30 protein-coding genes (1 of these 30 running past the window's edge) are annotated in these 57,671 nt (G+C 75.0%); 18 read left to right on the top strand and 12 right to left on the bottom strand.

Features of this window, described 5'->3' with window-relative positions; genetic code table 11:
• Both ACIQTO_RS35270 and ACIQTO_RS35265 read left to right on the top strand, forming a co-directional pair.
• Window positions 1-1,483: the end of a type I polyketide synthase gene (locus ACIQTO_RS35270; RefSeq protein ID WP_402397047.1), read on the top strand. The gene continues 9,530 nt to the left of window position 1, outside the view; 1,483 of the gene's 11,013 nt are visible here — the last part of the coding sequence; its start codon lies beyond the left edge, outside the window; it ends in the stop codon at window positions 1,481-1,483.
• Window positions 1,484-1,497: 14 nt separating this feature from the next.
• Window positions 1,498-25,800 (top strand): type I polyketide synthase, encoded by a 24,303-nt coding sequence (locus ACIQTO_RS35265; protein WP_402397038.1) that lies wholly within the window; start codon window positions 1,498-1,500, stop codon window positions 25,798-25,800.
• 82 nt (window positions 25,801-25,882) lie between these two features.
• On the opposite strand, the gene ACIQTO_RS35260 is transcribed toward ACIQTO_RS35265, so the two are convergent.
• The 7 genes from ACIQTO_RS35260 to ACIQTO_RS35230 form a co-directional block, all read right to left on the bottom strand.
• Window positions 25,883-26,827 carry a hypothetical protein gene (locus ACIQTO_RS35260; RefSeq protein WP_402397035.1) on the bottom strand — a complete coding sequence of 315 codons (945 nt, stop codon included), beginning with the start codon at window positions 26,825-26,827 and terminating at the stop codon, window positions 25,883-25,885.
• 142 nt (window positions 26,828-26,969) lie between these two features.
• On the bottom strand, window positions 26,970-28,181 hold the full coding sequence (locus tag ACIQTO_RS35255) for an MFS transporter (protein WP_402397032.1): 1,212 nt from the start codon (window positions 28,179-28,181) through the stop codon (window positions 26,970-26,972).
• 134 nt (window positions 28,182-28,315) lie between these two features.
• Window positions 28,316-28,627: an ArsR/SmtB family transcription factor gene (locus tag ACIQTO_RS35250; protein ID WP_402397029.1), complete on the bottom strand. Its 312-nt coding sequence runs from the start codon at window positions 28,625-28,627 to the stop codon at window positions 28,316-28,318.
• Between the two features lie 121 nt (window positions 28,628-28,748).
• Window positions 28,749-29,870, bottom strand: coding sequence for a methyltransferase (locus tag ACIQTO_RS35245; protein ID WP_402397026.1), 1,122 nt, complete (start codon window positions 29,868-29,870; stop codon window positions 28,749-28,751).
• Between the two features lie 312 nt (window positions 29,871-30,182).
• Window positions 30,183-31,760: a phytoene desaturase family protein gene (locus ACIQTO_RS35240; RefSeq protein WP_402397023.1), complete on the bottom strand. Its 1,578-nt coding sequence runs from the start codon at window positions 31,758-31,760 to the stop codon at window positions 30,183-30,185.
• Window positions 31,761-31,906: 146 nt separating this feature from the next.
• Window positions 31,907-32,962 (bottom strand): magnesium and cobalt transport protein CorA, encoded by a 1,056-nt coding sequence (locus tag ACIQTO_RS35235; RefSeq protein WP_402397020.1) that lies wholly within the window; start codon window positions 32,960-32,962, stop codon window positions 31,907-31,909.
• Between the two features lie 216 nt (window positions 32,963-33,178).
• A complete protein-coding gene (locus tag ACIQTO_RS35230; protein ID WP_402397017.1) occupies window positions 33,179-33,682 on the bottom strand; it encodes an Lrp/AsnC family transcriptional regulator in 504 nt (167 codons plus the stop codon).
• Window positions 33,683-33,861: 179 nt separating this feature from the next.
• Between ACIQTO_RS35230 and ACIQTO_RS35225 the strand changes: the two genes are divergently transcribed.
• A complete protein-coding gene (locus ACIQTO_RS35225) occupies window positions 33,862-35,517 on the top strand; it encodes a histidine decarboxylase (RefSeq protein WP_402397014.1) in 1,656 nt (551 codons plus the stop codon).
• A 100-nt stretch (window positions 35,518-35,617) separates the two neighbouring features.
• Here the strand turns inward: ACIQTO_RS35225 and ACIQTO_RS35220 are convergent, their stop codons facing one another.
• Complete coding sequence (locus tag ACIQTO_RS35220; RefSeq protein WP_402397012.1) at window positions 35,618-37,306, bottom strand: serine/threonine-protein kinase; 1,689 nt, start codon at window positions 37,304-37,306, stop codon at window positions 35,618-35,620.
• Between the two features lie 192 nt (window positions 37,307-37,498).
• Here ACIQTO_RS35220 and ACIQTO_RS35215 point away from each other — a divergent pair, with 192 nt between their 5' ends.
• The 3 genes from ACIQTO_RS35215 to ACIQTO_RS35205 all read left to right on the top strand — a co-directional run bounded on the left by ACIQTO_RS35215 (window position 37,499) and on the right by ACIQTO_RS35205 (window position 40,797).
• Window positions 37,499-38,053, top strand: a complete 555-nt coding sequence (locus ACIQTO_RS35215; RefSeq protein ID WP_402397044.1) for a TetR/AcrR family transcriptional regulator — start codon at window positions 37,499-37,501, stop codon at window positions 38,051-38,053.
• Between the two features lie 290 nt (window positions 38,054-38,343).
• Complete coding sequence (locus ACIQTO_RS35210; protein WP_402397009.1) at window positions 38,344-39,462, top strand: agmatine/peptidylarginine deiminase; 1,119 nt, start codon at window positions 38,344-38,346, stop codon at window positions 39,460-39,462.
• 93 nt (window positions 39,463-39,555) lie between these two features.
• On the top strand, window positions 39,556-40,797 hold the full coding sequence (locus ACIQTO_RS35205; protein ID WP_402397006.1) for an agmatine/peptidylarginine deiminase: 1,242 nt from the start codon (window positions 39,556-39,558) through the stop codon (window positions 40,795-40,797).
• Window positions 40,798-41,006: 209 nt separating this feature from the next.
• On the opposite strand, the gene ACIQTO_RS35200 is transcribed toward ACIQTO_RS35205, so the two are convergent.
• Window positions 41,007-41,594, bottom strand: coding sequence for a TetR/AcrR family transcriptional regulator (locus ACIQTO_RS35200; protein ID WP_402397003.1), 588 nt, complete (start codon window positions 41,592-41,594; stop codon window positions 41,007-41,009).
• Window positions 41,595-41,852: 258 nt separating this feature from the next.
• Between ACIQTO_RS35200 and ACIQTO_RS35195 the strand changes: the two genes are divergently transcribed.
• The 8 genes from ACIQTO_RS35195 (at window position 41,853) to ACIQTO_RS35160 (ending at window position 50,986) form a co-directional block, all read left to right on the top strand.
• Window positions 41,853-43,016: an agmatine deiminase family protein gene (locus ACIQTO_RS35195; RefSeq protein ID WP_402397000.1), complete on the top strand. Its 1,164-nt coding sequence runs from the start codon at window positions 41,853-41,855 to the stop codon at window positions 43,014-43,016.
• Between the two features lie 116 nt (window positions 43,017-43,132).
• A complete protein-coding gene (locus ACIQTO_RS35190) occupies window positions 43,133-44,143 on the top strand; it encodes an agmatine/peptidylarginine deiminase (protein WP_402396997.1) in 1,011 nt (336 codons plus the stop codon).
• Window positions 44,144-44,259: 116 nt separating this feature from the next.
• A complete protein-coding gene (locus ACIQTO_RS35185) occupies window positions 44,260-45,936 on the top strand; it encodes an ABC transporter substrate-binding protein (RefSeq protein ID WP_402396994.1) in 1,677 nt (558 codons plus the stop codon).
• A complete protein-coding gene (locus ACIQTO_RS35180; protein WP_402396991.1) occupies window positions 45,933-46,892 on the top strand; it encodes an ABC transporter permease in 960 nt (319 codons plus the stop codon). The genes ACIQTO_RS35185 and ACIQTO_RS35180 overlap by 4 nt, the downstream gene beginning before the upstream one ends.
• The gene (locus tag ACIQTO_RS35175; RefSeq protein WP_402396988.1) at window positions 46,889-47,743 is read left to right on the top strand and encodes an ABC transporter permease; all 855 of its coding nucleotides are present in this window, start codon (window positions 46,889-46,891) and stop codon (window positions 47,741-47,743) included. Before ACIQTO_RS35180 ends, ACIQTO_RS35175 begins: the two co-directional genes overlap by 4 nt.
• A complete protein-coding gene (locus ACIQTO_RS35170) occupies window positions 47,740-48,717 on the top strand; it encodes an ABC transporter ATP-binding protein (protein ID WP_402396986.1) in 978 nt (325 codons plus the stop codon). The genes ACIQTO_RS35175 and ACIQTO_RS35170 overlap by 4 nt, the downstream gene beginning before the upstream one ends.
• 43 nt (window positions 48,718-48,760) lie before the next feature.
• Window positions 48,761-49,558, top strand: coding sequence for an ABC transporter ATP-binding protein (locus ACIQTO_RS35165; protein ID WP_402396983.1), 798 nt, complete (start codon window positions 48,761-48,763; stop codon window positions 49,556-49,558).
• Between the two features lie 213 nt (window positions 49,559-49,771).
• Complete coding sequence (locus ACIQTO_RS35160) at window positions 49,772-50,986, top strand: agmatine deiminase family protein (RefSeq protein ID WP_402396980.1); 1,215 nt, start codon at window positions 49,772-49,774, stop codon at window positions 50,984-50,986.
• Between the two features lie 14 nt (window positions 50,987-51,000).
• Here the strand turns inward: ACIQTO_RS35160 and ACIQTO_RS35155 are convergent, their stop codons facing one another.
• A complete protein-coding gene (locus ACIQTO_RS35155; protein ID WP_402396977.1) occupies window positions 51,001-51,666 on the bottom strand; it encodes a TetR/AcrR family transcriptional regulator in 666 nt (221 codons plus the stop codon).
• Between the two features lie 150 nt (window positions 51,667-51,816).
• On the opposite strand from ACIQTO_RS35155, the gene ACIQTO_RS35150 reads away from it, so the two are divergent.
• Window positions 51,817-53,037 (top strand): agmatine/peptidylarginine deiminase, encoded by a 1,221-nt coding sequence (locus tag ACIQTO_RS35150; RefSeq protein WP_402396974.1) that lies wholly within the window; start codon window positions 51,817-51,819, stop codon window positions 53,035-53,037.
• Between the two features lie 48 nt (window positions 53,038-53,085).
• Here ACIQTO_RS35150 and ACIQTO_RS35145 read toward each other — a convergent pair whose 3' ends face one another.
• On the bottom strand, window positions 53,086-54,387 hold the full coding sequence (locus ACIQTO_RS35145) for an MFS transporter (RefSeq protein ID WP_402396972.1): 1,302 nt from the start codon (window positions 54,385-54,387) through the stop codon (window positions 53,086-53,088).
• 159 nt (window positions 54,388-54,546) lie between these two features.
• Between ACIQTO_RS35145 and ACIQTO_RS35140 the strand changes: the two genes are divergently transcribed.
• Genes ACIQTO_RS35140 through ACIQTO_RS35130 form a run of 3 tightly spaced genes read left to right on the top strand, consistent with a single transcriptional unit; the run spans window position 54,547 to window position 56,781 of the window.
• On the top strand, window positions 54,547-55,074 hold the full coding sequence (locus tag ACIQTO_RS35140) for a MarR family winged helix-turn-helix transcriptional regulator (RefSeq protein WP_402396969.1): 528 nt from the start codon (window positions 54,547-54,549) through the stop codon (window positions 55,072-55,074).
• Entirely contained in the window at window positions 55,071-55,943 is an 873-nt protein-coding gene (locus ACIQTO_RS35135) for an ATP-binding cassette domain-containing protein (protein WP_402396966.1), read from the top strand. The genes ACIQTO_RS35140 and ACIQTO_RS35135 overlap by 4 nt, the downstream gene beginning before the upstream one ends.
• Window positions 55,903-56,781 carry an ABC transporter permease gene (locus tag ACIQTO_RS35130; protein WP_402396963.1) on the top strand — a complete coding sequence of 293 codons (879 nt, stop codon included), beginning with the start codon at window positions 55,903-55,905 and terminating at the stop codon, window positions 56,779-56,781. Before ACIQTO_RS35135 ends, ACIQTO_RS35130 begins: the two co-directional genes overlap by 41 nt.
• A gap of 3 nt (window positions 56,782-56,784) precedes the next feature.
• Here the strand turns inward: ACIQTO_RS35130 and ACIQTO_RS35125 are convergent, their stop codons facing one another.
• Window positions 56,785-57,396 (bottom strand): TIGR03086 family metal-binding protein, encoded by a 612-nt coding sequence (locus ACIQTO_RS35125; protein ID WP_402396960.1) that lies wholly within the window; start codon window positions 57,394-57,396, stop codon window positions 56,785-56,787.
• Between the last annotated feature and the right edge of the window lie 275 nt (window positions 57,397-57,671).

The following is a 57,671-nucleotide window of genomic DNA, read 5'->3' as shown; positions in this document are numbered from 1 at the left end:
CGAGGACCAGCTCGCGATCCGGGAGTCCGGACTGCTGGCCCGGCGGCTGGTCCGGGCGCCGCTGGGCACCACCGGCCCGGCGCCCGCGAGTTGGCGGCCCTCCGGCACGGTCCTGGTGACCGGCGGGCTGGGCGCGCTCGGCGCCGAGTCGGCCCGCTGGCTGGCCCGGCGCGGCGCCCCCCACCTGCTGCTCCTCGGCCGGCGCGGCGCGCAGACCCCCGGGGCCCAGGCGCTCGCGGCGGAGCTGACGGCGCTCGGCAGCCGGGTCACCGTCGCCGCCTGCGACGCGGCCGACCGGGACGCCGTGGCCGAGGTGCTGGCCGCGGTACCGGAGGAGCTGCCGCTGACCGCGGTGCTGCACGCCGCCGGGGTCGGCGACCTGGGGGCGCTGGACGAGATCGACGCCGAGCACCTCGACACCGTGCTGGGCGCGAAGATCGGGGGAGCGCTGCACCTGCACGAGCTGACCCGGGACCTCGATCTGGAGCGGTTCATCGTCTTCTCGTCCGGTGCCGCGGTCTGGGGCGGCGGGGGGCAGGGCGCGTACGCGGCGGGCAACGCCTTCCTGGACGCCCTGGTGGAGCACCGCCGTTCGCGCGGTCTGCCCGGCACCTCGGTGGCCTGGGGAGCCTGGGCGGGCGCCGGACTGGCCGTCGCCGGGGACACCGGCGGACTGCTGCGTCGCGGCGTGACCCCGATGGATCCCGCCCTCGGCGTCCAGGCCCTCGGGCAGGCCGTCGACCGGGCGGAGGACTGCCTGACCGTGGCCGACGTGGACTGGGACGTCTTCGGCGCGGCGTTCACCTCCGGCCGGACCAGCCCGCTGCTCACCGAGCTGCTGGCCGGACTCGGTCCGGACGAGGGCCCGGAGCCGGCCGGGCCGGAGGACGCCGACGAGGCGTCCGCCCTCACCGCGCGCCTGGCGGCGGCACCGGTCCGGCAGCGCCCGCAGATCCTGCTGGACGTGGTGCGTGCCGAGGCGGCCGCGGTGCTGCGGTACCAGGATGGGCGCACGGTCGCGGCCGGGCAGGCCTTCAAGGACCTCGGGTTCGACTCGCTGACGGCGGTCGAACTGCGGAACCGGCTGAGCCGGGTGACCGGTCTGCGGCTCGCGCCGAGCCTGGTGTTCAACCACCGCACCCCGAACGGCGTGGCCGCCTTCCTCGGCGAGGAGCTGGGCCTCACGGCCGCCGACCGGTCCGCCGACCTGGAGGCGGCGGCGGTCCGCGAGGCGTTGGCGGCCGTTCCGATCGCACGGCTGCGCGAGGCCGGACTGCTGAACACCCTGCTGAGCCTGGCCGCCACCGCCACCGCCGCCGAGGCGGCGCCGGACGGGTCCGGCCCACCCGAAGCGTCGGCCGGCCGCGACGCACTCGACGCCTTCGATTCGCTCGATCCACTCGATTCGCTCGACGACCTGGACGACCTGGACGCCGACGCTTTGATCGAGATCGCCCTGAACACCGAACGGGATGACGCCTGAGCATGGAGAAGCCGATGAACACCCGCGGTGACAAGGCGGTCGAAGCGCTCCGGGCCTCGCTGAGGGAGGTCGAGCGGCTTCGCCGGCAGAACCGGGAGCTGCGGGCGGCGGCCCGCGAGCCGATCGCGATCGTCGCGCTGGGCTGCCGGTTGCCCGGCGGAGTCGCCGGCCCGGACGACCTGTGGCGGCTGGTCGTGGACGGCACCGACGCGATCGCCGGGTTCCCGGCCGACCGCGGCTGGGAGGAGATCCTCCCCGGCGCCCGGGACTACACCCGCCGGGGCGGGTTCCTCGGCGACGCGACCGGGTTCGACGCCGAGCTGTTCGGCATCAACCCGCGCGAGGCGCTGGCGATGGACCCCCAGCAGCGGCTGCTGCTGGAGGTCGCGTGGGAGACGTTCGAGCGGGCGGGCATCGACCCGCAGGCCGTGGCGGGAACGGCCACCGGCGTCTTCGTCGGGGCCTCCCCGTCGGGGTACGACGGGGCCGGCCGGCTGCCGGAGAACACCGCGGGCTACCACCTGACCGGCACCGCGAGCGGCGTGCTCTCGGGCCGACTGTCCTATGTGTTCGGCCTGGAGGGCCCGGCCGTCACGGTGGACACGGCCTGCTCCTCCTCGCTGGTGGCCCTGCACCTGGCCGTCCAGTCGCTGCGGCAGGGCGAGTGCGGCCTGGCCCTGGTCGGCGGCGTGGCCGTGATCAGCACGCCCGTGGCCTTCGCCGAGTTCGGCAAGCAGGGCGGCCTGGCGTCCGACGGGCGCTGCAAGTCCTTCGCGGCCGCGGCGGACGGCACCGGCTGGAGCGAGGGGGTCGGCGTCCTGCTGCTGGAGCGGCTCTCCGACGCGCGACGGCTCGGGCACGACGTCCTGGCGGTGGTGCGGGGCAGCGCGGTGAACCAGGACGGGGCGTCGAACGGCCTCACCGCGCCGAACGGTCCTTCGCAGGAGCGGGTGATCCGCCAGGCCCTGGCCAACGCGCGCCTGGAGCCGTCCGACGTGGACGCGGTGGAGGCGCACGGCACCGGTACCCGGCTCGGCGACCCGATCGAGGCCGAGGCGCTGCAGGCCGTCTACGGTCGCGGTCGTGCGGCCGACCGGCCGCTGCTGCTCGGCTCGCTGAAGTCCAACCTCGGGCACACCCAGGCCGCTTCGGGTGTGGTCGGCGTGATCAAGAGCGTGCTGGCCCTGCGGAACGGGCTGCTGCCGCGCACCCTGCACGTGGACGCGCCGACGCCGCACGTCGAGTGGTCGGGCGGCGGCGTCGAGCTGCTGACCGAGGCCCGGCCGTGGCCGCAGACGGAGCGGCCGCGGCGGATCGGTGTCTCCGCGTTCGGTGTCAGCGGCACCAACGCGCACGTGCTCATCGAGGCGACCCCGGTCGAGGTCGCCGCCGAGGCCGACGCCGGGTCGCCGGCGCGGACGCCCGAGCCGGGTACGCGTCCGGTGGCATGGCCGGTGTCGGCGCAGAGCGCCGAAGCGCTGCGCGCCCAGGCGGCCCGCCTCGCCGGGTGGTTGGGGCCCGAGGCCGGGACGGCTGACGTGGCGTGGTCGCTGGCGACGACGCGGGCCGGGCTGGCTCACCGCGCCGTGGTGCTCGGCTCCGCCCGTGAGGAACTGGCCGACGGGCTGGCCGTGTTGGCGGCGGGCGAGCCTGCGGCCCGGGTGGTGTCGGGTGTCGCGGTGGAGGGGCGTTCGGCGTTCCTGTTCACGGGTCAGGGTGCGCAGCGGGCCGGGATGGGCCGGGAACTGTACGAGGGGTTCCCGGTGTTCGCGGCGGCGTTCGACGCGGTGTGCGCGGAGCTGGATCCGCTGGTGGGTCGGTCGGTCAAGCAGACTGTCTTCGAGGGTACGGATCTGGACCGGACGGTGTGGGCGCAGGCCGGGCTGTTCGCGGTCGAGGTGGCGTCGTTCCGGCTGCTCGAATCCTGGGGTGTGGTGCCCGACTTCCTGTTGGGGCATTCGATCGGTGAGGTGGCGGCCGCGCATGTCGCGGGCGTGTTCTCGCTGGCCGATGCCTGCGCGTTGGTGGCGGCGCGTGGCCGCTTGATGCAGGCGCTGCCTGACGGTGGCGCGATGCTGGCGGTGCAGGCGTCCGAGGCCGAGGTGCGGGCGGAGCTTGGCGATCGGCTGGACATCGCGGCGGTCAACGGGCCGACTTCGGTGGTGGTGTCGGGTCCGGCGGAGGCGGTGGAGGAGTTCGCGGCAGACTGGGCCGCGCAGGGCCGCAAGACGCACCGGCTGACGGTGTCGCACGCCTTCCACTCGGCGCTGATGGAGCCGATGCTGGCCGAATTCGGCGCGATCCTGGAGGGGTTGACCTTCGCCGAGCCGCAACTCCCGATCGTCTCCAACCTGACCGGGGCCGTCGCCGAGCCGGGTCTGCTGTCGACCCCGGAGTACTGGGTGCGCCAGGTCCGTGAGGCGGTCCGCTTCGCCGACGGCGTCGCCGCCCTGAACGACCACGGCGTGACCCGGTTCGCCGAGTTGGGCCCGGACGCGGTGCTGTGCGGGCTGGCCGGGCAGTCGGTGGCGGACGGCGTGTTCGCACCGCTGATGCGGCGTGACCGGGACGAGGCCGGGACGGTGCTGCGGGCGCTGGCCGAGCTGTGGGCCGCCGGCGTCGACCTCGACTGGCGGGCGGTCCTGCCGGCCGGCCGCCGGATCGAGCTGCCGACCTACGCCTTCCAGCGCGAACGCTACTGGCCCGACGCGCCGCTCGCCGCGCCCGGCTCGGCGGAGGACGCCCGGTTCTGGGCGGCCGTCGAGCGTGCGGACCTCCCGGAGCTGGCCGCCACCCTCAGACTGGAGGACACCCCGGAGGTCCTGGACGGCGTCCTTCCGGCACTGTCCTCCTGGCGGCGCTCGCGTCACCAGGAGGCGATCGTCGACTCCTGGCGCTACCGCGTGGCGTGGAAGCCGTTGGAGGTGTCGAAGGACGCCGTCGAGCTGCACGGCTCCTGGCTGCTCGTCACGTCGGGCGAGCGCGCTCCCGGCGAGGGCGCTCCCGCCACCGGGGCCGCCGCCGAGACCGCCACGACCGGGACCGCCGCAGACGCTCCCGCCGACGACGTGGCGGCCGCGCTGCGGACCGCCGGGGCGCGGGTCACGCGCCTGCGGCTGACCGGGGACCGGGCCGCGCTCGCGGCCCGCCTCGCCGGTGAGGACTTCGCCGGCGTGGTGTTCGTGGCGGCCCCGGACGCCGGCCGGCTGCCGGTCTCCGACGACCTCGCGGCCTGGTTGCCGCTGTTCCAGGCGCTCGGTGACACGGGCTCGGACGCCCCGCTGTGGTGCCTGACCCGCGGCGCGGTGTCGACCGGTGACGACGACCGGCCGGCGGGCCCCGAGCAGTCCCTGCTCTGGGGGCTCGGCCGGGTCGCGGCCCTCGAACAGCCCGGTCGCTGGGGCGGGTTGATCGATCTGCCGCCCGTCCTGGCCGACGAGGACGGGACGCACCTGGCAGCCCTCCTCGCCGGTACCGGCGACGAGGACCAGATCGCCCTGCGGGGGGCGCGGGTGCTCGGACGCCGGGTCGTCCGGGCGCCGCTGCCCGCGACGGCGGCGCCGGAGTGGACCACCGACGGCACCGTCCTGATCACGGGCGGGACGGGCGCCCTGGGCGGGGACGTGGCACGCTGGCTGGCGGGCCGGGGCGTGCCGCATCTGCTGCTGACCAGCCGCCGTGGCGCACAGGCGCCGGGAGCGGACGCACTCGTGTCCGAGCTGACCGCGCTGGGCGCCCGGGTGACCGTCGCCGCCTGCGATGTGACCGACCGGGAGGCGCTGGCCGAGGTGCTGGCCGGGATTCCGGCCGCGTACCCGCTGACCGGAGTCGTGCACACGGCCGGAGTCGGCGCGCCGGGCCCGCTGATGGAGACCGACGCGGACGCCGTCGCCGAGGTGATCGGCGGGAAGGCGGTCGGGGCCGCGCTCCTGGACGAACTCACCGGCGATCTGGACCTGTTCGTGGTGTTCTCGTCGATCGCGGCGATCTGGGGCAGCGGCGGCCAGGGCGCCTACGCGGCCGGGAACGCCTTCCTGGACGCGCTGGTGGCGGACCGCCGGGCGCGCGGGCTGGCCGGCACGTCGGTGGCCTGGGGCCCGTGGGCCGAGGCCGGTATGGCGGCGGACGCCGGGTTCGAGGACTTCCTGCGCCGCCGCGGCCTGACCGCGCTGGACCGCGCGGTGGCGGTCCGGGCGCTGGCCGGGATCGTCGACCGTGACGAGAGCTGCGTGGCGGTCGCGGACGTCGACTGGGAGCGGTTCGCGCCCGCGTTCGTCTCCGGCCGGCCCAGCCCGCTGCTGAGCGAGCTGGCCGAAGTGGCCGGGCCGGTCGGGGCGCCGGCCGGGGGCGCCGCGTCCTCCGAGCTGCGGGAGTCGCTCGCCGCCGCGCCCGAGGGGGAGCGGTCGCGCCTGCTGCTGGAGGTGGTCCGGTCCCGCACCGCGCTGGTGCTGGGGCGTCCGACCGCGGCGGCGGTGGAGCCGCGCCGGGCCTTCCGCGAGCTGGGGTTCGACTCGCTGACCGCGGTGGAGCTGCGCAACCGGCTCGGCGCGGAGACCGGTCTGAAGCTCGCGGCGACGCTGGTGTTCGACCACCCGACGCCCGCCGCGCTGAGCGAGTACCTGCTCGGCGAGCTGTTCGGCACGGCCGACCGGGCCCCGTCGCCGGTACCGGCGGCGCCCGTCGACGACGAGCCGATCGCGATCGTCGGCATGAGCTGCCGCTACCCGGGCGGTGTCCGGTCGGCGGAGCAGCTGTGGGCGATGGTGACCGAAGGCCGGGACGGCGTCACGGACTTCCCCACCGACCGGGGGTGGCCCGAGGGCGGCTCCTACGTCCGGCGCGGCGGGTTCGTCGAGGGGGCGGCCGAGTTCGACGCGGGCATGTTCGGGATCTCGCCGCGTGAGGCGCTGGCGATGGACCCGCAGCAGCGGCTGCTGCTGGAGACGGTCTGGGAGGCGTTCGAGAACGCCGGGATCGATCCGTTCTCGCTGGGCCACTCGCCGACCGGCGTGGTGATCGGAGCCTCGGCGTCCGGCTACGGCCTCGGTATGGACCTGCCCGCGAACACCGAGGGCCACCTGCTCACCGGCACCGTCAGCAGCGTGCTGTCCGGCCGGATCGCCTACACCTTCGGCCTGGAGGGCCCGGCGGTCACCGTGGACACGGCGTGCTCGTCGTCCCTGGTGGCGCTGCACCTGGCGGCGCAGGCGCTGCGGCGCGGCGAATGCGAGATGGCGCTGGCCGGCGGTGTCGCCGTGATGGTGTCCCCGGGGGTGTTCGCCGAGTTCGACAAGCAGAACGGGCTGGCGGCGGACGGCCGGTGCAAGCCGTTCGCCGCCGCCGCCGACGGCACCTCCTGGGCGGAGGGGGTCGGCGTCGTGGTGCTGGAGCGGCTGTCGACCGCGCGGCGCAACGGGCACGAGGTGCTGGCGGTCATCCGGGGCAGCGCGATCAACCAGGACGGCGCGTCCAACGGCCTGGCGGCGCCGAACGGTCCGTCCCAGCAGCGGGTGATCCGGCAGGCGCTGGCCAATGCCGGTCTGTCGGCGGGTGACGTCGACGCGGTCGAGGCGCACGGCACGGGCACCCGTCTCGGTGACCCGATCGAGGCGCAGGCGCTGTTGGCGACCTACGGCCAGGAGCGGCTTGGTGAGCCGTTGTGGCTGGGGTCGGTGAAGTCCAACATCGGCCACGCCCAGGCCGCCGCCGGTGTGGCTGGTGTGATCAAGATGGTGCAGGCGATGCGGCACGGCGTGCTGCCGGCCACCCTGCACGTGGACCAGCCGTCCCCGCAGGTGGACTGGTCGGCCGGTGCGGTCGAGCTGCTGACCGAGGCGCGGCCCTGGCCGGCGGCGGACCGGCCGCGCCGGGCCGGTGTCTCGTCCTTCGGGATCAGCGGGACCAACGCGCACGTGATCCTGGAGGAGGTGCCGGCGGTGGCGGCCGAGGAGCCCGCGACGGTCGACGGCGTGCTGCCGTGGCTGCTGTCGGGCCGGACGCCGGACGCGCTGGGCGCGCAGGCCGAGCGACTACGGGACTTCGTGGCCGGGCGGACCGGGCTGACGCCGGCGCAGGTCGGCCGGTCGCTGGTGTCGCGGGCCGCTCTGGAGCATCGTGCGGTGGTGCTGGGTGGTGAGCGGGCCGGGTTGGTGGCCGCGCTGGGCACCTTGGACGGTGAGGGTGTGGTCCGGGGCCGGGTGGTGCCGGGTGACGTGGTGTTCGTGTTCCCGGGGCAGGGTTCGCAGTGGGTGGGCATGGCACGTGAACTCGCCGACTGGTCGCCGGTGTTCGCGGCGCGGTTGGCGGAGTGCGAGGCGGCGTTGGCGCCGTTCGTGTCGTGGTCGTTGGCGGAGGCGCTGGGCGACGAGCTGTTGCTGGGCCGGGTGGATGTGGTCCAGCCGGTGTTGTGGGCGGTGATGGTGTCGCTGGCGGAGGTGTGGCGGGCGCACGGGGTGGAGCCGTCGGCGGTGGTGGGGCATTCGCAGGGGGAGATCGCGGCCGCGGTGGTGGCGGGTGCGTTGTCGGTGGCGGACGGCGCGCGGGTGGTGGCGTTGCGCAGCCGGGCACTGGTGGAACTGGCCGGTGGCGGTGGCATGGTGTCGCTGGCGGCGGGTCGTGCCGTGGTCGAGGAGCTGATCGGTTCCTTCGAGGGCGGTTCCTTCGCGGGTCGGGTGTCGGTGGCGGCGTTCAACGGTCCGTCGTCGACGGTGGTGTCGGGTGAGCCGGCGGCGCTGGACGCGCTGTTGGCGCTGTGTGCGGCGGGGGAGGTGCGGGCCCGGCGGATTCCGGTGGACTACGCCTCGCACTCCGCGCAGGTGGAGCAGGTCCGGGAGCGGATCCTGGCCGAGCTGGCGGGAATCGTTCCGGCGACCTCCCGGGTCCCGCTGTATTCCACACTGACCGGTGCGCCGATCGACACCGCGCGGATGGACGCCGGGTACTGGTACGACAACCTGCGCTCCACGGTGCGGTTCGAGGAGGCCACCCGCGCGCTGCTGGCCGACGGCCGCTCGGTGTTCATCGAGTGCAGTCCGCACCCGGTGCTGACGGTCGGCGTGCTGGAGACGGCCGACGCGGTCGCCGCCGAGGCGGCCGTGCTGGGGACGCTGCGGCGTGGGCAGGGCGGTCCGGAGCGGCTGCTGGCGGCGCTCGCCGAGGCCTGGACGGCCGGGGCGCCGGTCGACTTCGGGTCGCTGCTGCCCGGCGGTGGCCGGGTGGAGTTGCCGACGTACGCCTTCCAGCGCGACCGCTACTGGCCGAAGTCCGTCGTCGCGGCGGGCGACCTGACGACGGTCGGCCAGCTCGTGACCGAGCACGCGCTGCTGGGCGCCGCCCTGCCCCTGCCGGGCGGGGGCCTCGTTCTGACGGGACGGCTGAGCCTCGCCGGTCACGGCTGGCTGGCCGACCACGCGGTGCGCGGCGAGGTGCTGGTGCCGGGGACGGCGTTCGTCGAGATGGCGCTGCGGGCCGGCGAGCAGACCGGCTGCGGGCTGCTCGCCGAACTGGTGCTGCAGGCGCCGCTGGTGCTGCCCGCCCAGGGCGGCGTCGCCGTCCAGCTGAGTGTCGGCGCCGCCGAGCAGAACGGCTCCCGCACCCTGGAGGTGTTCTCCCGCCCGGACGCCACGGACACCGCGGACACCGCGTGGGTCTGCCACGCCACCGGCCTGCTGGCCCCGGCGGCCACCGCCGTGCAGGCCGGCGCCGACCTAGCCGTCTGGCCGCCGACCGGCGCCGACCGGCTGGAGGTCGAGGACTACTACGAGACGCTGACGGCGGCCGGGTACGGCTACGGCCCGGCGTTCCGCGGGCTGCGCGCCGCCTGGCGCGACGGCGACACCGTCTACGCCGAGGTCGCGCTGCCGCCGGACCTGAGGCCGGACGGGTTCGGGCTGCACCCGGCGCTGCTGGACGCCGCGCTGCACGCGGTGGGCCTCGCCGCCGACCCCGGGGCCGGCACCCGGCTGCCGTTCTCCTTCGACGGCGTGTCCCTCCAGGCGACCGGGGCCGGCTCGCTCCGGGTGGCGCTGACGGTCCGTCCGGACGGCATCACGGTGCGGGCCGCCGACTCCGCCGGTGTGCCGGTGATCGGCATCGAGTCGCTGACCCTGCGGGAGGTCGCCGCTGCGTCCCTGCGCCGGGCCGGTGAACGCGCCGTCCAGGACGCCCTGTTCACGGTCGACTGGACGCCGGTGGCGGCCGGGGCACCCACCCGGCCCGACACCTCGGCCTGGCGGGACGCGGGCACGGGCACGGACGCGGGCACGGTCGAGGACGGCACGACGCCCCCGGTGGTCGTCCTGACCGTGCCGCCCGGCGGAACCGACGCCGAGGTGGCGCGGACCGTCCGGCGGACCACGGGCGACGTCCTGCGCACCGTCCAGGGCTTCCTGGCGTCCGACCGGCTCGCCGCCGCCCGCCTGGTCGTCGTCACCCGCGGCGCGGTCCCGGCCGCTCCCGGGCAGCCGGTGACCGACCTGGCCGGCGCGGCGGTCTGGGGCCTGCTGCGGTCCGCGCAGTCGGAGCACCCCGGCCGGATCGTGCTGCTCGACCGTGACCCCGCCGGCGAGGACCCGGACTGGCAGGCGTGGGCCACCCTCGACGGGGAGCCCCAGATCGCGCTCCGCGAAGGCGGGGCCCGGGTGCCGAGGCTCGTCCGGCAGGGCGCCGGCGAGGACCTCGTCGCCCCCGACGGGCCCGCGGCGTGGCGGCTGGACGTCACGGAGCAGGGCACCCTGGAGAACCTGGCCCTGGTGCCCGCGACCGGGGCCGACGCCCCGCTGGGCGCCGGGGAGGTCCGGGTCGCCGTCCGCGCGGCCGGGGTCAACTTCCGCGACGTCCTGATCACGCTCGGCATGTACCCCGACCGTGCGGTGATGGGCGCCGAGGCCGCGGGCGTGGTGACCGAGGTCGGCGCCGAGGTGACCGACCTGGCCGTCGGCGACCGCGTGTTCGGCCACTTCTCCGGCGGCTTCGCCGACCGGGCGGTCACCGACCGCCGGCTGCTGGCCCGGATGCCGGCGGGCTGGACCTTCGCGCAGGCCGCCGCCGTGCCGGTGGTGTTCACGACGGCGTACTACGGTCTGGTCGACGTGGCGGCGGCGCGGCCGGGGGAGGCGGTGCTGGTGCACGCGGCCGCCGGCGGGGTCGGGATGGCCGCCGTGCAGCTCGCCCGGCACCTGGGCCTGGAGGTGTTCGGCACCGCGAAGCCCGCCAAGTGGGACGTGCTGCGGTCGCTCGGCCTGGACGACGCGCACCTCGCCTCCTCGCGCGACCTCGCCTTCGAGGACCGGTTCCGCGCGGCCACCGGCGGACGCGGCGTCGACGTGGTGCTGAACTCGCTGGCCGGCGAGTTCGTGGACGCCTCGCTGCGGCTGCTGGCCGACGGCGGCCGGTTCGCCGACATGAGCCGGACGGACCTGCGGGACGCCGACCGGGTCGCGGCCGACCACCCGGGCGTGCGCTACCGGGCGTTCAACCCCGCCGAGGCCGGCCCGGAGCGCGTCCGCGCGATCACGGCGGAGATCGTCGCCCTGTTCGACGCCGGCGCCCTGACCATGTTGCCGATCACCGCCTGGGACGTGCGCGACGCGGTCCGGGCGTTCCGGCACATCAGCCAGGCCAAGCACGTCGGCAAGAACGTCCTGACCGTGCCGGCCCCGCTGGACCCGGCCGGCACCGTCCTGATCACCGGCGGCACCGGCACGCTCGGCGGCCTGCTCGCCCGGCACCTGGTGACCCAGCGCGGCGTCCGGCACCTGCTGCTGCTCAGCCGGCGGGGAGCGGACGGCCCGGGCACGGCGGACCTGCTCGCGGACCTCGGCGCGCTGGGCGCCGAGGTGACGGTCGCGGCCTGCGACGCCGCCGACCGGGACGCCCTGGCCGGCGTGCTGGCCGCGATCCCGGCCGGGCACCCGCTGACCGGCGTGGTGCACGCGGCCGGCGTCCTGGACGACGGCGTGTTCGACGCGATGACCCCCGAACGGGTCGAGGCCGTGCTGCGCCCCAAGGTCGACGCGGCCGTCAACCTCCACGAACTCACCCTCGGCGCGGACCTCGCGCTCTTCGTGCTGTACTCCTCGGCCTCGGCGACCTTCGGCACCGGTGGCCAGGCCAACTACGCGGCCGCCAACGCCTTCCTCGACGGCCTCGCCTCCCACCGGCGCGCACGCGGGCTGCCCGCCCACGCGCTGGCCTGGGGGCTCTGGCAGGAGGCCAGCGCGATGACCCGGCACCTGGACCCGGCGGCCGGGACCCGCGCCGACAAGCTCGGCGTCGCCCTGAGCACCGCCCAGGGTCTCGCGCTCTTCGACGTCGCCACCGCCGCGCCCACCCCGCACCTGGTGCCCGTCGTGCTGGACCGCACCGGTGGCGGGACGGTCCCGGCGCTGTTGCGCGGCCTGATCCGCCCCGCCGCCCGCCGCGCGGCCGAACGGGACACGGGTGACGGCGACACGCTGGCCGGGCAGCTGCGCGGCACCTCCGCGAGCCGGCGCCGGCAGATCCTGCTGGACCTCGTCCGGGCCAACGCGGTGACCGTGCTCGGCTACGCCGACGCCGACGCGATCGGCGCCCGGCAGGCCTTCCGCGACCTCGGCTTCGACTCGCTCACCGCGGTCGAGCTGCGCAACCGGCTCAACACCGCCACCGGCCTGCGGCTGCCCGCCACCACGGTGTTCGACCACCCGAACCCGACCGCGCTCGCCGACCACCTGGCGACCAGGCTGCTGGGCGAGAGCGCCCCGGCCGTCGTCGCCCGACCGGCGGTGCCGGCCGCCCCCGACGAGCCGATCGCGATCGTCGGCATGGCGTGCCGCCTGCCCGGCGGCGTGGCCTCCCCGGCCGACCTGTGGCGGCTGGTGTCCGCCGGCGAGGACGGGATCGCCGCCTTCCCGACCGACCGCGGCTGGCCGGCCGGCGTGATCGACGGCGAGGCCGCGCGCGGCGGCTTCGTGGCCGGCGCCACCGAGTTCGACGCCGGGCTGTTCGGGATCTCGCCGCGCGAGGCGCTGGCGATGGACCCGCAGCAGCGGCTGCTGCTGGAAACGGCCTGGCAGGCGTTCGAGGACGCGGGAATCGTCGCCTCGGCCCCGGGCAGCCGGTCCACCGGTGTCTTCGTCGGCGCCGCCTCCTCGCACTACGGCCTGGGCATGCGGATCCCGGACAGCGCGCTCGGGCACCTGATGACCGGCAGCGCGACCAGTGTCGCGTCCGGCCGCCTGGCCTACGTGTTCGGGCTGGAGGGCCCGGCGATGACGGTGGACACGGCCTGCTCGTCCTCGCTGGTGGCGCTGCACCTCGCGGTGCAGGCGCTGCGGGGCGGCGAGTGCGACCTCGCCCTGGCCGGCGGGGTGACCACGCTCGCCACCCCGGGCGTGATCACCGAGTTCGACCGGCAGGGCGGCCTGGCCTCGGACGGGCGGTGCAAGGCCTTCTCGGCCGACGCCGACGGCACCGGCATGTCCGAAGGTGTCGGGCTGCTGCTGGTGGAGCGGCTGTCGGACGCGCGCCGCAACGGCCATCAGGTGCTGGCGGTGGTGCGGGGCAGCGCGGTGAACCAGGACGGCGCGTCGAACGGTCTGACGGCGCCGAACGGTCCGGCCCAGGAGCGGGTGATCCGCCAGGCTTTGGCGAACGCCCGGCTGGAGGCGTCCGAGGTGGACGCGGTGGAGGCGCACGGGACGGGGACCAGGCTGGGTGACCCGATCGAGGCGCAGGCGTTGCTGGCCACCTACGGCCAGGGGCGCGGCGAGGACCGGCCGTTGTGGCTGGGGTCGGTGAAGTCGAACATCGGGCACACCCAGGCGGCGGCGGGCGTCGCCGGGGTGATCAAGATGGTGCAGGCGCTGCGGAACGGCGTGCTGCCCGCGACGCTGCACGTGGGCGAGCCGACGCCGCAGGTCGACTGGTCGACGGGCGCGATCGAGCTGCTGACCGAGGCCCGGCCCTGGGCACGGGCCGAGCGGCCGCGTCGGGCGGGTGTGTCGTCCTTCGGGATCAGTGGCACCAACGCGCATGTGGTGATCGAGGAGGCGCCGGCCGCGCCCGAGGCGCCGGTCGCGGCGTCCGAGCCGGCCAATGGCCCGGTGCCGTGGCTGGTGTCGGCGCAGAGCGACGGGGCCCTGAGGGCCCAGGCGGCGCGGCTGGCCGGGGCGTTGGGCGCCGACGAGCGTCCGGCGGACGTGGCGTGGTCGCTGGCGACCGGGCGGGCCGAGCTGGTCCATCGCGCGGTGGTGCTGGGCGCCGGACGTGCTGAACTGCTGGACGGGCTGGCCGCGTTGGCGGCGGGGCGGCCTTCGGGCGCTGTGCTGTCGGGTGTCGCGGTGGAGGGTCGGACGGCGTTCCTGTTCACGGGTCAGGGTGCGCAGCGGGTCGGGATGGGCGCGGGGTTGTACGCGGCGTTCCCGGTGTTCGCGGCGGCGTTCGACGCGGTGTGTGCGGAGTTCGACCTGCTGCTGGACCGGCCGGTCAAGGACGTGGTGTTCGAGGGCGCCGACGATCTGGACCGGACGGTGTGGGCGCAGGCCGGGTTGTTCGCGCTGGAGGTGGCGTCGTTCCGGTTGCTCGAATCCTGGGGTGTGGTGCCGGACTTCCTGTTGGGGCATTCGATCGGTGAGGTGGCGGCCGCGCATGTCGCGGGCGTGTTCTCGCTGGCGGATGCCTGCGCGTTGGTGGCGGCGCGTGGCCGCTTGATGCAGGCGCTGCCTGACGGTGGCGCGATGCTGGCGGTGCAGGCGTCCGAGGCCGATGTGCGGGCGGAGCTCGGCGATCGGCTGGATGTCGCGGCGGTCAACGGCCCGACTGCGGTGGTGGTGTCGGGTTCGGCCGGGGTGGTGGAGGAGTTCGCGGCCGGCTGGGCCGCGCAGGGCCGCAAGACCCACCGGCTGACGGTGTCGCACGCCTTCCACTCGGTGCTGATGGAGCCGATGCTGGCCGAATTCTCCGCCGTCCTGGAGGGGTTGGCCTTCGCCGAGCCGACGCTCCCGATCGTCTCCAACCTGACCGGGGCTGTTGCCGAGCCGGGTCTGCTGTCGTCGCCGGAGTACTGGGTGCGCCAGGTCCGTGAGGCGGTCCGGTTCGCCGGCGGCGTCGCCACCCTGGACGGCCACGGCGTGACCCGGTTCGTCGAACTCGGTCCGGACGGTGTCCTGACCGCGCTCGCGGGCCGGATCGTTCCCGATGCGGTCGGCGCCCCGCTGCTGCGCAAGGACCGGGACGGCCGGGAGACCGTGCTCGCGGCGCTCGCCACGCTGTGGGCGGCCGGCGCGGAGATCGACTGGTCCGCGCTGCTGCCCACCGGCCGCCGGGTGGAACTGCCCACCTACGCCTTCCAGCGCGAGCGCTACTGGCCCGAGCCGCTCGACCCGGGGGCCGGCACGGCCGACCCGGACGAGGCCCGGTTCTGGGCGGCGGTCGAGCGCGAGGACCTCGACGGCCTCGCCGACACCCTCGACATCGCCGAGGCACCGGACGCGCTCGGGTCCGTCCTGCCGGTGCTGTCCTCCTGGCGGCGGTCGCGCCGTCAGGAGGCGGTGATCGAGTCGTGGCGCTACCGGGTGACCTGGAAGCCGCTGACCGGGCTGACGGACGGCAGGCTCTCCGGGACGTGGCTGCTGGCCGCACCGGAGGGCGCCGCGGACGCGGACGGCATCGCCGCCGCGCTGCGGGAGGCCGGCGCCGACGTGCTCCCGTTCGACCTGGACGCCGTCCCGGCGGCGGTCGCCGGGGTCGTCGCGGTGCTCCCGTCGGGTGCGGTGGGGTCCGCCGTGGTATCGGCCGCGGTGGACCTGCTCCGGACCCTGGGCGAGGCGGGGATCGACGCCCCGCTCTGGGCGGTCACCAGCGGAGCCGTCTCGATCGGCCGCTCCGATCCGCTGCGGGATCCCGTCCAGGCCCAGGTCTGGGGCCTCGGCCGGGTCGCCGCGCTGGAGCACCCGCAGCGCTGGGGCGGTCTGGTCGACCTCCCGGCCGTCCTCGACCCGCGGTCGGCCCGGCGCCTGGTCGCCCTGCTCGGCGGCGGCGCCGGTGAGGACCAGGTGGCCGTGCGCGGCGCCGGCGTGTACGGCTGCCGCCTGACCCGCGTCGCGGCCGACGGCTCGCCCGTGACGCCGTGGGCGCCGTCCGGCCCGGTGCTGATCACCGGTGGGACCGGTGCGCTGGGTGCGGAGACGGCCCGCTGGCTGGCCGGTCGCGGGGTGCCGCGACTGGTGCTGACCAGCCGTCGCGGCGCGGATGCCCCCGGCGTCGCCGAGCTGGTGGCCGAGCTGACGGCGGCGGGCACCGAGGTCGTGGTGGCCGCCTGCGAGGCGACCGACCGGGAGGCGCTGGCCGCGCTGCTCGCGGAGCACCGGCCGACCGGCCTGGTGCACGCGGCCGGTGTCGGGCAGGGTGCCGTGCCGCTGGCGGTCACCGATGAGGCGGAGATCGCCCGCGTGCTCGACGCGAAGGCGACCGGCGCCGCACTCCTCGACGAGCTGACCGCCGGGCTGGACCTCGATCTGTTCGTGGTCTTCTCCTCGATCGCGGCCACCTGGGGGAGCGGTGGCCAGGGCGTCTACGCGGCCGCCAACGCCTATCTCGACGCGCTGGTGCAGCGCCGCCGGGGGCGGGGCCTGCGGGGCACCTCCGTGGCCTGGGGGCCGTGGGCCGGCGAGGGCATGGCCGCCCAGGGCGAGGCCGCCGAACAACTGCGCCGCCGCGGCCTGAGCACGATGGACCCCGGGCTCGCCGTCCTCGCCCTGGCCCGTGCCGTGGACGGGGACGAGACCTGCGTGACCGTCGCCGACGTGGACTGGGAGCGGTTCGCGCCGGTCTTCGGGTCCGCGCGGGCCGGCTCGCTCTTCGCGGATCTGCCGGAGGTGGGTGCGGCGTTGGTGCCGGTGGTGGGGGTGGTGGAGCGGGGTTCGGTGTTCCGGGCGGAGTTGGCGGCGGCGCCGGTGGGGCGTCGTGAGCGGTTGGTGTTGGAGTTGGTGCGGTCGTGTGCGGCGGTGGTGTTGGGTCATGCGTCGGTGGAGTCGGTGGGGGCGGGGCAGGCGTTCCGTGCGTTGGGTTTTGATTCGTTGACGGCGGTGGCGTTGCGGAATCTGTTGGTGCGGGAGACGGGGTTGTCGTTGTCGGCGACGTTGGCTTTCGATTATCCGACGCCGGTGGTGTTGGCGGGGTATCTGGCGGGGGAGTTGCTGGGGTCGGTGGCCGCGGTGGAGTCGCGGGTGGAGTCGGGGGTGTCTGCCGGGGTGGTGTCGGTCTCGGACGATCCGGTGGTGATCGTGGGGATGAGTGCGCGGTATCCGGGTGGGGTGGGGTCGGCGGCGGGGTTGTGGGATCTGGTGGCCGGTGGGGTGGACGGTGTGTCGGGGTTCCCGTCCGATCGTGGTTGGCCGGTGGGTGTGTTGGGTGGTGGGGCCGCGCGTGGTGGTTTCGTGGCGGGGGTGACGGAGTTCGACGCGGGGTTGTTCGGTATTTCGCCGCGTGAGGCGTTGGCGATGGATCCGCAGCAGCGGGTGTTGTTGGAGGCGTCGTGGGAGGCGTTCGAGGGGGCGGGGATCGATCCTCGGTCGGTGCGTGGTGGTGCGGTGGGGGTGTTCGTCGGCGCGTCGTCGTCGGGTTATGGGATGGGTGGGGGGTTGGAGGAGGCCGGGGGGCATGTGTTGGCGGGGACGGCGAACAGTGTGATCTCGGGTCGGGTGGCGTATGCGTTCGGTCTGGAGGGGCCGGCGGTGACGGTGGACACGGCGTGTTCGTCGTCGTTGGTGGCGTTGCACTGGGCGGCGCAGGCGTTGCGTGAGGGCGACTGCGAGATGGCCCTGGCGGGCGGTGTGACGGTGATGGTGTCCTCCGCCGCCTTCGACGAGTTCGACCGGCAGGGCGGGCTGGCCTCCGACGGTCGTTGCAAGTCCTTCGCGGCCGGCGCGGACGGCACCGGCTGGGCCGAGGGCGTCGGCGTCCTGCTGGTGGAGCGGCTCTCCACCGCCCGGCGCGACGGGCACCGGGTCCTCGCGGTGCTCCGGGGGAGCGCGGTGAACCAGGACGGTGCGTCCAACGGCCTCACCGCTCCCAACGGTCCCGCTCAGCAGCGGGTGATCCGGCAGGCGCTGGCGAACGCCGGGCTGTCGTCGGGTGACGTGGACGCCGTGGAGGCGCACGGCACGGGCACCGTGCTGGGTGACCCGATCGAGGCCCAGGCACTGCTGGCCACCTACGGGCAGGACCGGCCGGCCGACCGGCCGCTGTGGTTGGGCTCGGTCAAGTCCAACATCGGCCACACCCAGGCCGCTTCGGGCGTCGCCGGGGTGATCAAGATGGTGCAGGCGATGCGGCACGGCGTGCTGCCGGCCACCCTGCACGTGGACGAGCCGTCCCCGAAGGTGGACTGGTCGGCCGGTGCGGTGGAGTTGCTGACCGAGGCCCGGCCGTGGCCGGAGACGGACCGGCCGCGTCGCGCGGGCGTCTCCTCCTTCGGGATCAGCGGCACCAACGCCCACGTCATCATCGAGAGCGTGCCGCCGGCCCCGGTGGAGGAGCCGGAGCCCGCTCCGCGGCTCCCCGCCTGGACCCTCTCGGCGAAGACGGCCGACGGCCTGCGCGCGCAGGCGGACCGCCTGCGGGCGTTCGTCGCGCGGGGCGCCGACGTCCGCGATGTCGCCCGGTCGCTGGCCGTCTCCCGGGCGGCACTGGACCACCGGGCGGTGATCGTCGGCGGGGACCACGCGGAACTCCTGCGCGGCCTGACCGCGTTGGCCGCGGGCGAGCCCGACGCGGCGGTGGTCTCCGGCGCGGTCGGCGACCACCGCACCGCCTTCCTGTTCACCGGTCAGGGCGCGCAGTACGCCGGCATGGGGCGCGGGCTGTACGAGGCGTTCCCGGTGTTCGCGCAGGCCTTCGACGCCGTCCGCGCGGAGCTGGACCTCCGGCTCGACCGCCCGCTCACCGAGGCGGTGTTCGAGGGCACCGACCTGGACCTGACGGTGTGGGCCCAGGCCGGACTGTTCGCCGTCGAGGTGGCCTCGTACCGGTTGCTCGAATCCTGGGGCGTGACGCCCGACTTCCTGCTGGGGCACTCGGTCGGCGAGATCGCCGCCGCGCATGTGGCGGGGGTGTTCTCGCTGGCCGATGCCTGCGCCCTGGTGGCGGCGCGCGGCCGGCTGATGCAGGCGCTGCCGGCCGGTGGCGCGATGCTGGCGGTGCAGGCCTCCCAGGCCGAGGTGCGGGCGGAGATCGGCGACCGGCTGGACATCGCCGCCGTCAATGGGCCGACTGCGGTGGTGGTCTCCGGCCCGGCCGAGAGCATCGACGAGCTGGCGGCCGACTGGACGGCCCGGGGCCGCCGGACCCGCCGGCTGACCGTCTCGCACGCCTTCCACTCCGCGCTGATGGAGCCGATGCTCGCCGAGTTCGGCGCGGTGCTGGAAACCCTGTCGTTCGCCGAACCGGCCGTCCCGCTGGTCTCGAACCTGACCGGTGAACTCGCCGGGCCCGGGGTGGTGTCCACCCCGGCGTACTGGGTGCGCCAGGTGCGCGAGGCGGTCCGCTTCGCCGACGGCGTCGACACCCTGCGCGAGCTCGGTGTCACCCGGTTCGCGGAACTCGGGCCGGACGGTGTGCTGTCCGGGATGGCGCAGCACACCGTCGCGGACGGTGTGTTCGCCCCGCTGCTGCGCGACGGCCGTGAGGACACCGGGACGGCGCTGCGGGCGCTCGCCCGGCTGTGGGCCGACGGCGCCGAGGTCGACTGGTCCGCGGTGCTGCCCGAGGGGCGGCGGGTCGAGCTGCCGACGTACGCCTTCCAGCGGCAGCGGTTCTGGCCGCAGGCCGCTACCGCCGGGCTCGCGCCGACGGCGGGGGACTCGGTGGAGGCCAGGTTCTGGGACGCCGTCGAGCGCGAGGACTTCGGCGATCTGGCGGACATCCTGGACACCCCCGACCCCTCGCGGCTGCTCGGCGCGGCCCTGCCGGTGCTCTCCACCTGGCGCGGCCGGCGGCGCCGGGAGTCCGCGATCGAGTCCTGGCGCTACCAGGTGACCTGGCGGCCGCTCACCGGTCCGGCGGCGGCCCCGGCGCTGACCGGCAGGTGGCTGCTGGCCGTCCCGGCGGCGTGCGTGACGCACGCCCTGGCCGAGGATGTGGCGGCGGCGATCCGGTCGGCGGGCGCCGAGGTGGTCCGGTTCGTGCCCGTCGGTACGGACCGGGCGGCCCTGGCCGCGCAGCTCCACGGTGTGGGCGAGGTCGCGGGCGTGGTGTCGCTGGCCGCGCTCGCCGAGGAGACGGCGCCGGGCTCCTCGGTGCCGGAGGGCCTGGAGCTGACCCTGGGCCTGTTCCAGGCCCTCGGTGACGCGGGTGTCAGCGCCCCGGTCTGGGCGCTGACCGAGCACGCGGTCTCGGTCGGCCGGTCGGACCGGGCGGCCGGTCCCGCGCAGGCACAGGTCTGGGGGTTCGGCCGGGTCGCCGCCCTGGAGGCCCCGGAGCGCTGGGGCGGCCTGGTGGACCTGCCGTCCGCCCTGGACGCCAGGGCGGGCTCGCGGCTGGTCGCGGTGCTGGCCGGGGGCACCGGTGAGGACCAGGTGGCCGTGCGCGGCTCGGGTTCGTACGGTCGCCGGCTGGTCCGGGTCGCCTCCGGTGACGGGGCGCCGTGGTCGCCGGCCGGCGCCGGGGCCGTCCTGGTCACCGGCGGGACGGGCGCCCTGGGCGCCACGGTCGCCCGGTGGCTGGCCGAGTGCGGGGTGGCCCGGGTGGTGCTGACGAGCCGTCGCGGCATGGACGCGCCGGGCGCGGCGGACCTGGTCGCGGAGGTGGCGGAGCTGGGCACCGAGGTCGTGGTCGCGGCCTGCGAGGTGACCGACCGGGCCGCACTGGCCGCGGCGATCCCGGCGGACCTCCCGCTGATCGGTGTGGTGCACGCGGCCGGTGCGCTGGACGACGGTGCGCTGGACTCGCTCACCCCGGAACGGTTCGAGGCGGTCCTGGCCGCGAAGGCGGCCGGTCTCGTCGCCCTGGACGAGGCGACGCAGGGGCACCCGCTGGAGTTCTTCGTGGCGTTCTCCTCGCTGGCGGGCACCGTCGGCAGCGCCGGTCAGGCCAACTACGCCGCCGCCAACGCCTTCGTGGACGCGTGGGCGGGCGGGCGGCGCGAGCGCGGTCTGCCCGGTGTGTCGGTCGCGTGGGGCCCGTGGGCGGACGGCGGCATGGCGGCCGACCCCGCGCTGGTGCAGCGGCTGCGGCGTGGCGGTCTGCCGCCGATGGACCCGGCGCTGGCGGTCACGGCCCTGGCCGGGGCGATCGGCCACGACGACGCCACCCTGGTGATCGCCGACATCGACTGGTCGCTGTTCGCGGGCGGCCTGAGCGGGCTCCGGGCCGGCGCGCTGCTGGCGGACCTGCCGGAGGCCGCCGGGGCCACGGCCGGCGCGGCGGGCGCGGCGGGTGTCGGGCCGGCGGCGGAGTTCCGGGCGGAGCTCGCGGCGGCGCCGGAGACCAGGCGTCCCGCCCTGCTGCTGGACGCCGTGCGGTCCTGGGCCGCGGTGGTCCTGGGACACGGCTCGCCGGACGCGGTCGGCGCCGAGCAGGCGTTCCGCGACCTGGGGTTCGACTCGGTGACGGCGGTGGAGTTCCGGAACCTGGCGGCGGCCCGGACGGGCCTGTCCCTGTCGGCCACCCTGGTGTTCGACCGGCCGACTCCGGCCGTGCTGGCGCGGAACCTGGCCGAGCAGCTGTTCGGCCGGGCCGAGCCGGGCGAGGCCGTCCCGGCCGCCGGCGGCGCCGCCGCGGCGGAGGAGCCGATCGTGATCGTCGGCATGTCCTGCCGCTTCCCGGGTGGCGCCGGATCGCCGGACGCCCTGTGGGAGCTGCTGTCCGACGGTGTGGACGCGATGACCGGGATCCCCTCCGACCGCGGCTGGCAGGCCGGCTGGACGGGCGCGGACTCGGCCGCGCGGGGCGGATTCCTCGACGGCGTGGCGGAGTTCGACGCCGGGCTGTTCGGGATCTCGCCGCGTGAGGCCTTGGCGATGGACCCGCAGCAGCGGCTGCTGCTGGAGGCGTCCTGGGAGGCGTTCGAGTCCGCCGGTGTCGATCCGCACGCGCTGCGGGGGCGGCCGGTCGGGGTCTTCGCCGGAACCAACGGGCAGGACTACCCGGTGCTGCTCGCGGCCTCCGAGGAGGACGTGGCCGGGCACGTGGCCACGGGCAACGCGGCCTCGGTGCTGTCCGGCCGGGTGGCGTACGCGTTCGGGCTGGAGGGCCCGGCGATGACGGTGGACACGGCCTGCTCGTCCTCGCTGGTGGCGCTGCACCTGGCGGCGCAGGCGCTGCGGGGCGGCGAGTGCGAACTGGCGCTCGCCGGCGGTGTGTCGGTGATGTCGACCCCGGGGGTGTTCGCGGAGTTCGACCGGCAGGGCGGACTGGCGGCGGACGGCCGCTGCAAGGCCTTCTCCGCCGGGGCGGACGGCACCGGGTGGGGCGAGGGCGTCGGCCTGCTGGTGCTGGAGCGGCTCTCCGACGCGCGACGGCTCGGGCACGAGGTGCTGGCGGTGGTGCGGGGCAGCGCGGTGAACCAGGACGGCGCGTCGAACGGGCTGACCGCGCCGAACGGTCCCTCGCAGGAGCGGGTGATCCGGCAGGCACTGGCGAACGCGGGGCTGTCGGCGGACGGGGTGGACGTGGTGGAGGCGCACGGGACGGGCACCCGGCTGGGCGACCCGATCGAGGCGCAGGCGCTGCTGGCCACCTACGGTCAGGACCGGTCCGGTGAGCCCCTGCTGCTGGGTTCGGTGAAGTCCAACCTCGGCCACACCCAGGCCGCCGCCGGTGTCGCCGGAGTGATCAAGATGGTGCTCGCCCTGCGGCACGGCATCGTGCCGCCGACCCTGCACGTCGGCGAGCCGACGCCGCAGGTGGACTGGTCGGCGGGCGCGGTCGACCTGGTGACGGAGCGCCGGCCGTGGCCCGTCGTGGACCGGCCGGGCCGGGCGGGCGTGTCCTCGTTCGGGATCAGCGGGACCAACGCGCACGTCATCCTGGAGGCCGCTCCGGCCGCCGGGACCCGGCCGCCGGCGACGACCGGCGCGGTGGACGGAGCGGTGGACGCCGATCCGCAGCCGTGGCTGCTGTCCGGCCGTTCGGCCGGGGCGCTGGCCGCCCAGGCGGAGCGGCTGCGCGGGTTCGCGGCGCGGCGGTCGGACCTGCGACCGCAGGACGTGGCCCGGTCGTTGCTCTCCCGGGCGGGGCTGGACCACCGTGCCGTGGTGCTCGGCGCCGACCGGGACGGCCCGCTCGGCGCCCTGGCCGAGGGCCGGCCGTCCGGCGCGGTGGTGTCGGGCGTCGCGGTGGAGGGTCGGACGGCGTTCCTGTTCACCGGTCAGGGCGCGCAGCGCGTCGGCATGGGGCGCGGGCTGTACGAGGCGTTCCCGGTGTTCGCGGACGCGTTCGACGCCGTCTGCGGGGAGCTTGACCTGCTGCTGGACCGGCCGGTCCGGGAGGTGGTGTTCGAGGGCGCCGACGATCTGGACCGGACGGTGTGGGCGCAGGCCGGCCTGTTCGCGGTCGAGGTGGCGTCGTTCCGGTTGCTCGAATCCTGGGGGGTGACCCCGGACCTGTTGCTGGGCCACTCGATCGGCGAGGTCGCCGCCGCGCATGTGGCGGGGGTGTTCTCGCTGGCCGATGCCTGCGCGTTGGTGGCGGCGCGGGGCCGGCTGATGCAGGCGCTGCCTGACGGTGGCGCGATGCTGGCGGTCGAGGCGTCCGAAGCCGAGGTGCGGGCGGAGATCGGCGACCGGCTGGACATCGCCGCCGTCAACGGGCCGACTGCGGTGGTGGTCTCCGGCCCGGCGGGGGTGGTCGACGAGCTGGCGGCCGCCTGGACGGCCCGCGGCCGCCGAACCCGCCGGCTGACCGTCTCGCACGCCTTCCACTCGGCGCTGATGGAGCCGATGCTGGCCGAATTCGCTTCCCTGATCCAGGGGTTGACCTTCACCGAGCCGCGTACGGCGGTGGTGTCGAACCTGACCGGCAGGGTGGCCGGGCCCGGTCTGCTGACCACCCCGGACTACTGGGTGCGGCAGGTGCGCGAGGCGGTGCGGTTCGCCGACGGCCTCGCCCACCTGGAGGAGCAGGGCGTGCGCCGGTTCGTGGAACTCGGACCGGACGGCGTGCTGTGCGGGCTGGCGCAGCAGTCCGTTTCCGGCGGCACCTTCGCGCCGCTGCTGCGCACCGGCCGCGAGGACCGGGACACCGCGCTGGAGGCGCTCGCCCGGCTCTGGACGGCGGGCGCCGAGGTCGGCTGGCCGGCCGTGCTGCCGGCGGGTGCCCGGGTGGAGCTGCCGACCTACGCCTTCCAACGGGACCGGTACTGGCCGAAGGTGCCGGTCACGGCGGGCAGCCGGCCGGGGCAGCACCCGGTGCTCGACGACTGCCTCTACCGGGTGGTGTGGAAGCCGGTCACGCCCGCTCCGAAGCGGCTCGACGGCACCTGGCTGCTCGTCACCGACACCGAGGCCGACGCGGCTCCCGGGGCGGCGCTGCTCGGCGCCGCGACGGCGGGAGCCGAGATCGTCCGGGTGACCGTCGACGGGCTCGACCCGGCGGGTCTGGCGGGCCGGCTGCGGGCCGCGGCCGACGGTGTCACCGGGATCCTGCACCTGCCCACCGGACTGGCGCGGAGCCTGGTGCTGATGAAGGCGCTCGACGACGCGGACCTGGACGCGCCGCTGTGGACGGTCACCCGCGGTGCGGTGGCCGTCGACGGGGCGGACCGGGTCGGCCGCCCGGAGCAGGCGCAGCTGTGGGGCTTCGGCCAGGCCGCCGCGCTGGAGTACCCGGGGCGGTGGGGCGGGCTGATCGACCTGCCCGCCGAACCGGACGCCCGGACCGCCGCGGCCCTGGCGGCCGTGCTCGGCGGGGGGACCGGCGAGGACCAGCTCGCCCTGCGCGGCGGCCGGGTGCTCGCCCGGCGGCTGACCCGCACCGGCGCCGGGGACGCCCCCGTGGGGCCGTGGCGGCCGTCGGGGCCCGGCACGGTGCTGGTCACGGGCGGCACCGGTGCGCTGGGCGCGGTCGTCGCGCGGTGGCTGGTCGGCCGGGGGGTCACGGACCTGGTCCTCACCAGCCGCCGGGGCGCCCGCACGCCCGGTGCCGCCGAGCTGGCCGCCGAGTTGACGGCGGCCGGTGCCCGGGTGACGGTCGCCGAGTGCGACGCGGCCGACCGGGAGGAGCTGGCCGCGGTGCTGGCCGCGATCCCGGCCGACCGTCCGCTGCTCGGTGTGGTCCACGCCGCGGGCGTCGCCCAGTCGGCGCTGCTCGCGGAGACGGACGTCGACGACATCGCGAAGATCATCGGCGGCAAGGTCGACGGCGCGGCGCACCTGGACGAGCTCACCGAGGCCGCGGACCTGGAGCTGTTCCTGGTCTTCTCGTCCATCGCGGCCACCTGGGGCAGCGGCGGGCAGGCCCTCTACGCGGCGGGCAACGCCTATCTGGACGCCCTGGCCAGGAACCGGCGGGACCGCGGTCTCGCCGGGACGTCGGTCGCCTGGGGGCCGTGGGCGGGCGCCGGGATGGCCGCCGACGGCGCGGAGGACTTCCTGCGCCGCCGCGGCCTGGTGCCGCTCGACCCGGAATTCGCGCTCTCCGCCCTGGCGGCGGCCGTCGACGGCGGCGAGAGCGGGCTGACCGTCGCCGACGTGGACTGGGCACGGTTCGCGCCCGCCTTCACCTCCGGCCGGCCGAGCCCGCTGCTGGGCGACCTGCCCGAGGCGGTCGACGCGCTGACCACGGCGCAGGCGCCCGCGGCCGGGGCCGGTGGGCTGCCCGCCCGGCTGGCGGGACTGGGCCCGAGGGAGCGGACGGCCGAACTGCTGGAGCTGACCCGGGGCGTCCTCGTGGACGTGCTCCGCTACTCCTCGACCCGGGAGATCGACGGGACCAGGCCGTTCCGCGACCTCGGCTTCGACTCGCTCACGGCCGTCGAGTTCCGCAACCGGCTGGCGCGGGAGTGCGGTGTGCCGCTCCCGGCCACGATCGTCTTCGACCACCCGACACCCGTCGCGCTGGCAGCCCATCTGCACAGCACACTGCCGGGCGCCGAGTCGGCCGCGGACGTCGAGCCGTTGCTCGGGATGCTCGACGGGCTGGAGGCGGCGATGGCCGACAGCCCGCCGGACGAGCTGTCGAGGACCAGGGTCACCGTGCGGCTGCAGGCGTTCCTGGCCAGGTGGGCCGCCGGAGCCCCGGCGGAGGACGAGGACACCATCACCGATCTCCTCGACGCCGCCGACGACGAGGAACTGCTGAACCTGGTCCGGGAGGAGCTGGGCACCAGCGGTCTGGAGTGACGGTCCGGGCCCCGGGGCGGCGGCGCGAGTCCGCCGCCGCCCCGGAGCCGGGGCCCGGAGGTCCGCTGCCGCGGCCCGGCGGTCAGCCCAGTGCCTTGGCCTGCCAGTAGGAGAACTGCCGGAGCGGCTCGCCGTCGAGCGACCACGGCCAGGGCGTGACGGTGTCGCCGACCAGGTCGAAGACGCCGGCGCCCTCGCGCGGCCGGCCGGCCTGGACCAGGGCGAAGGCCAGCAGGTTGAGGTCGGCCAGGGCGGCCGCGTACCGCAGGTGCCCGGCGCGGGGCCAGTTCGCCAGCGCCGTCTCCAGCGCCCTGGTGGCCCGGTGGTTGGTCCACTGACGGCGGACCAGCAGGGCCTCCACGCCGCCGCGGGCGACGGTGCGGGCGTGCTCGTCCACCAGGGCGGTCAGTTCCACGCCCACGGCCGGCGCGTTCGACGGCACCCCGCCCCGGACGGCGTCCAGGAACTCCAGCTGGCCGCTGCGTGAGCCGCACTCCTCGGGCGACAGGTAGCGCAGCATCTGGAGATGGGCCTCACGGTTCCACGGGTCGCGCGAGGTCACTTCGTGCCAGACGGCGAACAGTTCGCGCGACTCCGCGCGGATCAGGCGCAGGATCCCGAGCAGCACCACCCAGGGGGCGGGGTCCTCGGGGAGCGCCTCGGCCGCGCGACGGCAGTCGTCGGCGACGGTCCGGGCCTGCTCCATCCGTCCGTCGTGCCGTCCGCGCACCAGCTCGACCCAGGCCTCGAAGACCATCGCGTCACCGCTCTGCGGCCGGCGCATCCGCCAGGTGCGGGCGAGCCCCGAGGGCGCGGCGGCCTCGGCCAGCACCGCGAGGCGGTGCGTACGGCGGTCCCAGTCCGTACCGCTCTCCTGGAGCAGCCGCTCGATCTGGTCGATCTGGATGCCGCTCTGGCCGGGCAGCCCGGTGGAGTTCAGCTGCCGCCGCACCCGGCCCAGCTTGACGTCGTCGAGCTCCGGCAGCAGACGGGGGCCGGAGGCACGAAGCTTGCGAAGTATCGACACGCGCCGCAGCCTAGGTCCCGGGTCGAATTTCGGACAGGCCTTGGCCGGAAAATGTTGCTCCGGGGACGTTTCGGTGACGGTACGGGGCCGTACCGCTACCGGCCCGGACGCGGCGTCCGGGCCGGTAGCGGTACGGGCGCCGTCAGCGGACGGCGGTTCCGGCGCGGCCGGCGGCGGGGGTCACCGGCTCCGGGCGCCGCGCCGGCGCCTCGGGTCCGAGCCGCCGGCGGAGCAGGACGGCGGCCAGCGCGACGAGGGCGAACGCCGCCCCGGCCCAGGGCAGCCGGTGCGCGCCGAGCGAGGACACCACCAGCCCGCCCACCGCGCTGCCGAGGGTGATCCCCAGGTTGGAGAAGGAGATGAAGAGGCTGTTGCCGAACTCGGGGGCGTCCCGGGCGTCGCGCGCCAGCCAGGTCTGGCTGACCACCAGCCCGCCGGAGTGGACCGCGCCCCAGAGCAGGACGCCCAGGGCCATCGGGACGGTCCACGGCCCGACGGCCCAGACCACGGCGTAGACGACCGCGTAGAGGACGGGGAAGGCGGTCACCGTGCGGACCGGGTCGCGCTCCAGCAGCCGGCCGAACAGCAGGTTCCCGGCGACCATCACCACCCCGAAGGCCATCAGCGCCACGCCGACCCGCGAACCGCTCAGGTGGGTGACCTGTTCCAGGTACTCGGCGAAGTACCCGTAGACCGAGAACATCGCCGCGAACACGGACACCACGGCCAGGACCGCCAGCCAGAGCCGGGGGCGCCGCAGGATCCGCAGCTGGCTGCCGTAGGACAGGCGCTCCTCGGACGGCATCGACGGGAAGAGGGCCAGGATGCCGAGGAAGGCGAGCAGGTTGACGCCCGCGCCGAACCAGAACGCGGCTGCCAGCGACAGGTGTTCGGCGAGGTAGGAGGTGAGCGGCACGCCGAAGGCGAACCCGACCGTGACACCGGCGAAGACGGTCGTCGCGGCCCGGGTGGCCCGCTGCGCCGGGACGAGCCGGGCGGCGGCGGTGAGCGCGACCGAGAAGAACACCGGGTGGAACACCGCCGGGACGATCCGGAAGACGAACATCACGTCGAACCGGTCGGTCAGCGCGTAGACGGCGTTGGAGACGGCGAACACGGCGAGCGCGGTCAGCAGGACCGTCCGGCGGGGGACGCGGGAGGCCAGCAGCGTCATGAACGGGCCGGTGGCGGCGACCACGAGCGCGAAGACGCCGACCAGCCAGCCGGCCGTGGACGGCGCGACGCCCAACTCCTCGGATATCCGGGGGAGGACGCCGACGACGCCCATCTCCGTGGTGATGATCCCGAACACCCCCAGGGCGAGTGTCAGGACGACGAGACCGTTCTTGCGCATGGCAGCCTTCCGCGCTCGGCCGACACGTCCGTGAACCGAGCGACAAATCTAGATAATTAGATGAATCATGCCGAAGTGAGGCAACGCTGGGGCCCGGCACGGCGCGTGGCGGCGCCGGGCCGGCGGGGGAGGGGTCAGAGCTCGTCGCGGACGTAGGCGGCGAACGCGGCGATCGTCTCCTCGTCGCGGCGGTAGAAGGTCCACTTGCCGATGCGCTCCGATTCGAGCAGCCCGGCGTCCCGCAGGATCTGCAGGTAGCCCGAGACCACCGACTGGGCCAGCCCGGACCGCTCCCGGATGTCCGTCACGCACACGCCGATGTGGAATCCCACGCCGCGCTCACGGTAGTAGTCCTCGTCGAAGTAGCGCTCGGGCGTCTTCAGCCAGCGCAGGAACTCCGCGCGCGCCGGGTTCGCGAGCGCTTTGTGAACGGCCAGCGGATCCACCGCCCACACTCCTTCCGCACGACGACCCGTAAGACAGATCTAATATTCTCGATACGAAGAAGTGTGTCAAGCGGCCTCGTTCCCACCGCTCCGCCCCGGGCGCCCGCCCGCCACCCGCACGTCAGGCCGGCAGCGCCTCCACCACCGACAGGGCCGTCGACGTGGGGATGACCCGCGACAGCCGCAGACCGGACCGCTCGAAGAGCTCCGCGAAGTCCGCCTCGGTGCGTTCGCGGCCCGTGAGGGAGGCCATCATCATCAGGTCCAGGGTCTTGGACTGGTGAGGGGCGTTGCCCCGGGGGACCACCGCGTCCAGGACCAGGACCCGGCCGCCCGGGCGCAGCGCGCGGCGGCAGTGGGACAGCAGGGTCACGCAGGTCTCGTCGTCCCAGTCGTGGGTGATCCGCTTGAGGAGGTGCACGTCGCCGGGCGGTACGGACGCGAAGAAGTCGCCCTCCGCCAGCGTCCAGCGGTCCGCGATCTCCTTGTCGGCGTCCAGGCGGTGGCCGGCCAGGACGTGGGGGCGGTCGTAGAGGACGCCCGCCAGGCCCGGGTTGCGGCGCAGCACCTCCAGCAGCAGGCCGCCGTGCCCGCCGCCGACGTCCACGACCGTGCCGGCCGCCGGGAAGGCGTAGGCCGCCGCGATGACCGCGTTCTCCGGGTCGGACATCGCCGCCATGCCCACGTGGAACACGGCGGCGGTCCGCGCGTCCTGGGCGAAGTGGTCGAAGAACGGCATGCCGAAGATGCTCTCGAAGGACGCGGTGCCGTCGGTGAGGCAGCTCGTCAGCTCCCCGGCCGGCAGCCACATGGTGCGGTCGGTGAGCATCTGGACGGCCGTCCGCGCGGAGTAGGGGACGTCGCCGCGCAGCGCCTGTCCGGCGTCGGTCAGGGCGAACCGGCCCAGGTCGTCCTCCGCGACCACGCCCCGGGTGGCGAGCAGGCGCAGGACCCGGTGGAGGCTGCGGGCGTCCGTGCCGGTCGCGGCGGCGAGTTCGGCGGGCGTGCGGGGGCCGTCCGTGAGGTGGTCGGCCACCCCGATGTCGGCGGCGGCCCGGAGGGCGGCGGGGAAGAGGAAGCCGAGGGCCTCGTCGGTGAGGAAGGCGGAGGAGCGGCGGTAGCGGGCTTCGAGGTCGGTCGCCCCGCTGTCGGCGGCCCCGGGGGTGCTCGGTGCGGACGGACCGGTGTCCGCGCCGGCGGCCGCTGTCCGGTCGCCGTCGTGCGTTCCCTCGTCCTGGCCCATGCCGTCCTCCTCGCCTCGGTGTCCCCGCGCGGGGAAGACTTCCCCCGGGCGAACGGGTCGAAGCGCGCCGCGGGCCGGTTTCGTGCGGGCACGATCATCTGCGGGCGGCGGGGGTCCGGACGGGCGGGAACCCCCGCGGCGGACGCCGGAGCGCCGCCGCGGGGGTTCGTCAAAGAGCCGGTCAGCAGCGGACGTTGCGCTCGCAGTCGAGGTAGCGGTGGCTCTGCGCCTCGATGGCGGCGGCGCGGGCGTCCGTGACGTTGGCCTCCTGGAAGCGGCCCTGGCTGCGCAGGTGCTGGGCTCCGGCAGGCCCTACCGGGCGAGGTCCGCCAGGACGGCCCGGGCCGCGTTGTGGCCCGGGATGCCGCTGACGCCGCCGCCGCGGACCGCGCCCGCGCCGCACAGCAGCACGTTCCGGTGCGCCGTCGCCACGCCCCAGCGGGCGGCGGCGCTGTCGGGGGCCTCGGTCGCGAAGGGGAACGACAGGTCCCGGTGGAAGATGTGACCACCCGGCAGGCCGACCTCCCGCTCCAGGTCGAGCGGCGTCCGGGCCTCCACGCACGGCCGCCCGTCGGCATCGGTCGCCAGGCAGTCGGCGATCGGCTCGGCCAGCACCTCGTCGAGCCGCGCCAGGCTCGCCGCCAGCGCGCGCGCCTTGGCCGCCGGGTCGGCGAACAGCCGTGCGGGCATCTGCAGGCCGAACAGGGTCAGCGTCTGGAGCCCCTGCCGGAGCGCCTCGGGCCCCAGGACCGACGGATCGGTGAGGGTGTGGCAGTAGATCTCCGACGGCGGCGCCGAGGGGATCCGGCCGGCCCGCGCCTCGGCGTGGGCCGTCGCCAACTGCCGGTAGCCCTCGGCGATGTGGAAGGTCCCGGCGAAGGCGTCCCGGGGGTCCGCGGCGGTGTCCCGGAGCCGGGGCAACCGGCGCAGCACCATGTTGACCTTGAGCTGGGAACCCTCCGGTGCAGGGCCGGCCTCCTCGCCCAGCAGCCGGGCCAGTACCGCCGGAGCGGCGTTCACCAGGACCCGCCGGCCCACCGCGGTCGCCTCCCCGTCCCGGTGCCGGTACGACACCTCGGCCTCGCCGGTGCCGTCGGTGGCCACGGCGGTGACCTCGCAGCCGGTCCGGATCTCCGCGCCGGCCGCCCGCGCGGCCTCGGCCAGCGCGTCCGTCACCGCGCCCATCCCGCCGACCGGGACGTCCCAGTCGCCCGTCCCGTTGCCGATCACGTGGTACAGGAAGCAGCGGTTCTGCAGCAGCGAGGGGTCGTGCGCGTGGGTGAAGGTGCCGATCAGCGCGTCCGTCAGCACCACCCCGCGCACCAGGTCGTCGCCGAAGGTCCGCTCGACCGCCTCGCCGAGGGGGCGTTCGAAGAAGGACTCCCAGGCGGCCTCGTCGGCGACCCGCCGGCGCAGCTCGGCCCGGGTGGGCAGGGGCTCGGTGAGGGTGGGGAACACCCGCTCGGCGATCCGGCCCGTCGACGCGTAGAAGCGCTGCCAGGCCTCCCACTCCCGGTCCGCGCCGGTCAGCGCCCGGAACGACTCCCGGGTCCGGGCGGGGTCGGCCGCGTCCACCAGCAGCCCGGTGGGCCGGCCGTCCCGGACGGTGGGCGTGTACGAGGCGATCCGGCGCCGCCGCAGCTCCAGCCGCAGCCCGAGGTCCCGCACGACCTCGCGCGGCAGCAGGCTCACCAGGTACGAGTAGCGCGACAGCCGGGCGTCCACGCCCGGGAACGCCCGGGCCGACACCGCCGCCCCGCCCACCCGCGGCAGCCGTTCGAGGAGCAGCACCCGCAGGCCCGCTCGCGCGAGGTAGGCCGCCGCCACCAGGGCGTTGTGCCCGCCGCCGACGATCACGACATCGTGCCGGGACTGCGCTTGCGCGTTCACGCGGTCACGCTACGCCACGGCGGAGGGCCGGGGAACAGGCCGCGCGCCACCCGTTCGCGCCGGCGCCGGATGCCGGTGACGCGGGGGGATGCCCGTGTCGCGGGGGACGCCTGCGCCACGGTGGACCCCTACGGCGCGGTGGACCCCTACGGCGCGGTGGAGCCCGGAGCGCGCCGCACGCCGTTGCCCGCCTCCGGCAGGGCCGGGGCCGGCCGGCCGCGCCGCCGGTGCAGCCAGAGGTACAGCAGGAGACAGGGCAGCAGCAGACCGCCGACGTTGAGGGCGACGAACGCGGCGAGGCTGTCGATGTGCCGGACCAGCCACCCGAAGTTCTGCCCGAAGAAGCCGACCACGAAGGACAGCGGCAGGAACACGGTCGCCACGATCGTGAGCCGCTCCATCGTGGCGGTCTGCCGGAGGTTGATCCGGTTCTGCTCGACCGAGATCACCGCGATGTTCGCCTCCAGGACGGTGGCCAGCAGGTCGCGCTGGGCGGCGACCTCCTCGTTGACCAGCAGGAGGTGGTCGTGCACGTCGCGGAAGTACGGCAGCAACTCGGGCGCCGACCGGCTGGGCCTCAGGTGCCGGGCGAGCACGGCGAGCAGGGGGTGGACGGCACGGTAGAAGTCGGTGGCCTCGCGGCGCAGGAAGTAGATCCGTTCGGTCGGGGCGACCGCGCCGGAGAACACCGTCGCCTCGATCTGCTCGATGTCGCGTTCGAGTTCGGCGACGACGGGCGCGTAGCTGTCGACCACCTGGTCGAGGATCGCCCACAGGGTCGACGCGCTTCCGGTGCGCAGCAGTTCGGGGCTGCGTTCGAGCCGGCTGCGGGCACCGGTCAGTTCGCTGGCGATGCCCTGGCGAACGGTGATCACGAAGTGCTCGGCGAGGAAGACGCTGATCTCGCCGCAGTCGACCTCCTCGCGTTCGTCGTCGTAGCGGGCGGTACGCAGGATGATCAGCTCGGTGCCGTCCTCGTACCGCTCGGCCTTCGGCCGCAGGTGGAAGGCCTGGGCGTCCTCGACGGCGAGTTCGTGCAGGCCGAAGCTCTCGCGGACGGTGGCCAGCTCCTCGGGGCCCGGTTCGAACAGGCCCAGCCAGACGAATCCGCCCCGCGCGCAGCGCGCGGCCGCCTCCTCCAGCGGCATCGGGCCCTCGTGCTGCCGGCGTCCGTCGCGGTAGTGCGCGCAGTCGACGATCATGGCCTTCCTCCTCGTGCCCGGCCGACCGCGCCGCGTGTCGCCCCACCGGCGGCGCAGCACGCCGCGGTCGCCCCACAGCACTAGATGCTCCTCCGATTCGGCCCGGCCTGCCCCACGGGCCCGGCGGAATCTCCGCGGGCCGGAGCCAGCGGCCCGCCGCCGGGCAGCCGCACCCGGCCCGCCGCACCCCCGGCCCGCCGCCCCTTCGGACGCGGCTCAGCCGGACGCCGGTGGCGGGTCCCCCAGGTACCGGCGCCCGGCTATCTGCTCGAAGATCAGGTTGGTCCGGGTCTGCGCCACCGCCGGGTGGGTGGTGAGGTGGTCCACCACGAAGTCGCGCAGGCCCTCGGGGCCGGCGACGCCGACGTGCAGCAGGTAGTCCTCGGAGCCCGACATGTGGAACACCGCCAGGACGCCGGGCAGGTCGGGGGCGGTGCCGCGGAAGCTCTCGTTCTGCTCACGGGTGTGGGCCCGGAGGCGGACGGAGATCATCGCCTGCAGCGGCAGGCCGATCGCGGCGGGGTCCACGTCCGCCCGGAACCCCCGGATGGTCCCGCGCTCCCGCAGCGCCCGGACCCGGGCCAGGCAGGTGGAGGGGGCGATGCCGACCCGCTCGGCGAGCGCGTTGTTCGGCAGCCGGGCGTCGTCGGCCAGGGTGCGCACGATCGCCCGGTCCACCTCGTCGAGGGGCGCCCTCCGGGCCTGCGGAATGTTCGGCATGCCGGGCAGGATTCCAGCTGTTTCCGACGATCCGCAAGACCTCGAACGGTGGTACCGAATCTTGTTCGGGAGATCTTCCCCCCGGCTCGGTGAAGTTCCATCCTGACGGCGGGTGGCGAACGCCGCCGCGCCGTTCCCCGCCCGGGGCCGGCCCGCACCGACCCCGGAGTGCCGTTCCCATGAGCCCGACCGTCACCCTCGCCGCCGCGACCGCCGTCGACCCGGGCGCGGAGCTGGACGGCCGCGATTTCGCGCTCCCCGCGAGCGGCCTGGACGACGACCGCCGGCTGCGCGCCCTCGACACCGTCGACGAGTACCTGTCGAGGAAGCGCCGGCACCTGGTCGGCTACCAGGCCACCCAGGACATGCAGGGCTGCGCGCTGGACCTGGCCCGGTTCATGCCGAACAACATCAACAACCTCGGCGACCCGTTCCAGAGCGGCGGCTACAAGCCGAACACCAAGGTCGTCGAGCGCGCCGTGCTCGACTACTACGCGGCGCTGTGGAACGCCGAGGGGCCGCACGACCCCGCCGACCCCGAGTCGTACTGGGGCTACATGTTGTCGATGGGATCGACCGAGGGCAACATGTACGCGCTCTGGAACGCCCGGGACTACCTGGGCGGCAAGGCGCTGATCCAGCCGCCGACGGCCCCGTTCGACGCCCTGCGGTACGTCAGGGCCACGCCCGACCGGGACAACCCCAACGCCCACCGCCCGGTGGCCTTCTACTCCGAGGACACCCACTACTCCTTCGCCAAGGCCGTGCGGGTGCTGGGCGTCGAGACCTTCCACGCGGTCGGCCTGGAGCAGTACCCGGACCGGTGCCCGCTGGTCGACCCCGCCACGGGACGCCGTGAGTGGCCCACCGAGGTGCCCTCCCGTCCCGGCCCCTCGGGCCGGTCCTGGGACGGTCCGGGCGAGATCGACGTCGAAGCGCTCGCGGTCCTGGTCGAGTTCTTCGCCGCGAACGGGCACCCGGTCTTCGTCAACCTCAACCTCGGCAGCACCTTCAAGGGCGCCCACGACGACGTCCGGGCGGTCTGCGAGCGACTGCTGCCGATCTTCGAACGGCACGGCCTGGTGCGGCGCCGGGTGACGTACGGCACCGACCCGCAGACCGGTGAGCCGCTGGCCGACCTGCGCAGGGGCTTCTGGATCCACGTGGACGGCGCCCTCGGCGCCGGGTACGCGCCGTTCCTGCGGATGGCCTCCCAGGACCAGGCGTACGGCTGGACCCCCGAGGTGGAGCTGCCCGCCTTCGACTTCGGCCTCAGGCTGCCCACCGAGGAGTTCGGCGAGATCGACATGGTCTCCTCGATCGCGATGAGCGGGCACAAGTGGCCGGGTGCGCCGTGGCCCTGCGGCATCTACATGACGAAGGTCAAGTACCAGATCTCGCCGCCGTCCCAGCCGGAGTACATCGGCGCGCCGGACACCACCTTCGCGGGCTCCAGGAACGGGTTCTCGCCGCTGGTCCTCTGGGACCACCTGTCCCGGCACTCCTACCAGGACCAGGTGGACCGGGTCCGCCGGGCCCAGGAGCTGGCCGGCTACCTGGAGCGGCGGCTGAGGGCGATGGAGCGGGAGACGGGCGTCGAGCTCTGGCCGGCCCGCACCCCGGGCGCCGTCACCGTGCGGTTCCGCAAGCCCGGCCCCGAGCTGGTGGCGAAGTGGTCGCTGTCCTCCCAGGACGTGCTGATGGTCCCGGGCGACGAGTCCACCCGCCGCAGCTACGCGCACGTCTTCGTGATGCCCTCGGTCGACCGGGCCAAGCTGGACGCCCTGCTGGCCGACCTCGCCCGGGACCCGGCCCTGCACGGGCAGGCCGGCTGACCGTCGCCGTCGCGCGGGTGCGTACGGCCGGCCGGGCGTCGTGCCCGGGCCGGCCGTCGCCGCCGTCGCCCCTGTGCCCCCGTACCTCGGGCGTCAGGCGTCAGGCGGAGCGGCGGTAGTAGGTGAGGGAGACCCGGACCGGTCCGTCGTCCGGGGCGGTGGCGAGCGGGCGGACGACGGCGACGTCCCGGCCGCCCTTGGCCCGGACGCAGAAGCTTCGGTCACCCTGCACGGCACTGAAGGGCAGGGCCGCGGCGGGCTGGGTCTCGATGCCCTTGACGCAGTCGGCGAGGGTCAGCGGACCGGTCGGGGAGACGTAGGCGTCGCTGTCCTCCGGGATGTAGAACTCGCCGGCGTGCCGGCCCAGGTACCAGGTGGAGGTGTCCTGGGCGGCGACCTTCCCGGTCTTGAGGTCGAACTCGTAGGAGTGGTCGGGCGAGGTGAGTTCGAGGCCGGTGTAGACGGCGGTGAAACCGGGGAGGGTGGTCGGCTGCGGGGGAGTGGCGGGCGCGGTGGGAGCGGACGGCGCGGACGCCGAGGCCGACGCGGCGGGCGGGGCCGGCGGGATGCTGCCGGTGGCGGCCACGTTCTGGTCGTCCAGGTCGTCGAAGTACCCGGGATCGAGCAGGAGGAACGCCCCGGCGGCGCCGACCAGCAGGGCGGCGGTCGTCAGGAGCGCGGTGCGGGCGCCCCGGCGTGCGGTGGTGGGGGCTCCGGGTCCGGCGGCGGGGGCCGGCTGCGGCCGGGTCGCCGGCGGGGCGGGGTGGAACCGGGCGGTCGGGGCCCCGGCCGCGGCGTGGACCGCGGTGCGGATGTCGTCCGGGTCGGTGGCGGCCGGCGTCGGTGTGGTCGGTGCCGGTGTGGTCGGCAGGTCGGTGTGGCGCCGGAGCTCGGTGCTGACCCGCGGGGGCAGCCAGTCGTCGGAGAGCCGGAGCCCGCCGCCGGTGGCCGGGTGGCGGCGGGCGGCTTCGATCAGCCAGGCGGTGCCCGGCCGCCGGCCGGGGTCCTTGGCCAGGCAGAGCCCGACCGCCTCGTGCAGTCCGGGCGGCAGGCCGGACAGATCGGGCTCCTCGTGCACCGCCCGGTAGAGCGAGGCCGGCTCGGGGCCGTCGCCGAAGGGCGGGACGCCGGAGCCGGCGTAGGCGATCAGGGCGCCCAGGGCGAAGACGTCGGTGGCCGGGGTCGCGGGCAGCCCGAGGACCTGCTCGGGGGCCATGAAGCCGGGCGAGCCGATGCGCAGTCCGGTCCCGGTGAGCCGGCCGGCGTCGGCGGCCCGGGCGATGCCGAAGTCGATGACGCGCGGGCCGTCGGCGGCGATCAGGACGTTGCCGGGCTTGAGGTCGCGGTGGACGACGCCCGCGGCGTGGATCACCTGGAGGGCCTCGGCGATGCCGGCCAGGAGCAGGACGGCGGTCCGCTCCGGCAGGGGACCGTGCCGGAGCACGACCTGCTGGAGGGAGGGGCCGGGCACGAAGGTGGTGGCCAGCCAGGGGGCGGCGGCGTCGGTGCCCGCGTCGACCACCTGGGCGGTGTAGAGGCCGTGGATGCGCCGGGCGCTGGCCACCTCCTGGGTGAAGCGGTGCCGGAACTCCGGGTCCTCGGCGAGCTCGGGGCGGACGACCTTGATCGCGACCGGGCGCCCCCCGGGGGTGTAGGCGAGGTAGACGCGGCCCATGCCGCCCGCGCCCAGCCGGGCGCAGAGGCGGTAGCCGCCGACCTCGCGGGGGTCGTCCGGGGACAGCGCCTGGAACGCCGTGGGCGACGGGGCGCCGAAGGGCTCTGCGGTCATGCTGGCTCCCAGCGGGTCGAGTGAGGGTGGCGGCACGGGTTCGGTGGATGGGCCCACGGGCGCGCCGGCCTCCGGAATCGCACCGGATCATAACCCCGACTGGAGTTTCAGTCAGGTCCGCCCTCCGGGGTGACGACCGGGACAGGCCTCCCGGTAGGATGATCCATCGTGGCTGACCGTCGAACCTTGATCATGGAAGCGGCCGCGCGGGTCATCGCCCGGCGCGGTGTCCGCGGGCTGCGGGTGGAGGAGCTGGCCTCCGAGGCCGGCGTGTCCACCGCGCTGATCTACTACCACTTCAAGGACCGCGCCGGGATCCTCCGCGCGACCCTGGAGTTCATCAACGACCGGGCCGGTCGCTACACGACCGAGCGCGCGCCGGACGCGCCGCCGCTGGACGACCGGGGCGAGCTGGAGCAGACGCTGCTGCTGGAACTCCAGGACACCCCCGAGGTGCGGGAGAACAGCACGGCCTGGGGCGAGCTGCGGGCGAGCGCGGTGTTCGACCCGGACCTGCGGGAGGACCTGGCCCGGGCGACCCTGGTCTGGGTGCAGGAGGTCGCCGAGCTGCTGGGCAAGGTGCGGCCGATGAACGGGGCCGCCGCGCTGGCCAGTTCCGCCGAGCGGCTGACCGCGCTCATGGAGGGGCTGAGCGTCCGGTGGCTCAGCGGCAGCCTGCCGGTGGAGCACGCCCGCGACCTCATGACCGGCGCGATCGACATCGAGCTGGAGCGGCTGCGCCGCTGACGCGCCGCGGCGCGGTTCGGCCCCGGGTCACCCGCGACCCGGGGCCGTTCGCGTCCTGACTCCGGCCGGGCCGGTCCGGCCCCCGGTGGCGACGACCGTCCGTCCGGGTTCGGCCCGGGTGTGTGCGGGGGCGCGGCTCCGGACTCGACGGGGCCGGCTCGCGAGGCGAATGTTGACTGAAATTTCAGTCAATGCGAGAGTGGAGCCGCGGCGCCGGGGAGGACGGTTCGGGGCGTCCACGGCAAGGCCGCCGGTCACCTGGTGGGCGATACTTGATTCTGGAGATCCTCATGAGCGACACCCGAGGTGATGACCGCTCCCTGTTCGGCCGGCTCTTCGGAGCCCAGCCCCCGCGCGGGCCGGTTCCGCACGCCGGGCGGTCCGACGACGGCGAGGCCGGGCTCCCGCAGTGGTGGGTGGACCGCGATGACGTCCCGCACGCCCGCACCTGGATGTCCTGGCCGTCCCGCAAGTCCGTCTGGGGCCGGCAGCTGGCCGGTGTCCAGCAGGACATCGCGCTGATCGCGCGGACGATCGCCCGCTTCGAGCCGGTGGTGCTGTGCGCCCCGGACGACTACAGCGTCCGGGAGGCCCAGGGTCTGTGCGGCCCGGCCGTCACCGTGACCGGGGCCGTCCCCACCGACGACCTCTGGATGCGGGACATCGCCCCGGTGTTCCGGCGCGACGGCCACGGGCGGCTCGACGCCGTCGGGCTCAACTTCAACGGCTGGGGCAACAAGCAGACCCACCGGGACGACGCCGACGCCGCCCGCGGCATCGCCGCCATGCTCGGGCTCCCCTTCTCGTACGCGGAGTTCGTCGGCGAGGGCGGCTCGGTCGAGACGGACGGCGACGGCACCCTGCTGGCCACCGAGAGCAGCCTGGTGAACAAGAACCGCAACCGGGGCATGAGCCGGGACGAGATCGAGGAGGCCGTGCTGGAGGTGTACGGCGCGGACCGGATGATCTGGGTCCCCGGGATCAAGGGCAAGGACATCACCGACGACCACATCGACGTCACCTCCCGGTTCGTCCGGCCCGGCGTCGTCCTGGTGCAACTGCCCCCGGAGGACCGCGACGACGTCTGGGCCCGGGACGCCCGCGAGCAGTTCGACATCCTCTCCCGGGCCACCGACGCCAGGGGCCGCCGGCTGCGGGTGATCCGGGTGGACGGCCCCGACACCGTCCGCTCGCGCGACCCGAAGTTCGTCGACTCGTACCTCAACTTCCACGTCGTCAACGGCGCCGTGATCGCGACCCAGTTCGGTGACGTGGCCAAGGACGACGCCGCCCGGCGCACGCTCGCGGAGGCCTTTCCCGGGCGCGAGGTCGTCCAGCTCGACGTCGACCGCCTGATGGCCGGGGGCGGCGGCATCCACTGCTCCACGATGCAGGAACCGCTTCCGTAGCACCCGTTCCCGACTCCCGCCCGCGGGGCGACGCCGGGGCCTCCCGCCCACCCGTCCGCGCGGTCCGCCACCCTCATCCAGCCGGAGTTCCCCATGTCCCAGACCTCCCTCCCGTCGACCCCTTGCCGCAGCGCCCCGTCCCGCCGCACGATGCTGCGCGCCGCGGCCGGCGCGGGCCTGCTGACCCTCGGTGCCGCGGCCTGCGCGCCCTCGGACGGCGCGGACCCGTCGGACCTCGCGGGCTCCGGCGAGCCGCCGGCGCCGGCGGCGTCCGTGCCGCCCGCGCCGCCCGCCGCGGGCGGGGCGGAGGCGACGCCCGGCCGCAGGTTCGGCGCGGAGTGGGACAGCCACGCCCGCACGTTCATGTCCTGGCCGGCGTCCACCGGCATCTGGGCCGACCAACTCCCGGACGTCCGCGCGGACATCGCCCGCCTGGCGCGTGCCGTCGGCGGCTACGAGCCGGTGGTGATGTTCGCCCGCCCCGGGCAGGTGGACGCGGCGCAGAACGCCTGCGGCAAGGACGTCGAGGTCGTCGCGCTGCCGGTGGACGACCTGTGGGCCCGGGACACCGTGCCGGTCTTCGTCGAGGAGGGCGGCACCGTGAAGGGCGTCGACCTCAACTTCAGCGGCTGGGGCGACAAGCAGAAGGAGCACGCGAACGACACGGCGCTGGCCGCCGCCCTGCTCGGCAGGTACGGGATGGAACGGGTCCGCACGCCGGTGGTCGCGGAGGGCGGCTCCTTCGAGACCGACGGGCAGGGGACGCTGATGGTCACCGAGAGCTCGGTGGTCAACCAGCGCCGCAACCCGGGCAAGAGCCGGGACGAGATCGAGGCCGAGCTCAAGAAGGCCCTCGGCGTGACGAAGGTGATCTGGTTCGCCGGCGTGCGCGACCAGGACATCACCGACGCGCACGTGGACTGCCTGGTGCGCTTCGCGGCCCCCGGGGTCGTCCTGCTGGACCAGCCGTTCCCCGGCGCGCCCGCCGACGTCTGGTCGCGCTCCGCCGCGCAGGCGCGCGAGGTGCTCAAGGGCGCCACCGACGCCCACGGCAAGCCGCTGCGGGTGATCGACCTGCCGCAGCCCGACCCGGACCGGATCACCGGGCGCGGCGACGCCTTCGTCTCCTCGTACATCAACTTCTACGTCGCCAACAAGTCGCTGTTCCTGCCGCGCTTCGGCGACGCCAAGGCCGACGACCGGGCCCAGCAGATCCTGCGCGACCACTTCCCCGGCCGCGACATCGTCCCGGTGAAGATCGACAACATCGCCTCCGGCGGCGGTGGGATCCACTGCTCCACCCACGACCAGCCCGGCAGGCCGGACGCCGGCTGATCCCCGATGCCCCGGCGAGCCGCCGTGACCGACGCTCAGGCGTCCTTCGCGGCGGCTTCGTTCGGATGGGGCCGGGGCCCGTTCCGGCCGCGTCCGCGTCCCTGGCCGGGCCGCGGCGCGGCCGCGGGGGAGAGCGGCGGGGGAGAGCGGCGGGGCGGCGGGGGAGGAGTACGGGGAGCCTCCTCGCCCGACCGGCATGGCGGTCCGTCTCAGCGGAAGGCCGGCCGGCAGTCCGCGAGCTCCGCGTCGACCGCCTCGCCGAGCAGTCTGCGGGCGTGGTCGAGCGGCAGTGAGCCGCTCAGCCAGCGGATGCTGAGCCCCTCCAGCAGGGCCGTGAGGCGCTCGGCGGACGCGGCGTGGGCGGGCGCGGTGCCGGTGGGGTGGACGCGGCCGAGCAGTTCGGCGATCTCGTGCACCCAGGTGTGGGTGGCTCGGGCGAGGTCGTCGCGCAGGCTCGACTCGAAGACCGCGCTCGCTCGCAACTCGCCCCAGGCGGTGCTGTTCTCGCGCACCTCGGCGGAGTTCTGGAGCTCCAGCAGCAGGGCCTGCTCCAGCTCGGCCCGCGGGCCCCGGGCGGTGTCGTCGGGGTCGGGCTCGGCGGTGTAGCGGTCGGCCCGCTCGCCGATGAACGCCAGGGTCTCGCGAAGGATTCCGGCGCGGTCGGTGAAGTGGTAGTAGATCAGCGCGGTCGAGACGCCGGCCTCGGTCGCCAGCTCCCCCACCCGCAGCCCGCGTACCCCGCGCCGCGCGATCACGCGGGTGGCGGCTCTGACGATCTCTGTTCGACGGTCTGACACGGGTGCTCACTCTACTCGCAGGGGCCGGCTTCCGGGGCCGAATCCTGATCGTATCTTCAGGATGCGGGTCACGGGGGGTGCTGCGCCCCCGGAGCGGGTCCCGGGCTGTGCGGCGATTCGGTGCGTCCGCGCACGGAGCCGCACTGTCGGGCCTGCTGCGAACTGGGTGCAAGTGCTGTGCGTCGAAATATTGACTGAACTTTCAGTTCGGTCCAGGATGTGGTCACCCCTCACCTCCCGATCCCTCCAGGGAGCCCCATGAACACCCCCTCCTCCACCCGCCGCGGCCTGCTGAAGTTCGGCGCGGCGGCGCTGCCCCTGGCGGCCCTCGGTGTCGCGCTCCCGGCGAGCGCCCGCGCCGCCACCGCGCCGCCGGCCGGATCCGTGCTGCGGATGCCGGCGGAGACCGACCGGCACACCCGGACCTTCATGGCCTGGCCCGCGCTGTTCTCGGTCTGGCAGAACAAGCTGTCCGCCGTCCGCCGGAACATCGCCGACCTCGCCCACGAGATCTCCCGGTTCGAACCGGTGGTGGTCCTGGCCCGCCCCGGACAGGCCGCCGACGCCCGGTACTCCTGCGGCTCCGGCGCCTACTTCCCGATCGAGGTCCTGGAGGTCGCCAACGACGACCTGTGGATCCGCGACTTCGGGCCCACCTTCGTCGTGGCACCCGGTGGGATCGCCGGTGTCGACACCAACTTCAACGGCTGGGGCAAGACCGGCACGGACTACTCCCAGCCGTTCGCCAACGACGCCGCGGCGGCCGCCACCCTCCTGCGCGGCTACGGCGTCGACCGGATCCAGGCCCCGTTCGTCGGCGAGGGCGGCTCGCTGGAGACCGACGGCCAGGGCACCCTGCTGGCCACCGTCAGCTCGCTGGTCAACCCGAACCGCAACCCGGGCATGTCCCAGCAGGACGTCGAGCAGGCCCTGCGGACCTCGCTGGGGATCGACAAGGTCATCTGGGTCCCCGGCCTGGCCGGGCAGGACATCACCGACTGCCACATCGACTGCCTGGCCCGCTTCACCGCCCCCGGCCAGGTCCTGCTGGACCAGCCCGGCCCGGGCGTCGACCCCCGGTGGGTCGCCGTCTACGAGGAGGCCAAGCGGGTGCTGCGGAACGCCACCGACGCCCGGGGCCGGCGCCTGCGGGTCACCGAACTCCCCGGGCCGGACCGCACCGCGATCCGCGGCCGGGGCAAGGACTTCCTCTCCAGCTACACCAACTACTACACCGTCAACGGCGCCGTCCTCGTCCCGCAGTTCGGCGACGGCTACGCCGACGGCGTCGCCTACGCGATCCTCCAGGCCACGTACCCCGACCGCAGGATCGTCCAGGTCGACATCGACGCCGTCGCGAGCGGCGGAGGCGGCATCCACTGCTCCACGCAGTCCCAGCCGGCCGTGCCCGACACCCTCTGAGGCACCCCGCGCCCCGCGCCCGGGGCGCCACCCGGGCCCCGGCGGGGGCCACCACCCCGGCTGCCGCCCCGGCACCCACCCACCGACCGAACGTTCGAGCAGAGAAGAGTTCCATCGTGAGTTTCCGTATGCCCGCCGAGTGGACCGAGCACGAGGGCTGTCTGATGGCCTGGCCCACCAGGGCCGAGCTCTGGGGCGACGCCCTGGACGAGGCGCGGCGGGAGTACGCCGGCGTCGCCCGGGCGATCTCCGCGTTCGAGCCGGTGACGATGGTCGCCTGCCCCGGCCAGGGCGAGGAGGCGCGGGCCCTGTGCGGTGCGGGCGTCGAGGTGGTGGAACTGCCCATCGACGACTCCTGGTTCCGCGACTCGGGGCCGATCTTCGTGCTCGGCCCCGAGGGCGAGCGGGCCGGCGTGGACTTCCGCTTCAACGCCTGGGGCGGCAAGCACCACCCCTTCGACACCGACGACCGGATCGCCGGCGCCCTGCTGGAGCGCCTCGGCGTCGAGCGGATCGACTCCCGGATGATCCTGGAGGGCGGGGCGATCACCGTCGACGGCGAGGGCACCCTGATCACCACCGAGCAGTGCCTGCTCCACCCCAACCGCAACCCGGGCATGAGCAAGGCGGAGATCGAGGCCGAGCTGGTGGCCAAGCTCGGTGTCAGCACGGTGATCTGGCTGCCCCACGGCGGTCTGCTGGACACCGAGACCGACGGCCACGTCGACGGCGTCTGCGCCTTCGTGGCCCCCGGCAAGGTGATCGTCCAGCTCCCGGGCGACCCCGGCCACCCCGACTACGACCGGATGCGCGAGAACCGGGCCGTCCTGGAGGCCGCCGTCGACGCCAAGGGCCGCAAGCTGGAGATCATCGACCTGCCGCAGAGCGCCTTCGTCGACGTCGAGGGCAAGGACACCGAGGTCGGGTACCTCAACTTCTACATCGCCAACGGCGGCGTCGTCGTCCCGGTCGCCGACGTCCCCCAGGACGAGGACGTCCTCGCCGTGATCGCCGCCGCCCTGCCCGGCCGCGAGGTCGTCGGGGTGCGCTCCCGGGTGATCGCCTACGGCGGCGGCGGCGTGCACTGCATCACCCAGCAGGTGCCGGCGGCCCGCCCGGCCGGCTGAGCCGCCCGCGCACTCCCGCGTCACCGGACCGGCGGGCCCGCACCCCACCCGCGCGCGGGCCCGCCGGTCCGGCACCCCCTCGCCACCCCCGTCCCGCACGGAAGAGAGCCACCCTCATGCCAGACCCCCAGGACAGGCCCGGGAGCAGCAGAACCCCGCGCCGCCGATCCGCCTTCCCGGTCGCGGCGCTGGCCGCCGCCACCTTCGCCACCTTCACGCTCGCCACCGCCTGCGCCGGCCCGCCGAAGGACGGCGGCGCCGACGGCGCGACGGCCTACCGGCTATCGGCCGGCACCCCGCCCGCCCAGGGCGGTCTGGACTCCTTCACCTGGGCCGTCTACGCCGAGCCGCCCACGCTGGACTACATCTCCGCCTTCGACTACCCGCAGAACACCGTGCTCTCCAACGTCTGCGAGAGCCTGATGCGGTGGACCCCGCAGCTCACCCTGGCCCCCGGGCTCGCGGAGAAGGCCACCAGCCCCGACCCGACCACCTGGGTCTACGACCTGCGCCCGAACGTGCGCTTCCACGACGGCAACGTGATGACCGCCGACGACGTGGTGTACAGCCTCGGCCGGCAGATGAACCCCGACAACGCGGCCGCCTGGGCCCAGCAGTTCCAGAACGTCAGCACCGTCACCAAGACCGGACCGCTCCAGGTCACCGTCAAACTCACCCAGCCCGACTCGCAGTTCAACCAGTACATGGCCACCGCCGCGGGCGTGGTCGCCTCGAAGGCGGGGATCGAGGCGGCGGGCAAGGACTACGGGACCGGCGGCGGCCTCGCGTGCACCGGGCCGTTCGAACTCGGCACCTGGACCAAGGGCCAGTCGATCGAGCTCCAGCGCTTCGACGGCTACTGGGGGACCAGGGCGAAGTCGGCCAAGGCCGTCTTCCGCTTCCTCACCGACCCCTCGGCCCGCGTCAACGCCCTGCTCAGCGGCGAGGCCGACGGCGGCTACCTGATCCCCACCGAGAGCTACGAGCGGCTGCGCACCGGCGGCAGCGGCACGCTCTACTTCGGCGAGGGCCTCAGCACCGTCAACGTCAACGTCACCTCCATGCAGGGCGTGCTCGGCGACGTCCGGGTCCGCGAGGCTCTCTCGCTCGCCCTGGACCGCTCGGGCTTCGTCCGCACCGGTCTCGGCGGGGCCGGCAGCGTCACCGGCTCGCTGACCACCCGCGCCGCCTGGGCGGCCGCCCCCGAGCACCTGCGCGCCGAGGCGTTCGAGGGGCTGACCCCGACCACGCCCGACCTCGACCGGGCCAAGGCGCTGATCAAGGAGGCCGGCGCCACCGGGAAGACCCTCACCGTCGCCACCAGCCCGATCGGCCAGGACGTCTCCCTGCTCGCGACCGCCGTCCAGGCCGCCGGCGCGAAGATCGGTCTGGACGTCCGGCTGAAGACCATCGCCCCCAACGCCTTCACCGCGCTGTTCACCGACCCGAAGGCCCGCGAGGGCATCGACCTGTTCCCGGAGACGTACTACGACTCCATCACCGACCCGCTGGACCTGCTGGCCAACTTCCGGACCGGCGCCTACCAGAACTTCGCCTCCTACAGCGACCCCGGTTACGACGACCTGGTCGCGAAGGCCGCGGCCGCCACCGACCCCACCGAGCGCTTCACCCTGGCGGCCCAGCTCCAGAAGGCCGCCTCCGAGAAGCTGCTCTGGATACCCGTCGCCGAGTGGCCGACCGCGGTGTTCCTCAACAAGAGGATCACCGGCGCGCCCACCACCATCTCCTACCTCTACTACCCGTGGGCGGCCGATGTGGGGGCGGCCCGGTGAGTTTCCTGAGATTCGCCGCCCGGCGGCTGGCCGAGCTGGCCGCCACCCTGGCCGGCGCCTCGTTCGTGATCTTCGGGGCGATGTACCTGGCCCCCGGCAGCCCGGCGAGCTTCCTGCTCGCCGGCCGCTCGGCCTCCCCGGAGGCCCTGCGGGCGGTCAACGCCCAGTACCACCTGGACGACCCGTTCCTGCTGCAGTACCTGCGGTGGGCCGGGCAGATCCTGCACGGCGACTTCGGCCGCTCGATCACCTACCGCACCGACGTCTCCCGGCTGCTCGCCGACCGGCTGCCCGCCACCCTGCTGCTGGTCGCGATGGCGCTGGTCCTGGTGCTCGCCCTCGGCCTGCTGCTCGGCTGGATCGGCGCCGTCCGCGGCGGCGGCGCCGACTCGACCATCCTGGTCACCACCACCGTCGCCGTCGGCACCCCGTCCTTCGTCGCCGCCGTCCTGCTGCAGGGCCTCTTCGCGGTGAGGCTGGGCTGGTTCCCGTCCGGCGGCACCGGTGACGGACTCGGCTCGATGCTCTGGCACCTCACCCTGCCCGCCCTCGCCCTGGCGTTCTACCTGATCGGCATGCTCGCCCGGGTCACCCGCGCGGCGATGGTCGAGGTCCTCGGCCACGAGCACGTGACCGTGGCCCGCAGCCGGGGCGTCACCGAGCACCACGTGATCCGCCGGCACGTCTTCCGCAACGCCCTGGGCACCGTGCTCACCACCGGCGGCCTGATCGTCTCCACGCTGCTGGTCTGCACCGTGCTGGTGGAGACCGCGTTCAGCGTCGGCGGCATCGGCCAGCTCCTCGAACTGTCCACCACCACCAAGGACTTCCCCACCGTGCAGGCCATCTCCCTGATCATGGTCGGGCTGTTCATGGCGGTGAACCTGGTCGTCGACCTGCTGCACCCGCTGGTCGACCCCCGGGTCACCCTCGGAGCGGGAAAGGCCACCGGATGACCGCCACCCTGCTGCGCCGGCCCGGCCTCGGCCGGCTGCGCACCGCCCGCGCGCCGCTGTACCTGCTCTGTCTCGGCTTCGTCGCCCTGGTCGTGCTGTCCGCCGTCCTCGCGCCGTGGCTCGCCCCCGCCGACCCGAACGCCGTCGACCTCGGCAACGCGCTCGCCGGACCCTCCGCCGACCACCTGCTGGGCGTCGACGCCTCCGGGCGGGACACCCTCTCCCGCCTGGTCACCGGCGCGCGGACCTCCCTGCTCGGACCCCTCGGGGTGGTGGCCTTCTCCACCCTGGCCGGGGTCGCCGTCGGCACCACCGCCGCCTGGCGGGGCGGCTGGCTGGACTCCGTCCTCTCGCGCGGCACCGAGCTGATCTTCGCCTTCCCGGGGATGCTGCTGGCGATCCTGATCGTCTCCGTCCACGGCGAGGGACTGCTCGCCCCGGTCATCGCCCTCGCCATCGCCTACCTCCCCTACGTCAGCCGCCTCACCCGCTCCCTCGTCCTCGCCGAACGCGCCCGCCCCTACGTGGAGGCGTACCAGGTCCAGGGCCACTCCGGCCTGCAGATCTGCCTGCGCCACCTGATCCCCGGCATCGCCCCGGTCGTCCTCGCGCAGGCCACCATCAACTTCGGCTACGCGCTGATCGACCTGGCCGGCCTCTCCTTCCTCGGGCTCGGCGTCCCCGCGCTCACCCCCGACTGGGGCCGGATGGTCTTCGACGGCCAGTCCGCCGTCCAGCACGGCTACCCGCTGTCGGCGATCCTGCCCTGCGTCGCGATCGTGCTGACGGTCGTCGCCTTCAACGTCGTCGGCGAACGCCGGGCCGACCAGGTCGCCAGGAGGGACCGATGACCACCCTCGACATCCGGGGCTACCGCCTGCGCCTGCCGAACACCGCCCGGCCCGTCCTCGCCGGCGTCGACCTCACCGTCGACGCCCGCGAGACCGTCGCCCTCGTCGGGGAGTCCGGCTCCGGCAAGAGCCTCACCTCCCGCAGCGTCCTCGGCCTGCTCCCCGACGGCGCCGCCACCGAGGGCACCGTGCGGGTCAACGGTGACGACGTCCTCACCATGACGCCCGAGCAGGTGCGCCGGCTGCGCACCGGCACCGCCGCGATGATCTTCCAGGACCCGCGGGCCGCCATCAACCCGCTGCGCCGCCTCGGCGACTTCCTCACCGAGAGCGTGCGCCTCAGCGGCCGGCTCCCGGCCGGGGCCGCGACCGAACGGGCCACCGAGATGCTGGACGCGGTCGGCCTGCCCGCCGCCGTCCTGGACCGCTACCCGGGACAGGTGTCCGGCGGCATGCTCCAACGGGTCATGATCGCGGCCGCCCTGATGGGCGACCCCGCGCTGCTCCTCGCCGACGAGCCCACCACCGCCCTGGACGTCACCTCCCAGGCCGAGGTGGTCGCGCTCCTGGGCGACCTCCAGGAACGCTTCGGCACCGGCCTGCTCTTCGTCACCCACGATCTGGGGCTCGCCGCCGCCATCAGCGACCGCGTTTACGTGATGTACGCCGGCCGGATCGTCGAGACCGGCCCCGCCGAGGCCCTGTTCGACCGGCCCCGGCACCCCTACACGACCGCGCTGCTCGCCTCGACGCCGCGCCTGGACGCCCCCCGGGGCAGGCTCGCCGCCATCGAGGGCCGGCCGCCGAGCCTGCGCGACGAGCTGACCGGGTGCCCGTTCGCGCCGCGCTGCCCGCTCGCGACGGAGCTGTGCGCCCGGGAGGTCCCCGAGCTGCTGCCGGTCGGCGCCGGGCCGGCCCGTCGCACCGCCTGCCACCACAGCGACCGGACGGGGGAGGGGAGCGCCGATGCGTAGCCCGGACCTGGGGGCCGCGGCCCGTTCGAGAGGAGTGCCGCCGATGCGCCGGACCGTCCTGGAGGCGGTCGGCCTGCACCGCGCCTACGGCAGCGTGCAGGCCGTCGACAACGTCTCGTTCACCCTGGCGGAGGGCGGCTCGCTGGGCATCGTCGGCGAGTCCGGCTCCGGCAAGACGACCACCGCCCGGATCGTCGTCGGACTGGAACGGTCCGACTCCGGCCGGGTCCTGGTCCACCGCCGGGACCGCACCGAGCACCGGCGCGGCCGGGCCCACCGGCTCGCGCGGGCCCGCGAGGTCCAGATGGTCTTCCAGGACCCGTACCTGTCCCTGGACCCGCGCACCACCGTCGGCGCCGTGCTGCGGGAGACCCTGCGGCTGCACTTCCCCGACCGGGACCACGCCGGCCGGATCGCCGAACTCCTGGAGCAGGTCGGCCTCGGTGAACGGGAGGCCGGCGCCCTGCCCCGGCAGCTCTCCGGCGGCCAGCGCCAGCGCGTCGCGATCGCCCGGGCGCTGGCGGTCGAGCCGGCCGTCCTGGTCCTGGACGAGGCGGTGGCCGCGCTCGACGTGTCCGTCCAGGCCCAGATCCTCAACCTGCTCGCCGACATCCGGGAGGAGACCGGGATCGGCTACCTGTTCATCACCCACGACCTCGGCGTCGTACGGTCCGTGACCGACGAGGTCATCGTGATGCGGCACGGGAAGGTCGTCGAGTCCGGCCGGACCGCCGAGGTCCTGGCCCGGCCCCGGCACCCCTACACCCGGCTGCTGCTGGACTCCGTGCCCAGGCCGGGCTGGGACCCGCGGTCCATCGCGGCCGCCCGCCGCGCCCTGTAGCGGCGGGGCCCCGTACCCGGGTCCGGATCGTCGACGCCCCCACGGCGGCGGTCCGGACCCGTTCCGCTCGTCCCCCGGTGACACCTCGCCCGCTCTGCTTCGCCCGCTTCGCCCGATCGGCGGCGCGCGGGCTCACCGGTGCGCCCCCCGGTCGCCTCTACTGTCGGGTATCGCCCATTTCGGGGCGCATCCGGATGAACAAGGGGAGCCGCTGTGAGACATCCCTTCCTGTCCCGCCGGGCCGTGCTGCGTTCGGGGGCGGCCGCCGCCGCGCTCGCGGTGCTGGAGGGCTGTGGCTCCGACGCCGCGTCGTCCGGCGGGTCCGAACCGTCCTCGGCGGGCGCGAGCGGGGGCGGGAGTGCGGGCGCGAGCGGAACGGCCACGCCGGCCCCGGCCTCGTACGCGATGCCGGCCGAGTCGCGTCCCCACACCAGGACCTTCATGGCCTGGCCGGCCCTCGAAGAGGTGTGGGGCGGTCAACTGCCGGCCGTCCGCCAGGACATCGCGCACGTGGCGCAGGCCGTGGCCCGCTTCGAGCCGGTGGTGCTGATGGCCCGCCCGGACCAGAGCGCCCAGGCCCGGCAACTGTGCGGCTCGACCGTGGAGGTGATCGACCTCCCGGTGGACGACCTGTGGGCCCGCGACACCGGCCCGACCTTCGTCACCGGGCCGGGCGGCCTGGCCGGCGTCGACCTCAACTTCAACGGCTGGGGGAACAAGCAGACCCACGCCGAGGACAGCCAGGTCGCGCGCCGACTCCTCGACCACTACGGCATCCGGCGCGTCCAGGCGCCGATCACCGGCGAGGGCGGCGGGATCGAGGTCGACGGCGAGGGCACCCTGATGGCCACCGAGAGTTCCTGGGTCAACGAGAACCGCAACCCCGGGAAGAGCCGCGACCAGATCGAGGCCGCGATGAAGGAGCTGTTCGGCGTCCGGAAGGTGATCTGGTTCGCCGGCGTGGCCGGGCAGGACATCACCGACTGCCACATCGACGCCCTGGCCAGGTTCGCCGAGCCCGGCGTGGTCGTCATCCACCGGCCCGGCCCGGACACCCCGCCGGACATCTGGTCCCGCGCCTCCGACCAGGCCCTGGAGGTGCTCCACGCGACCACCGACGCGACGGGGCGGACGTTGCGGATCGTTGATCTCACCGAGCCCGACCTCAGCGCCCTCCCGGACCCGGGCAAGGACTTCCTGGCCACCTATCTCAACTACTACGTGGTCAACGGCGCCGTCATCATGCCCCGGTTCGGCGACCAGGCCTCCGACGACCGCGCGGCGGGCGTCCTCGCCGACCTCCACCCGGGGCGCGAGATCGTACCGGTGAGCATCAACGCCATCGCCGCCGGCGGCGGGGGCATCCACTGCTCCACCCAGCAGCAGCCCGAGGCCGCCGGGGCGTCCTCCTCGCCGGGGGCGTCCTGATGCCACGGCGGGCGTTACGCGGTGCCGGCGGCGAGTCCGAGGACGAGCGCCCGCATCACCGGCGCGGAGTCGATCCGCGCGCCCAGGGACTGGAACGCGGCCAGCCCGTCCGTCCCGGCCGCCGCCGCCTCGCCCAGTGGCACGGGGTCGAACCCGCCGCCGCGCTCGTCCGCCAGGACCTGGAACAGCGCGACGAAGCACGCCCGCCACCGTCGGTACTCCGCCTCCAGGCTCTCCCGCACCCGCTCGTCGCCGGCGGCGAACCAGTGCAGGGCGGAGTGCAGCCGGGACAGGTCGCCGGCCTCCGGCTGGGCCAGCATCTCGACGACCCGCTCGGCCCGTTCGGCGAAGGTCCCCGGGCCGGCGACCGCCTCCTCCAGCGGGGTGATCCACTCCGGCCTGATGCTCTCCACCACCGCGACGATCAGGTCCGTGCGGTTCTGGAAGTGGTAGTGGCACATGCCGTGGGTCACCCCGCCGAGAGCGGCCACGTTGCGGGTGGTGAAGGGGACCGAGCCGTCCCCGGCGAGCAGGTCGCGCGCGGCGGCGAGCAGGCGCGCCCGGGTCTGCTCGCCCTTCGCCGAGGCGCGCGGGCGCTTGGCGCCGGTCGCCGGTCCCCTGGTCGCCGGGCCCCCGGGGGGCGGGTCGACGGGGTGCGGATCCTCAGCGCGCGTAGCCATCCGGAAACTCTAGCGAGCCCGTGCCGGTGGCGGCGGGGGCCGGTCGGTCGGGCCGGCTCTGCCAAAACTCTTGACCGAGCGCTTGGTCAGTTTTACCGTCATGGCCATCACGTGGAAGCACCACGGACAGTCAGAAGAGGAGGCCGAGAGATGAACGGTCACAGCGAACCGCCCGTCTCGTCCGGCAGAGGGCCGGCCGCGTTGGGTCGACGGAACTTCCTGGTGGCGGCCGGGCTGGTCACGGCGGGCACCGCCCTGGCGGCCAACGGCCGTGCCGCCGCAGCCGCCCCGGCCGCCCCGGTCGGACGCGCCGCGGCCGCCGGCACCTTCGCCGTCCCGATCGACACGGTCACCCACACCCGGACCTGGATGGCCTGGCCGGACGACCCCGCCATCTGGACCGGCCGCAGGGGCGGCCGCCGGGGTGGCACCACGCCTTCCCTCGCCCAGATCCAGGCCAACATCGCGCTCGTCGTCAACACCATCGCCACGTACGAGCCGGTCTACCTGTGCGCCAACCCGGCCGCGGCCGCCGCCGCCCGGCGGGCCTGCCCCGGCGGCAACGTCACCGTGCTCACCACCATCCCGGTCAACGACTGCTGGATGCGCGACTCCGGCCCGGTGTTCCGCACCGACGGACTCGGCGGCCTGGACGCGATCGGCCTCAACTTCAACGGCTGGGGCGGCAACCAGACCTCCACCAACGACGGCAAGGTGGCCGCCCGGGTCGCCGCCCACGTCGGGGTGCCGTTCACCGCGGCCGCCCTGGTCGGCGAGGGCGGCGCGATCGAGGCCGACGGCGCGGGCACCCTGATGGCCACCAGGAGCAGCATCCTCGTCTCCAACCGCAACCCGGGCATGTCGCAGACCCAGGCCGAGAACGCGATGAAGGCCGCGTACGGCGCCTCCAAGGTCATCTGGTTCACCGGTGTCGCCGGCCAGGACATCACCGGCGACCACGTCGACGCCACCTCGCGCTTCCTGGCCCCGGGCAAGGGCCTGGTCCAGCAGCCGAACGCCACCGACGACCCGTCGGACGTCTGGACCAAGGACGAGATCAACCAGTACAACGTGCTGTCCTCGGCGACCGACGCCCGCGGCGTCCGGATCCAGGCCACCAAGCTCGGCGGCCCCGACTACTACACGATCCGGCAGAGCGATCCCGCTTTCGTCGGCTCCTACGCCAACTACTACGTCTGCAACGGCGCGGTGATCGCCGCCCAGTTCGGCGACTCCCGGGCGGACGCCGCGGCGAAGGCGAAGCTCCAGTCGCTCTTCCCCGGCCGGGTCGTCGAGCAGCTGAACATCGACTACATCGGCCTCGGCGGCGGTGGCATCCACTGCGTCACCCAGCCGCAACCCGTCCCGTAGGGCCGGGCGCGCCAACCCCGGCCCCGGGTGCCGGTACCGGGGCCGGACCTAGCGGTCCGAACGGGGTCCGGGGCCGACCGCCGCCGGCCGGCCGGGAGCCGTCGGCGCGGTGCCGTCCGGCCGGATCCGGTCCGCCGCGTCGGGCCGGATCCGGCCGCCGAACGCCCGGGCGGCGGCGGCCGCCAGGAGCGCGACGGTGCCGCCCAGCAGCATGACGGTGGTGGTCGACCCGTGGTCCACCACCGCGCCGCCCGCCAGCGAGCCGAGCGCGATGGTGGCCTGGAACGACGAGGTGAACACCACCCCGGCCGCCTCCGGGGCGTGCGGCGCCGCGGCGAGGAACCAGGTCAGCGAGCAGACCGGGACGGCGCCGTACGCCACGCCCCAGAGCACCAGCACCGCCGCGGCGCCCGGACCGGAGGTGCCCACGAGCGGCAGCAGCAGCGTCGCGGCGCCGAGCAGCCCGGCCGCGGTGGCGAGCGCCGGACCGGGCGTCCGCGCCGCCCGCCCGCCGGCCAGGACGTTGCCGAGCAGACCGGCGGCGCCGAAGGCGAGCAGCAGCCAGGTGATCCGTCCCGGTCCGACCCGGGTGACCTCCGCCAGGAAGGGGGTGACATAGGTGTAGCTGCCGAAGTGGGCGAGCACGACCAGGAAGGTCACCACGAGGCCGGTACGGGTGCCCCGGCCGGTGAGCAGCGCGCGCAGCACGCCGGCGCCGGTCCCGGTCCGCGGGGGGAGCGGCGGCAGCGAGGCGAGGAGCGCGACCAGCACCAGGACGGTCAGCGCGGTCATCGCGGCGAAGGCCGCGCGCCAGCCGGCGACGGAGCCCAGGAAGACGCCGGCCGGTACGCCGAGGACGGAGCCCAGCGGGACGGCGGAGAAGATCACGGTGTTCGCCCGGGCCTGCCGGGCCGGCGGGACGAGGCGCGGCGCGAGCCCCGAACCGATCGACCAGAAGGCCCCGATGACCACGCCGAGCGCGATCCGGGCCACCAGCAGGGCCCAGTAGGCGGGGGCGAGCGCGGTGAGCAGGTCCGCGAGCGCCAGGACCACCAGCAGGCCGCAGAGCATGGTGCGCCGGTCGGCCCGCCTGGTCGCCACCGTGACCACGGGCGCGGCCACCGCGGCCACCAGGCCGGGCAGCGTCATCATCAGCCCGGCCGTGCCGTCGGAGATCCGGAAGGAGGCGCCGATCGGGGTGAGCAGTCCGATCGGCAGGATCTCGGTGGTGACGATGGCGAACACACCGGTGGTCACGGCGAGCACGGCGGGCAGGCCGCCGGTCCGGCCGCGAGGTGGCGGGGTGCCGCCGCCGGGCGGGCGCGGGGCGGGGCGGTCGTTCTCGGGCATGCCGGTGGTCCTGTCCGTGGGTGGAGCGGGTTCGGCTCCAAGTCCACCAGTGCGCGGGGGTGTTGGACTGGCGTGAATCCGACCTGAACGTTCGGCCGGACCGGATTCCGGCACCCGGGCCCTGCACGGATACCTCTCACTGAGAGCTAAACTGGAGACATGACCGCGGACGCCCCGAGCACGTCGGACACCGCGCTGGGCGACGAGTTCTCCACCCTCCTCGTCGGCATCCAGCGCCTGGTACGACGACGGCTGCGGGAGGGCCTGACCGAGCCCCGGCTGCGCGGCGCGCAGGTCGAACTGCTGCGCCTGGTCGCGGACTCCCCGGGGCTGCGCGTCTCGGACGCGGCCGGGGAACTCTGCCTGGCCGGCAACTCGGTCTCCACGCTGGTCAACCAGCTGGTCGCGCTGGGCCTGTTGCGCCGCGAGGTGGATCCGGCCGACCGCCGGGCCGCCCTGCTGTACACCACCGGCGAGGCCGTGGAACGGCTCGCGGCCTGGCGGGCCCGGCGGACGGCCCTGGTCGGCGAGGTGGTGGCGGAGCTGTCCGCCGGGGACCGCGCGGCGCTGGCCGCCGCCCTGCCCGCGCTGCGCGGCGTCGCCACCGGCCTGCGCGACGGCCGGCCGGAGGAGAGCGGCGCTCCCCGGGCGGAGCGACCGGCCGGGGAACGGGGGGCGGAGCGATGACGCCGGGGGAGACCGACGCGGTGGTCTGCCGCGCGCTGGAGTACACCTTCCACCGGGCCGGCGGGCGGGGGAAGGGGAAGGGCGGCGGGACGAAGGCCGTCGACGGGGTCGACCTGACGGTGCGCGCCGGCGAGGTGTTCGGCCTGCTCGGGCCCAACGGCGCGGGCAAGACCACCACGATCCGGGCGATCACCACCCTGCTCCCGACGGCCGCCGGGATGGTCCGGGTCTTCGGCCACGACGCGGCCCGGCAGCGGACGGACGTCCGCCGACTGCTGGGCTACGTGCCACAGCAGCTCTCCGCCGACGCGGGGCTGACCGGGCGGGAGAACGTCGAACTGTTCGCCCGGGTCTTCGACGTGCCGAGGTCCGAGCGCTCCGAACGGGTCGCCCAGGCGCTGGCCGCCGTCGACCTCACCGAGGCCGCCGACCGGATGGCCGGCACCTTCTCCGGCGGCATGGTCCGCCGGCTGGAGCTCGCTCAGGCCCTGGTCAGCGCCCCCCGGCTGCTCGTCCTGGACGAGCCCACGATCGGCCTCGACCCGATCGCCCGCGCCGGTGTCTGGGAGCGCGTCGACGCCATCCGCCGGGCCACCGGCATGACCGTGCTGGTCACCACTCACTACATGGACGAGGCCGAGCGGCACTGCGACCGGATCGCCCTGATGGACCGCGGCCGGATCCGCGCGCTCGGTACGCCGGCGGAGCTGAAGGAGCAGGTCCGGGAGCAGGACCCGCAGCAGCCCGACCCGAGCCTGGACGACGTGTTCCGCCACTTCTCGGGCCGGGGCCTGTCCCGTGGCGAGGCCGCGGAAGGAGACTTCAACGATGTCCGCCGAACCCGCCGCACGGCCGGCCGTGTCGGCTGAACCGGCCGGCCGCGCCGCGGCCGCCGACCTGCCCGACCTCGGCCTGTTGCTGGTGCCCCCGCGGGCCCGCACCGGCTGGCGCGTGGTCCCGGCCCGGGTGACCGCGATGTGCGTGGTCGAACTGCAGAAGCTGCGCCACGACCGCACCGAGCTGTACACCCGGGCGGTCCAGCCTGCGCTCTGGCTGCTGGTCTTCGGTGAGACCTTCACCCGGCTGAAGGCGATCCCGACCGGCGGGATCCCCTACCTCGACTTCCTGGCCCCCGGGATCATCGCCCAGTCCGCGATGTTCATCGCGATCTTCTACGGCATCATGATCATCTGGGAGCGGGACTCCGGCGTGCTCACCAAGCTGCTGGTCACCCCGACCCCGCGCGCCGCGCTGGTGACCGGGAAGGCCTTCGCCGCCGGGGTCAAGGCGGTGCTGCAGGCCGCCGTGGTGGTGGTGCTCGCGGCGCTGCTCGGCGTCGGCATGACCTGGAACCCGCTGCGGCTGCTCGGCGTCGTGGTGGCGGTGATGCTCGGATCGGCCTTCTTCGCCTGCCTGTCGACGGCCATCGCCGGCATCGTGCTCACCCGGGACCGGCTGATGGGCATCGGCCAGGCGATCACCATGCCGCTCTTCTTCGCCTCGAACGCCCTCTACCCGGTCGACCTGATGCCCGGCTGGCTGCAGGCGGTCAGCAAGGCCAACCCGCTCAGCTACCAGGTCGACGCGCTGCGCGGTCTGCTGATCGGCACCCCCGCGCACCTCCCGCTGGACTTCGGGGTGCTGGCGCTGGCGACGGTGCTCGGTATCGCGGCGGCCTCCGCGCTCCTGGGCCGGCTCGCGCGGTAGGCGTCAGATCCGTTCGGCCGACCACTGGGGGTCACGACCGGTGAGGGCCAGCAGCTGTTCCTGGGTGCCGGCGCCGGGAGCCACGCCGCGTGCCGGGTCGAACTGGCCGCTGCCGGTCAGGTCGCGGTAGCCCCGGAACTCCGCGAACGCGTACCGCGCGGCCTCCTGCGGCAGCCGGCCGCTCTCGCCGAGCGCCCGGGCGAGGTCCCAGCTGTGCACGACCGTCTCGGCGGTCAACTCCCGCGCGAACCCGCCCAGATCGCGGACCCCGTACGGCAGGTGCACCAGGAGGTCGGGGGCACCCGGCTGGTTCAGCGCGCGGACGGCGCTGTCGACGGCCGTCGTCCACACGCCGACGGGGTTGCGGCCCAGGACGTCGCCCGCGAAGCGCCGGCCGATCTGTTCCGGGGTGTAGCCGGCCACGGCCTGGCAGACCCACAGGTGCTGGGCGGCGAGGTGGTTGACCAGCGTGCGGACATCCCATGCGCGGCAGGGTGTGGGCGCCGACCAGCGGTCCTCGGGAGCGGCTCGCACCAGCCGGGACACCTCCGCCGCGGCGGCCGCGTAGCAGCGGCGGACCTCGGCGTGGAACCCGGAGGGGTGGGGACATTCCATCGCCGGGCCTCCTTTTCCTGCCCTGGTCCCTCCCAGTAAACCGCTACGGGGCGTGACAGGCCAGGGTTTCGGCCCCGGCTTCGTCGTGCGGGTGCGTTCGCTTGTGTGCGGGGGTATGGCGACGCCGCTGTCCCCGGGTGGGGGTGCAGCGGCGTGGTCGTGGTGGTGCTGGGGGCTGTGGTTACTTGGTGAGGCCGGCCTTGACGGAGCAGACGGGCCAGGCGCCGGGGCCCTGGGCGGCGAGGACCTTTTCGCCGATGGCGATCTGCTGGGCC

Source organism: Kitasatospora sp. NPDC091207, from assembly GCF_044768625.1.
Taxonomy (GTDB): Bacteria; Actinomycetota; Actinomycetes; order Streptomycetales; family Streptomycetaceae; genus Kitasatospora.
Note: the sequence above shows the minus strand (reverse complement) of the source record. Positions and strands in the feature narration are given on the sequence as shown.

Excerpts from the sequence above, each read along its gene's own strand:
- ACIQTO_RS35205 (WP_402397006.1), top strand. The coding sequence starts at position 39,556 with ATGTCCCAGACCTCCCTCCCGTCGACCCCTTGCCGCAGCGCCCCGTCC.
- ACIQTO_RS35130 (WP_402396963.1), top strand. The coding sequence starts at position 55,903 with ATGTCCGCCGAACCCGCCGCACGGCCGGCCGTGTCGGCTGAACCGGCC.
- ACIQTO_RS35265 (WP_402397038.1), top strand. The coding sequence starts at position 1,498 with ATGAACACCCGCGGTGACAAGGCGGTCGAAGCGCTCCGGGCCTCGCTG.
- ACIQTO_RS35150 (WP_402396974.1), top strand. The coding sequence starts at position 51,817 with ATGAACGGTCACAGCGAACCGCCCGTCTCGTCCGGCAGAGGGCCGGCC.
- ACIQTO_RS35215 (WP_402397044.1), top strand. The coding sequence starts at position 37,499 with ATGGAAGCGGCCGCGCGGGTCATCGCCCGGCGCGGTGTCCGCGGGCTG.
- ACIQTO_RS35185 (WP_402396994.1), top strand. The coding sequence starts at position 44,260 with ATGCCAGACCCCCAGGACAGGCCCGGGAGCAGCAGAACCCCGCGCCGC.
- ACIQTO_RS35165 (WP_402396983.1), top strand. The coding sequence starts at position 48,761 with ATGCGCCGGACCGTCCTGGAGGCGGTCGGCCTGCACCGCGCCTACGGC.
- ACIQTO_RS35155 (WP_402396977.1), bottom strand. The coding sequence starts at position 51,666 with ATGGCTACGCGCGCTGAGGATCCGCACCCCGTCGACCCGCCCCCCGGG.
- ACIQTO_RS35245 (WP_402397026.1), bottom strand. The coding sequence starts at position 29,870 with ATGGGCCAGGACGAGGGAACGCACGACGGCGACCGGACAGCGGCCGCC.
- ACIQTO_RS35230 (WP_402397017.1), bottom strand. The coding sequence starts at position 33,682 with ATGCCGAACATTCCGCAGGCCCGGAGGGCGCCCCTCGACGAGGTGGAC.
- ACIQTO_RS35135 (WP_402396966.1), top strand. The coding sequence starts at position 55,071 with ATGACGCCGGGGGAGACCGACGCGGTGGTCTGCCGCGCGCTGGAGTAC.
- ACIQTO_RS35220 (WP_402397012.1), bottom strand. The coding sequence starts at position 37,306 with ATGACCGCAGAGCCCTTCGGCGCCCCGTCGCCCACGGCGTTCCAGGCG.
- ACIQTO_RS35235 (WP_402397020.1), bottom strand. The coding sequence starts at position 32,962 with ATGATCGTCGACTGCGCGCACTACCGCGACGGACGCCGGCAGCACGAG.
- ACIQTO_RS35145 (WP_402396972.1), bottom strand. The coding sequence starts at position 54,387 with ATGCCCGAGAACGACCGCCCCGCCCCGCGCCCGCCCGGCGGCGGCACC.
- ACIQTO_RS35195 (WP_402397000.1), top strand. The coding sequence starts at position 41,853 with ATGAACACCCCCTCCTCCACCCGCCGCGGCCTGCTGAAGTTCGGCGCG.
- ACIQTO_RS35225 (WP_402397014.1), top strand. The coding sequence starts at position 33,862 with ATGAGCCCGACCGTCACCCTCGCCGCCGCGACCGCCGTCGACCCGGGC.
- ACIQTO_RS35255 (WP_402397032.1), bottom strand. The coding sequence starts at position 28,181 with ATGCGCAAGAACGGTCTCGTCGTCCTGACACTCGCCCTGGGGGTGTTC.
- ACIQTO_RS35175 (WP_402396988.1), top strand. The coding sequence starts at position 46,889 with ATGACCGCCACCCTGCTGCGCCGGCCCGGCCTCGGCCGGCTGCGCACC.
- ACIQTO_RS35210 (WP_402397009.1), top strand. The coding sequence starts at position 38,344 with ATGAGCGACACCCGAGGTGATGACCGCTCCCTGTTCGGCCGGCTCTTC.
- ACIQTO_RS35140 (WP_402396969.1), top strand. The coding sequence starts at position 54,547 with ATGACCGCGGACGCCCCGAGCACGTCGGACACCGCGCTGGGCGACGAG.
- ACIQTO_RS35170 (WP_402396986.1), top strand. The coding sequence starts at position 47,740 with ATGACCACCCTCGACATCCGGGGCTACCGCCTGCGCCTGCCGAACACC.
- ACIQTO_RS35125 (WP_402396960.1), bottom strand. The coding sequence starts at position 57,396 with ATGGAATGTCCCCACCCCTCCGGGTTCCACGCCGAGGTCCGCCGCTGC.